Annotated in this window: 52 protein-coding genes, 1 pseudogene and 1 riboswitch (1 of these 54 only partly in view); of the genes and pseudogenes, 14 read left to right on the top strand and 39 right to left on the bottom strand. The window is 41.8% G+C overall.

Features of this window, described 5'->3' with window-relative positions; all coding sequences use genetic code 11:
- The 7 genes in view from A5886_RS04680 to A5886_RS04650 are tightly spaced (at most 28 nt apart) and all read right to left on the bottom strand, a layout consistent with a single transcriptional unit that may run on beyond the window.
- Nucleotides 1–158: the beginning of a sugar transferase gene (locus A5886_RS04680; protein ID WP_086273872.1), read on the bottom strand. The gene continues 457 nt to the left of window position 1, outside the view; only the first 158 of its 615 coding nucleotides appear in the window; the start codon lies at nt 156–158; the stop codon falls past the left edge of the window.
- A gap of 12 nt (nt 159–170) precedes the next feature.
- Nucleotides 171–1988, bottom strand: a complete 1818-nt coding sequence (locus A5886_RS04675) for a polysaccharide biosynthesis protein (RefSeq protein ID WP_086273871.1) — start codon at nt 1986–1988, stop codon at nt 171–173.
- Nucleotides 1989–2000: 12 nt separating this feature from the next.
- Nucleotides 2001–2765, bottom strand: a complete 765-nt coding sequence (locus tag A5886_RS04670; RefSeq protein WP_086273870.1) for a tyrosine-protein phosphatase — start codon at nt 2763–2765, stop codon at nt 2001–2003.
- 19 nt (nt 2766–2784) lie between these two features.
- Nucleotides 2785–3489 carry a CpsD/CapB family tyrosine-protein kinase gene (locus A5886_RS04665; protein WP_086273869.1) on the bottom strand — a complete coding sequence of 235 codons (705 nt, stop codon included), beginning with the start codon at nt 3487–3489 and terminating at the stop codon, nt 2785–2787.
- A gap of 13 nt (nt 3490–3502) precedes the next feature.
- Entirely contained in the window at nt 3503–4282 is a 780-nt protein-coding gene (locus A5886_RS04660; RefSeq protein ID WP_086273868.1) for a YveK family protein, read from the bottom strand.
- A gap of 15 nt (nt 4283–4297) precedes the next feature.
- Complete coding sequence (locus A5886_RS04655; protein WP_086273867.1) at nt 4298–5230, bottom strand: LCP family glycopolymer transferase; 933 nt, start codon at nt 5228–5230, stop codon at nt 4298–4300.
- Nucleotides 5231–5258: 28 nt separating this feature from the next.
- A complete protein-coding gene (locus tag A5886_RS04650; protein ID WP_086273866.1) occupies nt 5259–6140 on the bottom strand; it encodes a hypothetical protein in 882 nt (293 codons plus the stop codon).
- 964 nt (nt 6141–7104) lie between these two features.
- Between A5886_RS04650 and A5886_RS04645 the strand changes: the two genes are divergently transcribed.
- On the top strand, nt 7105–8577 hold the full coding sequence (locus tag A5886_RS04645) for an AcpB/EbpR/MafR family transcriptional regulator (protein ID WP_086273865.1): 1473 nt from the start codon (nt 7105–7107) through the stop codon (nt 8575–8577).
- Between the two features lie 51 nt (nt 8578–8628).
- Here A5886_RS04645 and A5886_RS04640 read toward each other — a convergent pair whose 3' ends face one another.
- From A5886_RS04640 to A5886_RS04620, 5 genes are all read right to left on the bottom strand, one after another.
- Nucleotides 8629–9828: a 3D domain-containing protein gene (locus tag A5886_RS04640; protein ID WP_086273864.1), complete on the bottom strand. Its 1200-nt coding sequence runs from the start codon at nt 9826–9828 to the stop codon at nt 8629–8631.
- A gap of 206 nt (nt 9829–10034) precedes the next feature.
- On the bottom strand, nt 10035–10808 hold the full coding sequence (locus tag A5886_RS04635) for a putative ABC transporter permease (protein WP_086273863.1): 774 nt from the start codon (nt 10806–10808) through the stop codon (nt 10035–10037).
- A 187-nt stretch (nt 10809–10995) separates the two neighbouring features.
- The gene (locus tag A5886_RS04630) at nt 10996–12555 is read right to left on the bottom strand and encodes a glucosaminidase domain-containing protein (protein WP_086273862.1); all 1560 of its coding nucleotides are present in this window, start codon (nt 12553–12555) and stop codon (nt 10996–10998) included.
- Nucleotides 12556–12631: 76 nt separating this feature from the next.
- Nucleotides 12632–14005, bottom strand: coding sequence for a C40 family peptidase (locus A5886_RS04625; protein WP_086273861.1), 1374 nt, complete (start codon nt 14003–14005; stop codon nt 12632–12634).
- 332 nt (nt 14006–14337) lie between these two features.
- Nucleotides 14338–14946 (bottom strand): TetR/AcrR family transcriptional regulator, encoded by a 609-nt coding sequence (locus tag A5886_RS04620; protein WP_086273860.1) that lies wholly within the window; start codon nt 14944–14946, stop codon nt 14338–14340.
- A gap of 110 nt (nt 14947–15056) precedes the next feature.
- Here A5886_RS04620 and A5886_RS04615 point away from each other — a divergent pair, with 110 nt between their 5' ends.
- The 4 genes from A5886_RS04615 to A5886_RS15750 all read left to right on the top strand — a co-directional run bounded on the left by A5886_RS04615 (nt 15057) and on the right by A5886_RS15750 (nt 16651).
- Nucleotides 15057–15659, top strand: a complete 603-nt coding sequence (locus A5886_RS04615; protein WP_086273859.1) for an ECF transporter S component — start codon at nt 15057–15059, stop codon at nt 15657–15659.
- Between the two features lie 219 nt (nt 15660–15878).
- Entirely contained in the window at nt 15879–16169 is a 291-nt protein-coding gene (locus A5886_RS04610) for a hypothetical protein (RefSeq protein WP_086273858.1), read from the top strand.
- Nucleotides 16170–16228: 59 nt separating this feature from the next.
- Nucleotides 16229–16438: a hypothetical protein gene (locus A5886_RS04605; RefSeq protein WP_086273857.1), complete on the top strand. Its 210-nt coding sequence runs from the start codon at nt 16229–16231 to the stop codon at nt 16436–16438.
- Nucleotides 16439–16474: 36 nt separating this feature from the next.
- On the top strand, nt 16475–16651 hold the full coding sequence (locus A5886_RS15750; RefSeq protein ID WP_179189966.1) for a hypothetical protein: 177 nt from the start codon (nt 16475–16477) through the stop codon (nt 16649–16651).
- Between the two features lie 22 nt (nt 16652–16673).
- On the opposite strand, the gene A5886_RS04600 is transcribed toward A5886_RS15750, so the two are convergent.
- The 10 genes from A5886_RS04600 to A5886_RS04555 form a co-directional block, all read right to left on the bottom strand.
- On the bottom strand, nt 16674–17207 hold the full coding sequence (locus A5886_RS04600; RefSeq protein ID WP_086273856.1) for a GNAT family N-acetyltransferase: 534 nt from the start codon (nt 17205–17207) through the stop codon (nt 16674–16676).
- 78 nt (nt 17208–17285) lie between these two features.
- The gene (locus A5886_RS04595) at nt 17286–17600 is read right to left on the bottom strand and encodes a nucleoside triphosphate pyrophosphohydrolase family protein (RefSeq protein WP_086273855.1); all 315 of its coding nucleotides are present in this window, start codon (nt 17598–17600) and stop codon (nt 17286–17288) included.
- Between the two features lie 40 nt (nt 17601–17640).
- Nucleotides 17641–18000, bottom strand: coding sequence for a DUF1304 domain-containing protein (locus tag A5886_RS04590; protein WP_086273854.1), 360 nt, complete (start codon nt 17998–18000; stop codon nt 17641–17643).
- Between the two features lie 2 nt (nt 18001–18002).
- Nucleotides 18003–18290: a putative quinol monooxygenase gene (locus tag A5886_RS04585; RefSeq protein WP_086273853.1), complete on the bottom strand. Its 288-nt coding sequence runs from the start codon at nt 18288–18290 to the stop codon at nt 18003–18005.
- A gap of 25 nt (nt 18291–18315) precedes the next feature.
- The gene (locus tag A5886_RS04580; RefSeq protein WP_086273852.1) at nt 18316–18951 is read right to left on the bottom strand and encodes a nitroreductase family protein; all 636 of its coding nucleotides are present in this window, start codon (nt 18949–18951) and stop codon (nt 18316–18318) included.
- A 16-nt stretch (nt 18952–18967) separates the two neighbouring features.
- Nucleotides 18968–19375 (bottom strand): MarR family winged helix-turn-helix transcriptional regulator, encoded by a 408-nt coding sequence (locus A5886_RS04575; protein WP_086273851.1) that lies wholly within the window; start codon nt 19373–19375, stop codon nt 18968–18970.
- Between the two features lie 172 nt (nt 19376–19547).
- Nucleotides 19548–22205, bottom strand: coding sequence for a cation-translocating P-type ATPase (locus A5886_RS04570; RefSeq protein WP_086273850.1), 2658 nt, complete (start codon nt 22203–22205; stop codon nt 19548–19550).
- 597 nt (nt 22206–22802) lie between these two features.
- A complete protein-coding gene (locus A5886_RS04565; RefSeq protein WP_086275990.1) occupies nt 22803–23381 on the bottom strand; it encodes an ECF transporter S component in 579 nt (192 codons plus the stop codon).
- A gap of 6 nt (nt 23382–23387) precedes the next feature.
- Nucleotides 23388–24362 carry a nucleoside hydrolase gene (locus A5886_RS04560; protein ID WP_086273849.1) on the bottom strand — a complete coding sequence of 325 codons (975 nt, stop codon included), beginning with the start codon at nt 24360–24362 and terminating at the stop codon, nt 23388–23390.
- A gap of 24 nt (nt 24363–24386) precedes the next feature.
- Nucleotides 24387–24431: riboswitch (PreQ1 riboswitch) on the bottom strand.
- A gap of 153 nt (nt 24432–24584) precedes the next feature.
- Nucleotides 24585–25493, bottom strand: coding sequence for a cation diffusion facilitator family transporter (locus A5886_RS04555; RefSeq protein WP_086273848.1), 909 nt, complete (start codon nt 25491–25493; stop codon nt 24585–24587).
- 353 nt (nt 25494–25846) lie between these two features.
- On the opposite strand from A5886_RS04555, the gene A5886_RS04550 reads away from it, so the two are divergent.
- The gene (locus tag A5886_RS04550; protein WP_218776627.1) at nt 25847–27262 is read left to right on the top strand and encodes a helix-turn-helix domain-containing protein; all 1416 of its coding nucleotides are present in this window, start codon (nt 25847–25849) and stop codon (nt 27260–27262) included.
- Between the two features lie 93 nt (nt 27263–27355).
- Here the strand turns inward: A5886_RS04550 and A5886_RS04545 are convergent, their stop codons facing one another.
- Nucleotides 27356–27586 carry an antitoxin gene (locus tag A5886_RS04545; protein WP_086273846.1) on the bottom strand — a complete coding sequence of 77 codons (231 nt, stop codon included), beginning with the start codon at nt 27584–27586 and terminating at the stop codon, nt 27356–27358.
- A 234-nt stretch (nt 27587–27820) separates the two neighbouring features.
- The gene (locus A5886_RS04540) at nt 27821–28912 is read right to left on the bottom strand and encodes an LCP family protein (protein ID WP_086273845.1); all 1092 of its coding nucleotides are present in this window, start codon (nt 28910–28912) and stop codon (nt 27821–27823) included.
- 315 nt (nt 28913–29227) lie between these two features.
- Between A5886_RS04540 and A5886_RS04535 the strand changes: the two genes are divergently transcribed.
- The 3 genes from A5886_RS04535 to A5886_RS04525 all read left to right on the top strand — a co-directional run bounded on the left by A5886_RS04535 (nt 29228) and on the right by A5886_RS04525 (nt 33223).
- Nucleotides 29228–29590, top strand: a complete 363-nt coding sequence (locus A5886_RS04535; protein ID WP_086273844.1) for a hypothetical protein — start codon at nt 29228–29230, stop codon at nt 29588–29590.
- A gap of 151 nt (nt 29591–29741) precedes the next feature.
- Nucleotides 29742–31472, top strand: a complete 1731-nt coding sequence (locus A5886_RS04530; RefSeq protein WP_086273843.1) for an ABC transporter ATP-binding protein — start codon at nt 29742–29744, stop codon at nt 31470–31472.
- On the top strand, nt 31469–33223 hold the full coding sequence (locus A5886_RS04525; protein ID WP_086273842.1) for an ABC transporter ATP-binding protein: 1755 nt from the start codon (nt 31469–31471) through the stop codon (nt 33221–33223). The genes A5886_RS04530 and A5886_RS04525 overlap by 4 nt, the downstream gene beginning before the upstream one ends.
- A gap of 60 nt (nt 33224–33283) precedes the next feature.
- Here the strand turns inward: A5886_RS04525 and A5886_RS04520 are convergent, their stop codons facing one another.
- Nucleotides 33284–33658: a winged helix-turn-helix transcriptional regulator gene (locus tag A5886_RS04520; protein ID WP_086273841.1), complete on the bottom strand. Its 375-nt coding sequence runs from the start codon at nt 33656–33658 to the stop codon at nt 33284–33286.
- Nucleotides 33659–33817: 159 nt separating this feature from the next.
- On the opposite strand from A5886_RS04520, the gene A5886_RS04515 reads away from it, so the two are divergent.
- Both A5886_RS04515 and fghA read left to right on the top strand, forming a co-directional pair.
- Nucleotides 33818–34942: an S-(hydroxymethyl)glutathione dehydrogenase/class III alcohol dehydrogenase gene (locus A5886_RS04515; RefSeq protein ID WP_086275989.1), complete on the top strand. Its 1125-nt coding sequence runs from the start codon at nt 33818–33820 to the stop codon at nt 34940–34942.
- Complete coding sequence (fghA, locus tag A5886_RS04510) at nt 34939–35778, top strand: S-formylglutathione hydrolase (RefSeq protein WP_086273840.1); 840 nt, start codon at nt 34939–34941, stop codon at nt 35776–35778. Before A5886_RS04515 ends, fghA begins: the two co-directional genes overlap by 4 nt.
- Nucleotides 35779–35833: 55 nt before the next feature.
- Here fghA and A5886_RS04505 read toward each other — a convergent pair whose 3' ends face one another.
- The 6 genes from A5886_RS04505 to A5886_RS04480 all read right to left on the bottom strand — a co-directional run bounded on the left by A5886_RS04505 (nt 35834) and on the right by A5886_RS04480 (nt 42099).
- On the bottom strand, nt 35834–36106 hold the full coding sequence (locus tag A5886_RS04505) for a GNAT family N-acetyltransferase (RefSeq protein ID WP_086273839.1): 273 nt from the start codon (nt 36104–36106) through the stop codon (nt 35834–35836).
- Nucleotides 36103–36378: a (4Fe-4S)-binding protein gene (locus A5886_RS04500; RefSeq protein ID WP_086273838.1), complete on the bottom strand. Its 276-nt coding sequence runs from the start codon at nt 36376–36378 to the stop codon at nt 36103–36105. Before A5886_RS04500 ends, A5886_RS04505 begins: the two co-directional genes overlap by 4 nt.
- A 335-nt stretch (nt 36379–36713) precedes the next feature.
- Complete coding sequence (yicI, locus tag A5886_RS04495; RefSeq protein WP_086273837.1) at nt 36714–38984, bottom strand: alpha-xylosidase; 2271 nt, start codon at nt 38982–38984, stop codon at nt 36714–36716.
- Between the two features lie 10 nt (nt 38985–38994).
- Nucleotides 38995–39876: a carbohydrate ABC transporter permease gene (locus tag A5886_RS04490; RefSeq protein WP_086273836.1), complete on the bottom strand. Its 882-nt coding sequence runs from the start codon at nt 39874–39876 to the stop codon at nt 38995–38997.
- On the bottom strand, nt 39873–40739 hold the full coding sequence (locus A5886_RS04485; protein WP_086273835.1) for a carbohydrate ABC transporter permease: 867 nt from the start codon (nt 40737–40739) through the stop codon (nt 39873–39875). Before A5886_RS04485 ends, A5886_RS04490 begins: the two co-directional genes overlap by 4 nt.
- Before the next feature lie 76 nt (nt 40740–40815).
- Nucleotides 40816–42099, bottom strand: coding sequence for an ABC transporter substrate-binding protein (locus A5886_RS04480; RefSeq protein ID WP_256926142.1), 1284 nt, complete (start codon nt 42097–42099; stop codon nt 40816–40818).
- A gap of 115 nt (nt 42100–42214) precedes the next feature.
- Between A5886_RS04480 and A5886_RS04475 the strand changes: the two genes are divergently transcribed.
- Nucleotides 42215–43159 (top strand): AraC family transcriptional regulator, encoded by a 945-nt coding sequence (locus A5886_RS04475; RefSeq protein WP_086273833.1) that lies wholly within the window; start codon nt 42215–42217, stop codon nt 43157–43159.
- A gap of 89 nt (nt 43160–43248) precedes the next feature.
- Here the strand turns inward: A5886_RS04475 and A5886_RS04470 are convergent, their stop codons facing one another.
- The 4 genes and pseudogenes from A5886_RS04470 to A5886_RS04455 form a co-directional block, all read right to left on the bottom strand.
- Nucleotides 43249–45432: an alpha-galactosidase gene (locus A5886_RS04470; protein WP_086273832.1), complete on the bottom strand. Its 2184-nt coding sequence runs from the start codon at nt 45430–45432 to the stop codon at nt 43249–43251.
- Between the two features lie 27 nt (nt 45433–45459).
- Nucleotides 45460–46275 (bottom strand): annotated as a pseudogene (locus A5886_RS04465) (carbohydrate ABC transporter permease); the annotation flags it as partial.
- Between the two features lie 2 nt (nt 46276–46277).
- A complete protein-coding gene (locus tag A5886_RS04460; RefSeq protein WP_086273830.1) occupies nt 46278–47153 on the bottom strand; it encodes a carbohydrate ABC transporter permease in 876 nt (291 codons plus the stop codon).
- 61 nt (nt 47154–47214) lie between these two features.
- On the bottom strand, nt 47215–48504 hold the full coding sequence (locus A5886_RS04455) for an ABC transporter substrate-binding protein (protein WP_086273829.1): 1290 nt from the start codon (nt 48502–48504) through the stop codon (nt 47215–47217).
- Between the two features lie 170 nt (nt 48505–48674).
- Between A5886_RS04455 and A5886_RS04450 the strand changes: the two genes are divergently transcribed.
- Together A5886_RS04450 and A5886_RS04445 are read left to right on the top strand one after the other, a co-directional pair.
- On the top strand, nt 48675–50198 hold the full coding sequence (locus A5886_RS04450; RefSeq protein WP_086273828.1) for a response regulator: 1524 nt from the start codon (nt 48675–48677) through the stop codon (nt 50196–50198).
- Nucleotides 50195–51925, top strand: a complete 1731-nt coding sequence (locus A5886_RS04445; RefSeq protein WP_086273827.1) for a sensor histidine kinase — start codon at nt 50195–50197, stop codon at nt 51923–51925. Before A5886_RS04450 ends, A5886_RS04445 begins: the two co-directional genes overlap by 4 nt.
- 55 nt (nt 51926–51980) lie before the next feature.
- Here A5886_RS04445 and A5886_RS04440 read toward each other — a convergent pair whose 3' ends face one another.
- The 4 genes from A5886_RS04440 to A5886_RS04425 all read right to left on the bottom strand — a co-directional run bounded on the left by A5886_RS04440 (nt 51981) and on the right by A5886_RS04425 (nt 57519).
- Entirely contained in the window at nt 51981–53420 is a 1440-nt protein-coding gene (locus A5886_RS04440; protein ID WP_086273826.1) for a 6-phospho-beta-glucosidase, read from the bottom strand.
- Nucleotides 53421–53439: 19 nt separating this feature from the next.
- Nucleotides 53440–55305, bottom strand: coding sequence for a beta-glucoside-specific PTS transporter subunit IIABC (locus tag A5886_RS04435; protein ID WP_086273825.1), 1866 nt, complete (start codon nt 55303–55305; stop codon nt 53440–53442).
- A 107-nt stretch (nt 55306–55412) separates the two neighbouring features.
- Nucleotides 55413–56249, bottom strand: a complete 837-nt coding sequence (gene licT, locus A5886_RS04430) for a BglG family transcription antiterminator LicT (RefSeq protein WP_086273824.1) — start codon at nt 56247–56249, stop codon at nt 55413–55415.
- 223 nt (nt 56250–56472) lie between these two features.
- On the bottom strand, nt 56473–57519 hold the full coding sequence (locus A5886_RS04425; protein ID WP_086273823.1) for a hypothetical protein: 1047 nt from the start codon (nt 57517–57519) through the stop codon (nt 56473–56475).
- Nucleotides 57520–57671: the final 152 nt, after the last annotated feature.

The following is a 57671-nucleotide window of genomic DNA, read 5'->3' as shown; positions in this document are numbered from 1 at the left end:
GATTTATATTTACCTACTCGCTTTTGCTTAAAGATAATTGGTCCTCTTGAATCAAGTTTAATAGCCAAGCAAATTATCAAAAATACAGGTGAAAGTATGATTACCCCTGCTAAGGCCATAAAAAAATCGATTACCCGTTTCAAACCTTCTTTATACATCCATATACACTCCTATTTATTTGAAGCATTAGCAAATGAAACAACTGCTTTTGCTAATTGTTTTTCATCTCTAGGTAAATTTTCAACAACTTCCATTACTTCATTGATGGCATAACCTTTGATATTTCCAACAAAAATTTTCTCAAATACTGCCTCATCATTGCGCTCTTTGTCCAGAAGTAACTCTTCATATAACTTTTCGCCTGGGCGTATGCCCGTTTCAACGATTTCAATTTCATCTTCACTATAGCCGCTTAAACGAATCATATTTTTGGCTAGATCGACAATCTTGACAGGTTCGCTCATATCTAAAATAAAGATTTCGCCCCCTTTTGCCAATGCGCCTGATTGAATAACCAATCGACTAGCTTCTGGTATCGTCATAAAGTATCTGGTCATGCGGAAATCCGTCACCGTGATTGGCCCGCCTTTGGCAATTTGTTCTCTAAAGACCGGAATGACACTACCACGAGATCCCAACACATTACCGAATCGCACAGCAGAGAATTTTGTACAGCCATCTTCATTTAATCCTGTAACAATCATCTCAGCAATTCGTTTAGTGGCACCCATGACATTAGGAGGATTATTCGCTTTGTCAGTAGATACCATTACAAAATTTTTCACTTGTGCTGATTTAGCTGCTTCTGCAACATTTTTTGATCCGAAAATATTATTTTTTACAGCTTCTCTTGGATTATATTCCATCAACGGTACATGTTTATGGGCCGCAGCATGATAGACGATATCAGGACGATAAGTAGTCATAATTTCAAAAATTTTGTCACGATCTTGAACATCCGCAATAACAGGAACAATTTCCGTTGTACTTAACTTAAATTTATTTCTTAGTTCCCGGTCAATAAGATAAATGGAATTTTCTCCATGCCCTACTAAAATTAATCTGCGCGGATTAAATTCAATCACTTGTCGACATATTTCAGAACCAATCGATCCACCTGCTCCTGTAACAAGAATAGTTTTATCAGTGATTTGATCTTTAATCGAATCAATATCCAATTGAACTTCATCTCTACCTAGCAAATCAACGACATCTATCTTTTTTAACCGAGACATACTTATCTTGCCAGAAGCCATCTCTTCCATCGATGGCATCGTATTGACTTTAACATGCAAAGGTTCAATTGCTTCGAAGATTTCTCTTAGTTTTTTTCTAGAAAGAGAAGGAATGGCAATCGTAATCATTTTTATATCATATTTTTCAATCAGTTCTGGTAGTTGACTGATATTACCAAATACTTTCTTACCCGATAGATATGTATTCTTTTTGTTGGGATCATCATCCACGAAGCCTATCACATTTATTTCACTAGCCGTTTTTGATCCTAAAAAGCTATTATAAAGGATTCTGCCCCCTTCACCAGCGCCAACAATCAAAGTATTTTTGATATGCTCGCTAGTTACATAGCGACTGTTCTTTTTTTCGACATAAAGGCGCCAGATTAAACGGCTAGAAATAATGAAGAATATGGATAAGAAATAGGTGAAAATCGTCATGCGCAAACTATAATTTTCTCTACTAAAAAAGAATGCTACGATACTCAAAATTGAACTGAGCGTTAATGCCATAAAGATGGCAATCATCTCACTCAAATTCGTATAGCGGTTGATTCTGGAAAATACACGGAAAATAAAGCCGAAAAACAAATAAAAAATGATAGATAAGATAATGGATAGTCGCATAAAGTTCAATGGTATAGCTACAAATGGTTTCATAAAATAAAATGAAGCCATATTGGCTATTACGATCAGCAAACTATCAATCAAAATCAGTGTAGCTACTTTTTTTCGTCTTGTTAAATCAAACAACCCAAAAGCCCCCTAAAATATACCAAACTTTTTCTTTTTTACTTCTGTGTACTCTGGATACGAAATTTGATCTCCATTCAACAAATCCTTCGCAACTTGTTGCATGTTTGTCACTTTATCTTCACCAAAGTCTTTTTGAATCTGTTCGTACGCTTCTTTCATATAAAAAGTACGTTTTTTTACTCCATGTGCATCGGAAGCCATCAATTGAACCAAATTGTGTTCAACCATGACCTTTGCCGTTTTTTGAATATCTTTGCCAAACGTCCCCACGTAACTTGGCGCTGTCAATTGGGCCAAACACCCCATTTCTAAAAATGGAATCAAATGATTGGGATCCTTTCTGAAATGGGCATTCCTTTCAGGATGCACAATAACTGGTGTAATTCCTAAACTTTTCAACTCAAAGAATGTGCGTTCTGCATAGGTAGGCACTTCCATGGTAGGAAATTCTATCAAAATATACGTATCATCCAAATCTGTAAAGAGAATGTCATCGCTACGTATATCCTCAATCAAACCTCCTGTAATTCGAACTTCTTGACCTTCCAAGACAGTCAGTGGTAAATTGCGCTGATCTAACTCTGATTGTAAAGAAGAAACAAGAGAAATGACGGACGATTTTGGATTGCTATACTTCCCGTTATTGTGATGAGGCGTACATAAAATATGGGTAATTCCTTGACTGATGGCTTTCTCAGCCATTGCGATACTTGCAGCTAAATCTTCTGCCCCGTCATCGATACCAGGAAGTATATGACAATGTAAATCAATCATTTCTCTCGTCTCCAATCAGTTAATTTCCGTAATAATAATAATAACCAGAATCTTTGCTGTGCTCTGCCCCATTATATACAACACCTAAGACGCGTGCTTGCACCATATTGAGAAGATCTTTGGCTTTGCTTAAAGACTCTTTTCTCGATACATTTTCTCTTACCACAACAATCGTACCGTCGGCTTTTGATGCCATAATCTGTGCATCCGTTACAGCCACAACTGGTGGCATGTCGAAGATGACAACATCATATAAATTCTTCGCTTCTTCAATTACTTGATTCATTCTGGTTGATCCTAGTAATTCAGAAGGATTTGGTGGTTTTGGACCGCTTGTCAATACAGATAAGTTATCAACAACTGTTTTTTGTGCTGCTTCTAATACGCTAGTTGAGGTACTTAGTACGGTGCTTAATCCGGCCGTATTATTCAAATTGAACGTTTTGTAAACAGTAGGTTTCCGCATATCCGCATCCACCAGCAATACCCGTTGACCAGATGTTGCAAAAACAACTGCGAGATTGGCTGAGGTCGTTGACTTGCCTTCTCCCGGACCTGATGAAGTGATAACAATTGTCTGGATGCGACGATCAGCGGAAGAAGCAAATTGAATATTGGTTCGGATGGTACGATATTGTTCTGAGATTGGTGAAGAAGGATCGATTAATGTAATTAAACTAACCGCATGGGTTTGTGTTCCTTTTCTTTCCTGTTGTTTTGCCATTTGTTCTTTCCTCCTAAACCCTAGAACGACTTCGTCTAGATTCAGCTGACTTGTCATTTGTTGGCTTTTTGATTAGTGGTGTTGCTGGTTTTTTCTGGATGGTGGCATTTAGTTCTTTCTGTGTCATTTGAGGAACAGTTCCAAGAACAGTGAAGCCTAAATTATCTGTAACGAACTTATCATCTTTGACTGTTCGATCTAATAATTCTAATAAGAATGCCAATCCAATACCAACCATCACACCCAATACCAAGCCGATAGCCAAGTTTAATTGATTATTTGGGGATACAGGTGATGAACTTGCGACTGCACTGGACACAATCGAGATTTTATCCACACTCATAACATCTTTGGCATTTTCTTGAAAAACCAACGCGGTTGTGTTGGCAATTTGCTGTGCTCTAACTGCATTGTCACTTGTTGCTTGGATTGAGAACATTTGTGAGTTTTGTGATTGATTAACTGTAATTGCGTCACTGATTTGGCCAGCAGTCATTTTGACATCATTTTCGTTCTCTAAGCGATCTTTGACTTCGTTGATCACTAAGTCACTGACAATCATATCTTTATACGTATTGATCATTTGCAAATTTGTATTGACATCATTGGCATTCGTCGTTTCTGATTGGGGTAAAGTCACAATCAACTGCGCTTGCGATCGATACGTAGGGGTGATCACAAAGAATGTAAAGATCCCTGCAAGCGCCAAACCGGCAAATAGTGAAATAAAGATTGTTGCTAAGTGTTTCCGTAGTATTTCAAATATTTCTTTTAAGCTAATCGTCTCTTCCATTTTTTCTCCACTTTCTTACTCGTTGTCGATGTTCAGTTGCGCTTTTAATTCTGTTTGAACACGCGTTAATTCATCCTCACTGACTCGTTGGTATGAGATTCCGTCTTGCATGAATCCTTCACCTTTTAATTGATCTTGTTCAACTGTGTTGAAAGCATCGCGATAGTTTAATGCGATTGTACGCATGTCATCAAAGCTCATATCTGTTTTCATATTGCTCTCAACTGCTGTTAAGATACCTTGGTATTTGCTCACACCATCAAAGCTTAGCACTTTGCGGGCAACGCCTTCCACAATTTTTCGTTGTCTTTCCTGACGACCATAATCGCCATTTGGATCCTCATGACGCATTCTAGAATAAGCTAAGGCCTGGTCACCATCAAGGGTGATTTTGCCGATCGTAAAATCATAGCCATTCTGCGTGAAAGTTAAATCATTATTTACTTCAATGCCGCCAACAGCATCGACTAATTCTTTCAATCCTGCCATATTGATGGAAATATAATGATCGATTGGAATATCCAAGTAATTTTCAACGGTATTCATTGACATCGCAGGTCCACCGAATGCATAGGCATGATTGATTTTGTCTTTGGTTCCATAGCCTACAATATCCACGTATGTGTCGCGGGCAATACTAACGATAGTCGTTTGTTTGTCTTCTGGGCTCACCGTTGCCACCATCATAGTATCTGAGCGACCTTGATCTACACGGCCTAAGTCTCCTGTATCGATCCCCATCAACAACACTGAAAATGATTCATCTTTCGACAAATCTACTTTTGTTTCTCGTTTGGTTTCATCTTGATCCCGTTCCACCGATTCATACGTCTTTTGTATCGAGCCTGAAAGATCCATATACAATTTCGCTCCTACACCGACGATACCGATCACCACGACTGCCACGATTCCAAAAATAATCAAAAAAATCTTTTTTCCTTTAGACATGTTTTTTCCTCCAGTAAATACGTATCATCTAATAGCCTGAATCAGTATCTGTTTCTGTATCTGTCCAGCTGCTTTCATCTTGAGCAGTCGTATCGATGACATTATCTGAATATGTTTCTGTCGTAGTAGTGGTCGTGCCATAGTACCCGTATCCCATTTGGGTTGAAATCGAGTCAGCAAGTTTTGCATACTTCTCTTTCAACTCTTCATTACGGACTTGGCTGATACTGTCAACCACTGAAAGGTATTTGTCTAGCGTAACTTCACTGGTGACCACGTCATCTTTCAGCATGCTTTTGAAGCTTTCGTCTAGTTTGGCAATACGGTCCAATTGCGCATCTGCATAACCAAGGTATTCTTTGACTAAGTCTTTCCAGGCACTGTCATCGAAGAAATTCAAGTTCTCTCTGACGTTGCCGACATCGGTATCTTTCAAGTCTGCTATGATGATGACATCATTCTCGGCTTTCTGCCAATTGGAGACACCTTTTGTGAACAATGCGTCGGTGCCAGTCTGGATCTTGATTTTGGCTTCTGCGTCTTTTAGTTCATCATCCAACGCTGCTTTTTGCGCTTGGATCTCTTTGGAATCACTTGGCAACGCATCTTCCTCGATACCATAGTCATCTGCGGAAACTTTGACTGAAGCCAATTTTGCAACTAGCTTCGTTACATCCTCTTGGCTCACGTCTTTCTGCAAGATTGTTCGGTCATCACTATTGTAGAGTTTGCCAATCTCTTCTTCTATCGATGCCAAACTGTCTTTCTCAGCTGAAATGGCTGTCTTTGCGTAGGCCACTCGCTGTTCATATTGCTTTTGATTGTTCTGTCTGTACCCTAATAAACAGATAGCTATCGCGCCAATAGCAACGAACAGAACGGCCAAAGTCTTAATTAAAGGCTTTCCCATGAACACACTCCCTAATTCAATTGTGCTGAAACAAAAAATTTGCCTGTATTCTCTTAGAAATAAATAAGGCAATTCTAACTAATTATAAAAGAAAAGTGCCTCTAAGAAAAGGTAATTTGTGATATTTCTATTAAAATCGCATGTTAAATGAATAAACGGCAGCTGTAGGATTCAGACACTGTTATTATTTAAGCGTAGGAACTGGATGGATAATGATCTTAAGCGCAAATAGTTGTTTCAAAATATTTTTTTATCCATTCAAATCAAATAAATTCTTTGTATTATTTTTTTACAGCAAGTAAAGTGTATGGTTTTCACGCCTAAAAGTCAATTACATTTGTTATTTGAAATCAATAAAATAATCCCGCGCTATTTTTTTATCCTTCGAAGAATTCAAGCGCAAGAACATCTTAACGCCATTCCTTCCCCTTTTGCATAACTTTTATTTCTGTGATGATAAAATAAAAAATATATGCGCAATAAAATATTTCGAGAGTATAATTTTAGTTATTGAAATTATTTTCCAACTATAACATAGTGAATATTAAAATGTTCTGCGCTATAAGTCAATTGTTTTTTGGTTGACATCGTACAGAAATAAATGTCAATTCCCACCTTTGTACATTCTTTTCCTCATTTTTGTATCCGCTCTCACGGCTGCTATGCTTATACATTTAACCATCAATATGTTTTTCCACATATTTGCAGATGACTATGAAATTGTTCCGACATGGCTTATATCCCCTTCTTGCTTGTTGATCCCTCTTGCCTCACAGGACCATTGGAACAGTGGAGAGTTGGTCTTTGATGTTGGCTTTCTCGGCTCTTTTTTCACAAAACTTCATTTTTTTCCTCATCCGAGGAAATTGGTGATTTGTTTTTACATGATTATTTTCATTAATATAGGTATATAGATGAATAGTTAGTAGAAACCACTTGTGTCGATCGAGAAAGGAGCAGCATCTTGAAAACCATTCAGACCCACTTTGTCACCAATGCCGCTACCTTGCGCTGGTTGCGTATCTTAGCCGCTTTCGAAGAAAATCCTGTCTGCTCCACGAAATCTCTGGCGCACGTCTCTAACAGTACGTCACGTACGATCGTGACAGATATCAATGATCTGAAGGCACACTTTGATGATGCTGTTTCGATTGAATCGTCTCATCGCGGCTACGTCTTTGACATTCTCCATCCGCAACAATATTTAACAGCCAAACGCGCACTGATCGCCGACGAATTGCTCTTCCATATAATAGAAAGTATTTTTCAAAATGATTTGCGCAGTTCGTTGGAGTGGGCGGAAGCCTATCATATTTCAGAAAGTACTGTCTTGCGCTATTTGAAGAAAATCCATCCTGTCTTGCGGATGTATCAATTGAAGATGCAGTATTCTCCTGTGAGCTTGGTGGGCAAAGAAAGTCATATTCGCAAGTTTTTTCATGATTTTTATTATGAATCGGAGATTACTGCCCACACGATTTTTCCGCCGATCGCTGTTCACGACGTGACACTGACCCTTTTTGCTGATTGCCAACAGTATTTGAATCAATCCTGTTCATTTGGTGAATTTAACTACTACCTGTACATCACGTTGGAGCGCTTCTGTAGTGGTCATCAGGTTGAACAAGCACCGAAGTTGGCTGCATTAGTCACGAAGCAATCTGATTTCATTGCCTTTGCCCAAATCAACCAGATTATTGACCAACATTATCAAGAAGTGTTGCCTGAGGATGAATTGGTTCATCTGTTTGTTTTGGTCTTTGGCCGACGGTCGATCAATGATCTGAGGGGTGAGAAGAATTTTTGCCGCAAATACAACCAATATCCGAAAATCAAGCCGTTGGTCCATGACTTGGTGGAGACGTTTCTTACTGACACGAGAAATGCCGGTCGCGAGCGGATCTTGCTTGAGTCTTTCTTTACGGTTGTTTATATGAAGCAATTGATGACGCCTTTGCTCAATCACAACACGCCCGAAGTCAATACATTCGTGAAAGAATCCTTCCCCGATGAGTGGCGTCGTGTGCAAGCATTCTTTCGCGCAAAGAGTGAATATGCGTATATGTGGGATGCCAAAAGCTTGACCCATATCATGTCCAGCTTGACCTTGTATGCTTGTTCGATCCAATCTCTGTATTGGCAAAGTCACAAGAATGTCGTCTTTCTCTTTGAGGGCTCTCACTTTGTCTGTCAATTTCTGAAGAGTTCTGCTACCCGCTATATTCGCAGATCCCGTCAATTTTTCTTTCCTGATTCAAATGAATTGTCTCCTGAGTATTTCCAACGCAATCAAATTGACTTGATCGTGACCAACTACGCTGAATATGCAGCAGAGTATGGGTCGATCGAATGTCTGCTATTTCGCCCGTATCCTGACAAACAGGACTGGGAGTCTTTAGAACAAAAACTAGATCCGCTATTGGCTGAACCGAGTTGATGCGGATTTTTTTCGTAAAAAAAAGACCTTTGCGAAAAGGTCTTCTACTCTTTACTCTAATATTGTCACTTTGACTTGACGACGGCCCCATCTAAGACATTCTGGTTCATTATCAAAATGGACATCAATGATGTTTCCTTTGATTGCTCCGCCTGTATCAAGTGCCAATGCAACACCGTAGCCTTCAACATTGACGAGTGTGCCTAACGGGATCACGCTTGGATCAACGGCGACGGCCATTGGGTTATTCCGCAAGTCTGTGCCGCTGGCTGTGAAATAGCTGGCACCGGCTTCGGCATAAGAATAAGCCGTTGATTCCATCATCATGGTCTTGCCGCTGGTTGACCCTGAGTTGCTGGTATCATTGCTGCTACTGCTGGATGAATCGTTGGTACTCGTTGATGTGTTGCTGCTTGAATTGCTTGATGATGAACTGCTGCTTGATGACGATGCGCTGTCAGAAGCTGAACTGCTGGCACCTGTTTCTTTGGCTGCGGCTTGGCTTTGGGCCTCTGCTTCTGCTTTGGCTGCGGCGGCAGCTTCATCTTTGGCTCGTTGTTCTGCTTCTTTGGCCGCTTTTTCTTCTGCGGCTTTTTCAGCAGCTAAACGAGATTCTTCGGCTTCTTTGCTGGATGCGATTTTGGCCAAGGTTGATTCGTTGTCTTTCAATTGTGTTTGCAAATTGCTGATCTTGCTGTCTAATGCTTTGGCTTGTTCTTCCAAAGATTGTTGATCAGCAGTCAAGCTGGTTTGGGTTGCTTCGGCTTTGTCTTGCAATGTTTCAAGTTTTTCCTTCTCGCTAGTCAAAGAATCGATTTTCTCTTTTTCAAGATTTTGAAGCATTGTCATCGCATAGGCTCGATTGATGAAATCTTGGATATTTGCTGATTCGAGTAAGACGGTCCAGTCACGTGTTGCACCCCCGTTGACTTGGATATCTTTCATTCGTTCAGCGACGACTGCTTCACGCTTTTCAATTGTATCTTGCGCGGTGGCGATGTCTGCTTTCGTTTGTTCCAGCGTCTCTTCGTTTTCTGCGATTTGCGCTTTCAGAGATTCTACTTCACTGTAAGTATTATTGACATCAGTTAAAGCGATTTGTACTTCGGCACTGATTGCTTGGCTTTGTTGCAAGACACTACTTTCTTGTTCTTGCAATGATTCAAGCGATTCAGCCTGCGCAAAAATCGGAGCAACGGTTCCAGCTGCCACGATGGCAACGAGCATTGTTCTTATTTTTTTGGCTTTCAAAAAATTCCCTCACTTTTCACTTTGGTTTCCAACGCTTCTATTATACAAATTAAGCAAGGGAGTTTTGTTGCAGAGATTTTACAATTTATTACAAATCATGCGTAGAAAGGGCAAAAATGTAAAATTTTTATAAAAACTGGGGATAAAGCTGAACCTCATCGCTCTCATTTGGACTGCCACATTGTAACATGAATGTAACAATCTGCTTATTTCTTGCGTAATTCCTCTATAAAACTTTTCAATTCTTGTAGGTTTGTAATATTGTCTACTTTGAGTCGTTGGAAGTTTTTTAGGAGTCTTCTTTGTTGGAAATTGAGTTTTGGTAAGGATTCTTTCAGCTCTCGCCATTCAACAGGCACTTTCTGCAGGCGTTCTTGCCAGGTTTGCCGTTTGTCGGCAATGGCTTCGATATAGTGGTCCGCTGAGGCTTTTTGGTGTTCGAGTTCTTGTTCGAGTCGTTTGACCGCCCGTTGGAAGCCGGCCATATTCGCCAGCGTTACCCCCAAATCAAAGGACAGGATCATCAATAGGGCAACTGGCAGCAGAAAGCCGATGGTGGCAGACAGGCAAGTTGCGAACGACAACAGCCACGGATGCACCACTCGCACAATCACCACACAACAAGCGCCCCAAAAGACCGAGATTGGTAGTGCCACGCGCCCATTGATATTGAGCCAAACGTCCTGATAGTCCCACCATGATGCATGGAACCATTTTTCCAATAGAAAACTAGTCACATATTCTAAGAGCGTCACTAATAAAGCGGCTGCGAGGAACAATGTACCTGTTGACCCATGGATTGGCTTGAGCAAATACACGACACCGAGGATCCCGAAGCCATAGATCGGCGTGATAGGACCGATCAAAAACCCACGGTACACAAAATGACCGGCATTGAAGGAGCAGTAAATGGTCTCCCAGAGCCAGCCGATAAAGCTGTACATAAAGAATAGTAAGACGATCACATTGAAGGTTGTCATTGTTTCCTCCTGTATAGATAGTTATCTGTGCTGTCACAGATGGATATAGGATAAGTATACCTCTTCCGCCCACTATTCTATAGTGGAATCTGACAGCCGTTGACGCAAAAAAGGCATGCCCAGATATTCTGGCGCTGCCTTTTTTGTGCGAATCGCTGGTATATTCGTTTCTTCAGATCAAAGACCGTTATCTGGCCACGATCAATCGCTGACCGACCAGGATCATCGAACTGTTCAGATTGTTCCATGACATCAATTGATTGACTGACACACCATTTGTCTGGGCAATCTGCCACAAGGTGTCGCCTGATTTGACGGTATGGGTTTTGCTACTGGTATTGCTAGCTGATACAGACTGCAAGTAAGCCCCGCTGACCCAGCCATTGTTGATGCGGTACCATGTATTATTGCCATTGACACTGGTGCCGGTTTTGCTGGCGGTTGCTTGAATCGTCGCTTGTCGTGCCAAAGATCCTGTGATCCGTGCGGATGTTGAGGCATCTGCCCGAACATTCAATGCCGCTGTCGTACGGAATTGCTGATTGATGGCTGTTTCTTGATTGTTGGTATTATTGTTCACACTCGTTACATAGGCTGCACTGACCCAACCGCGGCCGTTGATACGGTACCACGTCGTGTTGCCATTGACACTGGTGCCGGTTTTGCTGGCCACTGCCTGGAATGTCGCGTTGTTGGCAAGTGTGCCGGTGATGCTGGCACTTGTTGACGCATCGCGGCGGATATTTAAAGCAGCAGTCGTCCGGAATTGTTGATTGATGGCTGTTTCTTGGGTATTGTTGCTGCCAGGATTGCTGCCGCCACTTGTGCCGCTGTCATATTGCGTCAAATTGTAGGTCTCGATCAGATTGATCAACTTGCTCGCATAGGTGGTATCTGTGGCATAGCGCCCTTGCAACCAGTGAGCCGCATCGCGATAGGAGTTGGTATTCGAGCGCCACGCACCTGAGTAGAAGAAAACGCCTGGTGTAAAGGAGGTCGTCCGCAATACATGGGCATTGTCCGCAAAGGATTCCTGCAATGAGGGATATTTGCGGAAACGGGCAACGACTTCGTACAAATTGCCTTTGCCGTCATCTTCTAATGTCTTCATTTCGACAAATTGCCCATTGTAGCTGCCTTTGATTCCGAACATGTTGTTCGCTTGGCGTGTCAAAAGGGATTGACCCCATCCCGACTCAAGAATTGCTTGCGCAATCATGATCGATGCATATAAATCATTGGCACCGGCTACTTGTTGCGCCATTGGTCCCACCTGTTGAATAAAGGCTTGCGGATTGGCGGAACGTGCATTTGTCAAATCTTCATAAGGCAATACCTGTCCTTCGTCAACGATCGCCGGCTGCGCTTCACCCTGGGATGGATCCTCTTCCACTAATTGTGGGAAGTCTTCTGGTGTAATGTCAGATTCTGCCACAGCTGTATCTTCTGTAGACGACTGATCATCCACCACAGTGAGTTCTTCTTGCCCATCTTCCCTCACTGTGTCTGAAGGCATTTCTTCAGGGTGACTTTGCACTGTTTCTTCCGTTTGCAGATCATGCTGGTCTTCAGTGTTATCTACCACATGAACGCGATGTGTCTCTTCCGTGTCATCATTGGCCAAAACCGTCAGTGGCATCATCGGCATGGTGGACGCACAAATCGTCGTCAATGCGATTCCTTTTTTGCATAACGCATTGCTTTGCTGACGCTTGAGTCGTCTTCTAATTGTTTTTCTGCTCTCCATTTTTTGCTCCTTATTTGTATGTTTTGACTTGAAAAAAAACGATAACCTATTTGCCCGTTATCGTTTTTTTATGGTTCTAGTTGACCCGAACTGCAAAACTTGGTGCCCAACTGCTGTTTGAGCCGACTGAGATTGTTTTGCCTGGTCTTGGGGCATGAATGTATTGTCCACCGCCTAGTGCGATTGCTACATGGTGGGTACTCCCGGCACTTCCCCAGAATAAGAGATCGCCTGCTTGGGCTTCACTTACAGCAATCACTGTTCCTGCAGATTCTTGCGGTACTGTCCATCCGCCGATATCACGACCTGTCACTTGCAGGTAGACATAGCGGGTAAATCCAGAACAATCGAAGACATCCGGTCCTTTCCCACCCCATACATAAGGCTTGCCGATATGGTTATAGGCTTCGGCAACGATTGCTGAGCCATTCGATGCCGGTGCAGGTGCCGGCGTAGGTTTTGGCGCTGGCACTGGTGTTTGCTCTACTGGTGCTGGCGTTGGAATAGACGGCGTTGATGGCGTAGACGGCGCTTCTTCGACAGGGACAGTAACAGCCGGTGTGTCGACTGGTGTCAAAGGTTGCTCTGCTTCAGGCGTTGCTGCAGGTACGTCGCTGACTGTTTCAGTTGCATCTTCCGCTGTGTTTGCTTCAGCTTCCGCTTCATTGTCAGGGACAGCCACAACGATCGCTTCTTGGGCTGCGCGTTCTGCTTCGATTTGCGCTTGCATTGCTGCGGCCCGCGCTGCTTCTTCGCGGATGCGTGCTTGTTCCGCTTCGTAAGCATCTTTCTCGGCTTTCAATTGCTGTTTCTCATCTTCTTTTGATGATTCTTGATACGCTAAGGTGCTGACTTCCACATTCAAGTCGGCTTGTTTGCTTTCAAGTTCACCTTTTTGCGCTTCTAAACGGCTTTGTGTGTCATGCAGATCTTGCATTTTCTCTTGTGATTCGACGCGTTTGCTGGCAAGCGCTTCTTGATCGGTCTTTTGCTGTGTGATCATCTGATTGTTCGCCCGTATAATCGTGGTCATGGCATGGAGCCGTCCGACAAAATCACTGATAGAATCTGCTTCTAATACAACATGCATCAGTTGATCGCTTTTGCCATTGACTTGTGTTTCCCTTGCTTGTTCTTCAATATTGGCTGCGCGTTTATCGATCCTGGTCTGCAATTGCTCGATGTCTTCTTCAAGCTGATCGATGACTGCATACAAGTTATCTTGCGCTTGCAATAACGCCTGCGCTTCTTGATTGATCGAGCCGATTTCCTGATTCAAATGGCTGATCCGTTGCTGAACCGCTTGACGCTGCGAGCGCAATTGATTGATCTCGTTATTTTTATGTTGAATCATTTGATCATAATCAGTCGCTGATACCTGTGCAGGCACTGCAAAAAGCGAGATCGTCAAACCACACAAACAGAATGAAGTGATAAGTTTTCTTTTCATTTTTCCTCCTTTAATTCAAATAAAACCTTTTTTTTAAATGAATTTGACATTTATAAGTTTACCATAGATTTTCTCCAAACCCAATCGTCTCTGATTAACAATTTGATTACATCGGCATTTTATCGTTATTTTAAATCGACCATAGGTTTTTCTTAGGGGAACATTCATCTTGGTTCCTTGTTTTATCAACCTTTGATCACTGCCTTGTCTTTTCACCCGGTTGTCTAGCCAATAAATAATTTGCGTTCTAGATTTCATCAAGATGACAAAACCAATCGCAAAAGAAGCCGGCAAGATCTGTCAGAGACAGCGCTTGTCGGCTTTGGGTTCATTTAGCGATACGGCAGCAAGCGCCGCATCATGAGGATTTGGTTATCGATGGTGGTTGGACTGAGATGACCAGTCAGTGCGAGGATGCCGAGTCCTTCAATCACGAACATATAATTTTCGGCAATCACTTCTAAATCTTCATCTCGCAATACACCTTGTGCAACGCCTACTTGGAAAATCTCGTGGATCGTCCGTTTGGTTTCTGTCAGTTGGGCTTCTTGCAACGAACGCGAGGCAGCTGTTTTGTGGGTATAGTAGTATTCATACATCGCCCGCAGCATACTGTCGGCTATACTGTGCAGCAAGCGTCCGCGATGATCCGCGAAATATTTGTCCAAAATCGTGTCGAAAGGCACTTGGTCCGTGATCATTTCACGCACATCATCAAACTTGCGTTGCGACCGCTGCTCTATCACCGCCAAGAAAATTTCATCAACGGATTGAAAATAGAGGTAAATACCACCGCGACTAATGCCGCATTCCTCGATAATGTCTTTCATAGTGGCATCGATCAAGCCTTTCTTACTAAAGACGATCTTGGCACTTTCGATGATAGCCTCGCGCTTTTGTTGTTTCTTATCTTTGGGTTTCGATCGTTCGGCATGTGTCATCCACTGATGTCTCCTTTCGCGACTTTATTAATGACACGTGTGTCATTCTGTTGTATAATCAGTTTACTACTAAATGACACGCATGTCATTTTTATAAAAGGAGTGTTCCTATGAATACAAAAAGCAAAACCTACCGTTTGGTGATTCGTGCCATTCTCACTGCAATTATTATTTTACAAACCATGGTGCCTTTCCTCGGCTATATTCCCATAGGCATTACTAGTTTGACCATTATCCATGTCACGGTCATCGTTGCGGCCATTGTGCTAGGGACAAAAGACGGCATGTTCATCGGCTTGATTTGGGGCTTGTTCACGATTTTTAGAGCCTTTACTTCGCCTACGACGCCTTTGGATATCGCTGTTTTCACCAATCCAATCATTTCTGTCGTGCCTCGTGTCTTAGTGGGATTGGTCGCTGGTCTGCTCTTTACTCTTATCTATAAGAAAACCAAGAAAGTTGTCGCTGCATCTATTGTAGCTGCCATCTTCGGCACGATCACCAATACAGTGCTGGTCTTGTCGCTAATGGGACTTTTGTACACTGGGTTAGTAGCCACTACCTATGGTGTCGATACCTCGGCGCTATTTGTGACATTAGGCGGGATTGCCTTGACAAATGGTGTTTCTGAAGTCATTACTGCAGCCATCTTGACACCTATTTTGGTCAAAGCATTGTTTGCAGCTACGAGCTTGCGACCAGATAATCGCTGATACGTCTATCCTATCATTTTTCTAGGTGAAAAGGTACCTTGACTAGCTTGATTCTTTTTATAGCGACCCGTCTGTGGACTGGGTCGTTTTTTGCATCTATCATTCTTGTCACATGATATAGATATGCATGGTAAATCTGATTGGATGTGGTATCATTATTTTATAATCTTAAGAATATTTTTTTGTGTTTTCAATTTGATGCATATAGGAGGTTGTTTGTTGGCGATCACATTGAAGAATGTACGGTATATGCGGATCACTCACATTCTGGTTTTGTCTTTCGCGGTGTATTTAGCGGTAGACGATCGATTTTATCAAGGTATTGCGTTGGGCATGATTAGCACTTTATTCAATTCAATGTATCCACCTGATTACGGTGGCATCCAATTGCTTAGCGGAAAGACAACCTATACGGTGTTTTTCAACGATGGCAGTCTCTTCATTGAATTTCTGTGTGAACTTGTTGCTATAGCAATCAGCGTTGCCGTTTGGCTGTTTCTATTAGGATAGCAGCAATGGTCAACCTTGTTCATCTCGTTTGTTGAAGCCATACATTTTGGGAGGATTCCATGAAACTACTCTTACGCAACATACTTACTGCCTTGTTCTTTATCACTCTCTATTACGGTGTCGAAGTCCTGATGGGGTCTTATTCAATTGACGCATTACCAATCATCCAGATGGTCAATCAATTTATGATTGTACTGGCTATATTCTTTGCGATTGATTTATTGATCAAGTGTTATCATAATCAGCGTAACAAAAAGACAGATCACTGATTCCGTATATCATGCACGAATAAAGGAGTGTGTTAGATGGCGAAAGACCCTTGGTACAAACAGAAGAAAGTCTATATCCCTATTACAATCGTCCTTGGTGTCCTCGGGATTGCACCGAGTCTTGTTTCTCTATTCGGTGTGTCGATCGATGATGAGTTGAATCCAGACTACTACACGGATCCTGATCAAGAACTATTTCGCAAAAAAAAATAAGCTTTACGCTTATTTTTTTTGCTTATGGTGCGTCAAGATAGAACAGAATATCGTGTTTGCCTTCTTGTTGGGTACCGTTGTACACTTCTGTATCCAGTCCGCCGATGCGAAAGCCTGCCTTTAGATAGAACAAACATGCCGATAGATTGTTGTTTTGACCAATCGTGTAGATTCCTCGATGCCCTTGATTCTGCGCCCATTTGGCTGCTGCTTCGATCAAGCGATGGGCAACCCCTTGTTGCCGATAGGCTTGATTGACTTTCAGATCATACAAATAGTCATAGCGAAAAAAACCTTTTTGGACAACCGCCAATCCGATACACGTGTCCTGATCATAGGCACCGAAGAAGACGGTGTTGTCTTTCATTTGCTGAAAGTCATACTTCTCATCAGGAAAACACATCTGACTGATTGTCTCAGCGGGAAAGGTCTCAATCTGATGGCGCCAAGTTTGATCAGTGTATAATGGGATCATTTTGCCCCACAACTTGAAGGGTTCGTTTTTGATGCGGATGTCTCTTTGATTGGCTTCTGTGATTTGTTTGATTTGGAGCAAGGGTCACCTCTTATTCATCTTCAAAGAAAAGTAGCAGTTACTAAAATTGCTGCATTCGCGTCTATCAGCCCTATTTTCTTACAACCCTAGATGTTCTTCCCGACTGCGCAGGAAGTCCTCCATTGCAGTGGCCAAATCGATGGATTCTGCCTCGGCGATACTGGCTAACCACCAGATGGTTTCGCCCATTTTGTAGGCCAAACTGGTTTCTGTTTGACTGGTAGGCCAACTTTCTTCTTTGTCCATCACAAGTCGACCCACAAGTGCCGCATCCGTCAGAAAAGCCAATGCATCTTGTTCGACTGACCATGGTTGGCCATTTTGTTTTATTTCTAGTGCGTGATAACGCTCGCGGATTGCTTGGGCACGCGCATTGAATGTATTGATGTCCATCATGATTCCTCTTTTCTTAGCTATTGATTTTTCTCGACTATTAGAAAAAGGTTGTGATCAATGCGATGATCGCTAAGCCACCTTGGGTCAGGATGATTTTCTTGTCGCTGGTCCAACTGCCATAGGCTGCCACAAGGATAATGCCTATCAGTAAAAGACGGGCGATCTCTAACGTGGCTTGAGCAAAGGTCACACTGTAAATCAGTCCGATGCCGATCAAGCCGTTATAGACACCTTGGTTTTTGAATAAGGTTTGCACCACGGGCTGTGTCTGATCGCTTTCTTTTAGATGAAACACCCTAGCCGTGCTGTCTGATTTGGTCATAATGGTCTCTAAATACCAAATATAGAAAAACTCGAAGGCGACTAAAATAATCAATACGATACTAAGTAAGCGCATCTTCATTCTCCTTTATGGGTCACTGTGATTTCTGTCGGTTTGGCTGCAAATTCTGGCATGTTCTTGAATAGATGTTGCAATTCCGGTGTTTGATTATGGGCTTCGATTGCTGCTTGGTCCGCCCATTTTTCTACCATGACGAAGCGATTGGCTTCTTCGATGGACTCATAGAGATGGTAGCCATGACAACCAGCTTCGGCTCTGGCAGAGGCCAGTAATGGTTGGACCGCCTCCATAAAGGCTGCCCGTTGGTCCTCTTTGATATAAAAAACGGCATTGATGATTTCCATGATAGTTGCCTCCGATGTGTTTTTTTTATAAAAATGTCGTGATTTGTGCTGCATCTAATCGAACAGATTCATACCCTAGTTCTTTGGCTTTCCCTACAGACAGTATCATTACTGGGACATACCGTTCTTTGTCTAACCCAAATGCTTCAGCCAATTGATCTGCTTCGAAGCCGCCGATCGGATTGGTTTCGTAGCCATGGGCACGCGCCACCAACATGAATTGCATCGCAGCTAAGCTGGCATCGATTTTCACAACATCGTTCATTTGTGCTTTGGTTAGCTGTTGATAATGCGGAATGATTGCTGCTAATTGCTGATCTCTGACTTCGGCGGGCATTTTGCCTGCTGCTACAGCTTTGTCATAGATTTCTTCCCCTAATTCATGGCATTGCAGATCGCCAAAGATCAAGACCATTGCCGATGACGTGTCGTTTTGACGCACGTTGAAGCGGATCAATGGTTTCAATTTGGCTTTTTGTTCATCGCTTTCGACAACGACAAAGCGCCATGGCTGCATGTTGACAGATGAAGGTGCTGTGGTTGATTCTTGGATCATGGTCAACATTTCTTCATGTGGGATTTTGTAGTTTTCGTCGTATACGCGAACGGATTTCCGTCCAAAAATGAGGTCTGCGAAGTTGTTATTGCTATATTCTGTCATAGATAATGTCCTTCTTTCATTGAATGAGTTTGGTTAGTAACGAAACCAATTGCGTTGCTTCTGCTGTGGTCAAATGGATGCCTAAGCTTGCTTGGTCTTGGTCATGTTTGTCGGCACAAGAAGCCAAATCTTGGCGCGCTTTTTCTGTCAATTCGACAAATATTTCGCGGTTATTGTCTTTGTTGCGGGTACGGTTCACAAATCCTTTGTCTTCTAGAATCTTCAAGTGCCGCGTCACCGCTGCGCTATCGATCAGTAGTTCTGTTTGCAGCTGATTCTGGGTGCAGCGTGTCTGGGTTTGCAAAATATGTAAGAGTTGATAGCGGGTCAAACTAAAGCCAGTTTCTCTCTCAAAGGCGGCTGTCAGTTCTTGGTTGGCTATCTTCAATTTATACAAAATATTGCTTAAAGTAGACAACTCCATCTGGGATGCTCCTTCCATTATTGACTCGTCAACAGTTGACTCGTCAATAATAAACCTTTCAGGAACATTTGTAAAGAGGTTGCATTCAATTTTTGGAACAAAACAAAGCTGCCGCAACGATTCACGTTGAGACAGCTTTGTTTTAGCTACTGTTGTTCGATCAGCTTGTAGCTTATTTCAGTTGGAATGCTTTTTTTAGACCCATGACGATAAGTGTGGAAATCGCTGCGGCAACAAAGATGATGCCCCATGTCCCCGATTGGATCGGCATGGTCCCTAAGATGTCATTCATAAATGGCACGTAGACAGCTGACAATTGTAAGCCAACTGACAATAGCATCGCACCGACTAAGACTTTGTTTTTCAAGAATGACTTGTCTAAGCCAAAGCCACTGCTCTTACGGACATTGAAGATATGCATCAATTGGGCCACCGCCATAAAGGTGAATGTCGCTGTTTGCGCATATTGCAATTCATGGTTGGTGTGCATCAAATAACTGAAGAACCCGAAGGCTACCAAACCAATCACGACACCACTAAGGATGATTCGACCTAAGAAACGCTTATTGACCAGACTGTCTTCTTTTGAACGTGGTTGACGTTTCATAATATCATCTTCCGCTGGCTCAAATGCCAATGCCATAGCTGGTGCGATATCGATCACCAAGTTCAAGAACAAGATATGCAAGGGTTGGATCGGGATCGGCATCAAGAAGATGACACTGAGGAATATAGTGACGATCTCTACCATATTACAAGAGAACAAGAAAGAGACATATTTTTTGATATTGTCAAAAATGATCCGGCCTTCTTTGATGGCATCGACGATTGTGCCGAAGCGGTCATCCGTTAGGATCATATCTGAGGATTCTTTGGCAACTTCTGTACCACGGATGCCCATAGCGATCCCAATATCAGCGCCGTTCAATGCCGGCGCATCATTGACACCGTCACCGGTCATGGAGACGATGTCTCCTTCTTCCCTTAATGCTTCCACCAGTTGTAATTTATTTTCAGGGGATACGCGGGCAAAGACTGCCACTTCTTCAATGCGCTCGTTGAAGCCTTCTTGACCGACAGCATCATCGATTTCTTTCCCGGTCATTGTTTTGTCATAGTCTTTCAACCCGATCTCTTTGGCAATCATCGAAGCGGTTTGCGGATGGTCACCGGTGATCATCTTGACCCGAATACCGGCTTCTTGTGCGACTTTGACGGCTTCCTTGACATCCGTTCTTGGCGGATCAACGATACCTGCAAACCCTTGGATCTCGATGTCTTGCAATGCTTCCCGTAAATCGGCTTCTTCCGTACCACCTTGGTAGTCATTGATACGGCCGACGGCAATCACCCGTTGGCCATGGCTGGCTAAAGTACTATTATAAGATGCCAACTGCTCAGCGGTCTGTTCATCTGGACTGGCCAAATCGATCAAGACATCTGGTGCGCCTTTGATGATCAGCGTGCGGCTGTCTCCTTCGTAGACGGTCACCATAAATTTATTATCGGAATCGAAAGGCATTTCGGCAATTTTTTTCAAGCCTTCTGCTTCCGCACTTTGGCGATCAATGCCTTCTTTTTTGCCTAAAACGACAAAGGCACCATCGGTTGGATCGCCTAAGATCTCAAATTGCCCCTCATTTTCTCGAAGAGATGCCGTGGTACACCATGCACCATTGCGGATCATCTCATGGAGGGCTGATTCTTCTTTGACGTTGATTTCATTTTCATCGGTATCGTAAAACTTGCCCGTTGGTTCATAGCCATTTCCTGAAACCTTATAAGTAGCACCATCGGCTAAAATCAGCTCGGCAACTGTCATTTGGTTTTCGGTCAATGTACCTGTTTTGTCACTGGCAATGATACTAGTTGCCCCTAGTGTTTCAACAGCGGATAAAGATTTGACTAACGCTTTGTGTTCCGCCATGATCCGCATACCGCGGGACAATGTGATGGTCGAGACGGCGGGCATCGCTTCAGGAATTGCGGCAACTGCGAGAATGATCGAGATATGGATCATTTCTACAAAGGGCTGATCCGTCAACACACCAGCGATCAAGACAGCTAGTGCCGCAAACAGTGCCGCGATAATAATGGCTTTGCCTAGTTTGTCTAATTCAATATCCAACGGTGTGCGGCGCTTCTTGTCGCCAGTCAGCATATCACTGATTTTGCCGACTTCTGTTTCCATCGCTGTTTCAGTGACGACGGCATAGGCGTTCCCCCGGGTGGCTGCCGTTCCGGCATACACCACATTGCGGCGGTCGCCTAATGGTATATCCTCGTCGTAGGTTTCATTGGCGTCTTTGTCAACTGCTTCTGATTCGCCCGTCAATGCAGATTCAATAGAAGCGAAATTGCTGCTTTCTAATAATCTGGCATCCGCAGCAATCGCATCGCCTTCTTCTAAGACCAAAATATCGCCAGGAACGATTTGGGCCGATTCGATCTCGGTCACTTCTCCATCACGAATCACTTTTGCGGTAGTGTAAATCATGTCTTGCAAGGAGTCGATCGACTTTTGTGCCCGCAATTCTGTGATAAAACCAGTCATCACGGCAATCACGACGGCGATCAGTACGGCAACTCCTTCAATTGTTTCCCCCATCGCAAAAGAGAGTAACGCGGCTGCGATCAACAAGTAAACAATCAAGTTGTTGACATTGTCCCACAGCAATGCCCATACACTATGGGACTCTTGTTGCTGGATCGTGTTTTCTCCATATTTTTCTAATCGTTGGCTGGCTGTTTTGCTGCTTAAGCCTTGTTGACGGTCACTTTCAAAGTGCTGTAACGTGTCTTCGGTCGTTTGCTGGTAAAATTTCTCCATCAAATTCCTCCTTTTATTTTTTGGCATGGTTTATCTGAACCGATCGATCGTTGATTTTAGGCACAACAAATAATGGCTTCAAGTAAAGTGACGGACTTGTGCTTGGAGTCATAACAGTCATACGGGCATCCTCATCTACAACAGGAACAACACATATCTGTTCCACTAAACCAACGAGATCAGCTTGTGAAAAAACCATTTGGCTTATATTTAACCTAACATGGATCAAGGGGACGGGTAAATAATTTTGCTTCACAAATCAAGTTAAAAAACAGGTGTTTGGCTAACGAGCGATACTCTCTTTCTAAAAAGCAAGCGCATTCAATTCAATGCCATCATCTGCCACCTATCCTCTATCGTACCTAAGATTTCTTGTTTTATCAGGCATCTTGTGATTTACAAGATTACATCTGTCAGAATCGTTGACTTCACCGACGAATCAATGAAGTTACCTTTAGTATAGCAGATAAAAAACGTCAAAAATATTTTCTTTCTTTGACTTTTTTGAAGGGTATTTGTGCATTTGGCCGTCAATACTTTGACTATATGCAAAAAAACAACGTATCCATTTAAGAATACGTTGTTTCTACTTTGGTTCTATGTGCGGGTGAAGAACGCACTGCGTTTTGGCAACAACAACACGACAGCAGCAACAACGGCCATCGACAAGAAGCGATCCAGATAATCTGTTCCCACTTGAACCAAAATCACGCTAATAGTTTGGTTCAAACCTAATCCGTGCAGCACTTGTACGATCATACTTGAGCCGGAAGAGGTGATCCCGCCAAATAGCCGAACAGTAATCACCGAAGCCACCAAGGTACCAGGCAGCGAGAGCAGCAATGCCAATCCTGGTAATTTCCACGAGCCTTTTTTGATCAATTTGCCTTTTAATAATAACCCTGCCATCACTCCGGTCACGATTTGGACTGGTGAATAATAGAGAGAAAAAATATCCGTTGTGACACCACTTAGGACCCCACTGCCTAGTCCCGTTAGCAGGCCGATGATTGGTCCACCTAAAGCACCGGCAAAAATCGTGCCGATGCTATCCAGATAGATTGGCAACCTTAGCCAGAGGGCAATAGTTCCCCCTAAGAAATTGATTGCGATCGATAGGGCCATTAAGGTTAGTATCCGTACGTTGAAGGGTGTGTTGCGTTTGTTTTGTTTCATCATTGATCATCCCATCTGAAGTTTTTCTAGATCTGTTTCGATCGTTTCTTTTTGTGCATTTAAGAGAACGGTCAAAAACTTCTTGAAAAACTGACGCGCATCAACGTCAGTCATGATGGTGCTATTGGCAGCATTTTGCCAAAAATCATAGCGATCTACCACTGTTTGCCCACGACTGATTCCTTGGGTTTCAACGGCTGTATAGCTGGTGAACCCTTGACAAAGGTCATCATCGATAAAATAGGCGATGGGCAAAGGATCGTTGATGACACAACCCAAGATTCGTTCCTGTTGCCAATGAAAATCAACATAAAATCGCGTGATGTCCCTTAGAAAGCCGCCTGTATCAGGATCCATTTGACAACAATACTCGATCATCGTAGGGGTTAAGACGATTTCCCTCGTCACGTCCAGTCCTACCATTTCGATCTGCTTGCCTAGTTTGTCAAAAACGAAGGCAGCTGCATCCGGATCACACCAATAATTATATTCAGCAACTGGCGAGCAGTTGCCGTGACTTTTATAGGTGCCGCCCATGCTGACGAAGCGGTCCATGTGTTGTCCCATGTCAGGATTTATTTGCAGCGCTAAGGCAATATTGGTCAACGGTCCCAAGGCAATCACGGATACGTCGTTTTTTTGGGCAAAAGTGTGTGCCAAAAACGTTGCCGCATCTTGGGCTTCACTGGTTTTGTTGCTGGTGATTTGAATGTTCGTTTCGCCTAAGCCATCCATGCCGTGGGTATCTTGGGCACTGATAAATGGTTGCTTCAAGGGTTGTTTCGCCCCTTGATAAATCGGAATATCCAAGCGATCCAAACGTTCCAGACATTTGATAACATTTTGGGTACCGATGTCTACCGGGGCATTGCCGCAGACAGTCGTGATGGCCACGACTTCGATCTCTGGCGCTTTGATCGCCAACAGTAATGCCAGCGTATCATCAATACCAGGATCACAATCGATCATTACTTTCCGCATTATTTCCAACCTCCAATCTTTGAGAGATACTTAGTTTTTTTACCTGGGAAGTTTTCGAACCAGTCCAAGACAATGTCTTGATTTAAATGCACGTTGATAGTATATCATTTTCGGAGGTGAAAAAGTGGCTTGTTTTTATTTTGACTCTTTACATAGAAAAAAACGCCTCATCAATCAAGACGTTTTCATTTGACATCATCTATGAAAATAAATGTACATACCTTACAGCTCTTCCGTTTCAATGTAACAATAAATCTTCAACTGTGGGATCGCTGCCCGTATGGCGGATTCGATGTCATCGATCAACTCATGGGGTTCTGCTGGTGCTTCTAATTGAACAATGACATCGGCGACGATCAGTAATTCATCGGTACTTAAGTGCAACGTCCGCAGGTCATTGACTTTGATGATCTCTGGGCGTGCGAAGCATGTGTTGATTTTGGCTAAATCTTGTTGCGACGCACTTTCCCCCATCAATAAACTATAAAACTCTCTTGCCAAAAAGACGGCAGCCAGCAACAATAGGATCCCGCCCAGAATGCCGCCAATGGAATCAAAGATAGCATTGTCCGTTACTGCCGTTAGCAAGATGCCGGCTAATGCAATGACAACACTGGCTAACGCAAACAGATTTTCAGTGAAGCCCAGCAGTAGATCTGCGTCACGACTATCTGTCAAAAAGCGCAACAATGGCAAACGTTGCGTGTTTTCGCTTTTGATTTCTTGATAGCCGCTTTGCACGGCGGTCACTTCAATGTACAAGCTGATAAATAAGATGGCGACGACAAACTGGATGTGTTCAACTTCATGACTGGGATCCAACAAATCGCGACCTGCTTCGATGACTGCCAGCAAGCCACCGCCAAAGAACGCGGTCATCGCTACCACTGTGCTGAAGAAATAGGTGGCGCGGCCTTCACCGAATTGATGCAATTCACTGCGGCCTTTTTGAGCACGTTTTTCACCGATCACCAACAACCCTTGGTTGAGGCAATCAATCATACTATGGATACTTTCATTCATTAGTACGGCACTACCGCTGAATAGAAAGCCGATCACTTTGATGATACAGCCTAGCAGATGCGTCAGAAAGACGATACTGCGGGCTTGTTGCGTTTGTTGTTCTTCCATTAGGAAACTTCCTCTCGACACTTTTTTGCTTCGATAACTAAAGCATGCCACCGCACATTTGTTTGCGGTACTATGGTGCATGTATTTTGCCCGCTCAACATAACAAAACGGCTGTTTTTCATCGGAAATACCTTTGACCCTCTTATCTTCTGACTGTTTTGTCCGATAATCTATATACCAACTAATCAACGCCGGGGCGTAAAGAGTGTTCAGATAAGTGGTTTCATTTATCCGATTTCTGACCATTGTTCTGGTTTCGTCAAACCATTTTCATTCACTGATTTGGTTTATAATAGGCCTATTATGTCATACTGTATTTTTTTAAGGAGTTGATAACTATACTTGGATTGCACTTGCACACACGCGTAAAAAAAGACCTGCTGTTACTTTTGAATAATCACCACGACTTTGTCCCAACACAACTTTTGGTTGCGCAGATTGGTTATGCAAATCAATATGTTGTCAAGAAAGCACTGAATGAACTTTTTGAAGAGATTCGCGATACCTTTGATCCCAATGAGTTGTCATTAAAGATCAATAAGCATCGCGGGGTTCATTTGTATAGCCGTGACGGTAATCTCTACGATGCACTCAATATGATTATATCAAAAGATATGGGTTATTTGATTCTGATCACCATGTTGCACAAAAGAAACGTCCCGACTAGTGAACTTTGCGACAGCCTATTTATCAGTGAATCCTCATTGCGCAGACGGATCAAAGAAATCAACCAGCAAATGTCATTTTATGATTTGCGGATCACCTTTTCAAAAACGATCCGGTTGCAGGGCCCAGAGCATCAAATCAGAATATTGGCCTTTAGTTTGATTTTTTATATTCATCGATCATTAGCTGGTTTGCCCTTCTCAGTGGAGATGGAGAAGTACCATACTTTGGCACAACAGGTAAGTCAGCAGCTGCATTTACAGACCAACAGCCATCAGCAAACGATTTTGTCCATGCTGCTATTTGTGTCCGATCCTGCGATATGCGCTGGCGTACATGTCGTCTTGCCGGTGCAGCAGCAACTGTATTACCAAGACTTGATGATTCCTGACAAGCCGACCTTTTTAGAGCATTGGCAGCTTGATGATTGGTCCTTTTTATTTGTGGCCGTTCTATCTGCCGATTGGGTTGGCTTCGACCTTGATTTGGACTTGCCAAAGACCATCAACGGGGTGAATACTTCTGCGAGTCAAGACTGGCTCCATTCATTTGAAACGGTTTTTGGGGACATCGAAACGGATAGGAACCGCGGGATTGCTCAAATCAATAGACAATTATTGGCAAATCTTTTTTTTCGTTTAGATGATGCGTTATTTGACTTGTTTCACTTCTATGATTCTCAAAATATCCAACAATTGTATCCCGCATATACCAAAACATTTGACGGTGCTTGGACATCTTTTGTGGCCCAACATCCTGAATTTGATACGCGTTATGCACGACAAACGAATTTGTTCCTTTGTGTCTATCTCTTTCCAATCCAAAAGGTTTTACCGGAAATTCGTGTCTACAATCACTCTCACCTCACTGTTACGACGAATCATTATGTAGAAGAGCGAATCAAAGGTCGTTTCTTTGATCGGTGTAAGATCCGTTTCACCCAACGTATAGAAGAAGCGGATTTGATCATTGGTACCCACAAAATTAACGCAAGCACCAATCACCAGCAGCGAATAGTGATGATTGACACTGCGCTTTCTGCCTGTGATCTTTCTCGAATCGAACAAGCGATTGAGGGATTGATCTACGCAAAAGTGGAATGAAGCAGTCTGCTTTGCAAGTTTGCTGTATAAGTGAGTGAAATAAAAGATCGTCTTGGGTAATCGAAGGCGACCTGTTTTATATGATGAATCCGGTCATTTAGACTGTTTTGTAACTGGTGGTGTCGGGGGGTGCATGTTTTGTAACATCTGAGTGATTGCTTGAAATTCTTGGAGTGATTGTTGAAATAAATCAACTTCTTGGGCCACTTCTAATTGATTTAAAAGATTTACTTCTAATAACCGAGTATTTTTAATATCTAGTTCAAGATTCAAAACATAATTTAACACTCGATTATAAACACTTGCCGATAATTCGTTAATGATTCCCGCATATGATCTTCCGAGGCTTGATCTATGACTTCTTTTACGGTGCCACCATTCTTTACTGACTCACTTCGTTTTGCCTATTGTGCGCCTAAACCTCCTATGATATCAAACTGCGACTATTTCTTGTTGTACCTAATTTATCATCGTGAATCACAAATCCCAAGTAATCTTCCTTATTAAAAAAATTCAAAGCGCCGCAACAGGCTGTTATAGCCTGTCGCGACGCTTTGTTTAATAGTTGTAATCCGTATCTGAATCTGTCGTCTCAGTATCCCAGCCTTGGTCGGTGCCGGTATCTGTTGTCTCTGTTTCTGACAACTGACCCAGTGCTTGCAGCATATCGTTGCGAATGGCCGTGTAGGAATAGTCTTGAATATAAACCACAGATTGGCCGTCATAAGATGTGCCATCGTACCATTCAAAGGTGTGTTTTTCGATATCGAATCCAGACAACATATTGCCAGCCAACGACACCAAATCTTCAAATTTGAAGTTGGTATTGACATCTTCGCTGACTGAATCAAGGATCTGTTGGTATTTGGTAACATTATTGATTTTCAGCGCTTGGCTGATCGCCGCTTCGATCACTTCTTGTTGACGATTGCCCCGATCAACATCGGTATCCATTTTACGGATTCTGGCAAAAATCAAGGCTTGTTCCCCATTTAGCAACTGGCGTCCTTCAGGAATCAACGTTTCTCCTGTATTGTCAGATGTATATTTTTTGTTAATGTCATAAGGCACATCAACGGTTACGCCGCCAATGGCATCAATGATTTTTTCGAAACTGGTGAAGTTGATATTGACGTAATAATTGATCGGTAATTGCAAATAATTTTGGACGGTTTCAATCGTAGCATCTTCTTCACCAATCGCAAATGCGCTGTTGATTTTGGCAGTGCTGACGATTGTACCATTCCCGGTACCGTCATAAATACTGGTCCAGACATCGCGGGGAATACTGACCATATCGATTTTCTTGTTTTCACCATCATAGACCATGTAGATCAAGCTATCCGCGCGCGTGCTGTCTAAATGTTCTGTCTTCTCACGCTCCGCGTCATTGTCGACACCCATCAGCAAAATACCGAACTTGCCATCGACATCGGATGCTTGCAGACTTTTGTCTTCACTTTCCTTATTCGATGTGATCACTGCAGATTCTTTGTACATTTTGTCTACAGAATTTTTGGCTGCATAATAAGTATAGCCTGCAAATAAAAAGACTCCTGCTAACGCAAAAAGTAGGACGCCAATAATAATGCGTCTTTTGTCTCGCTTTTTAGTTGCTCGCTTTCGGCTGTATTTCGTCTTTCTATCCATAGTGCCTCCTTCAAATCTCCTCAATTGCTCTCCACGATTGTACCAGAAAATTTTGCAAACGCCTATTTTTTTAAGAAGTTTTATCATTTTAACGATGTATTTTTGAAATGGGTGTAATAAATAACGAACCTTATCCTTCGCATGCTGGTTTTTCTTTCTCTTATACAAGCAGCATACGTGTATTGTTGATGGAAAGCGAGGTGAAAAATGCTTTCACTACAGTTTTTAGATTTGTTGGTTTTGCTATTTCTTGCTATCATCAAAGTACCTTTGTTTCAACTACAATTGTTTTAGAATGATAAGGAGAGAAATTGCATGTTTGTTTTGACCAAAAGAGGGTTGCAGCATCTTGCGGCCCCTTACATGACTGCAGGTACCGCCATGGCTTATGGTAAGTGGCAGTCCTTCAATGCACCATCAAGCCGTTGTTTGCTTCTATTGGATGATCAGTGCTTGCAGATTTTGTCATTGAATCTTTTTTGTACAAAAGTACTGTATGCGCAATCGATCCAGCTGACAGCATTAGAAGAAGTTCGCTTCAAGCGCCATCTATCGGTGGCTACTTTACATTTTACCCATGGGAATCAAGGCTATCGCTTCCAATTACCTTTGACCATTTTGACGTTAGGCAACTGGCAATCTGTGTTTTTCTCCCGTTGCGACGGATTATTGGGTTGAAATGTACCAATTGGTTCACTGAAGCGCTTGCTTTTGCCAGACTTGTTTTCGCCTTGTTTGGACTATGGTAAGATAGCACTAACGGGATGAAAGATGGTGTGTGATGCACTTGTTTATAGATTTATTATCACAGGTTATATAGGAGGCTTTTATGCTAGGTTTATTACGTTATGCCAAGGATTATCGCAAACAGATCATCCTCGGCCCATTTTTTAAGTTTTTAGAAGCTGTTTTCGAGCTGGTTTTGCCGCTGCAGATGGCAACGCTCGTCGATCAAGGCTTACGGCAGAACAATTGGTCCAAAGTCGTGGAGATGACGCTTTGGATGATCGCGATGTCAGTGATTGGTATGATTTGTGCAGTGATTTGTCAGTATTATGCCTCGGTGGCCTCTCAAGGCTTTGGTACCGAATTGCGGAATCGCCTAATGGCCAAAATCAACAGTTTGTCTCACAATGAATTGAACTTATTTGGTACAGATACACTGATCACGCGAATGACCAATGACATCAATCAAATGCAGATTGCCTTGGCGATGTTGATTCGTTTGGTGGTTCGGGCACCTTTCCTGAGTATCGGTTCTGTGGTGATGGCCTTTGTGATTGACTGGCAAGCGGGCCTGACTTTCTTATTGGTGTTGCCAATATTTTGTATTGTACTGTTTTGGATCATCTCAAAGACAGTCCCTTTGTACCAAAAAGTCCAAGTCCGCTTGGATCAATTGAATGAACTGGTTAGCCAAAACCTCAGCGGGATCCGTGTGATTCGTGCGTTTGCCCGTACAAAAACGGAAACCAAGCGCTTTGATGAAGCGACGGATGATCTGGGGGATATTTATTTACGGGTCACCAATTTGTCCGCCCTTTTGACACCAGCGACGACGTTTATTATGAATATCGCGATTATTGGTTTGTTTTATATCGGTGGCTTTAAAGTCAATGTTGGCCACTTGCAGCAAGGACAGGTGTTGGCCTTAGTCAATTATATGAACCAAATGCTGCTGGCATTGATCGTGGTGTCGAATCTAGTCATCATCTTTACCCGGGCGGCGGCTTCTGCTTCTCGGATCAACGAGGTATTGGCTGCTGAACCATCGATCAATGATCAACTTTCTGAAGTTTTTCTGGATCAACCAAAGAACAATGTTGGCGGGATTCGCTTCGAACATGTTGATTTTCGTTTCTCGGCAGACTATGGATTGGCGCTTCAAAACATTGACTTCCAAGTCGCACCTGGTTCGACATTGGGGATCACAGGCCCGACAGGTAGTGGGAAATCGGCATTGACCCAATTGATTCCCCGCTTTTATGATGTGGCTGCAGGCAAAGTTATCGTCGATGGACAAGATGTTCGGAAATGGCCGTTGCAGCAATTACGCCAAAAAATTGCGATGGTGCCGCAAACTGCTGTCCTCTTTACAGGAACGATTCGTGAGAATTTGCAATGGGGCAAACCTGATGCTACCGATGAAGACTGTTGGCGGGCGTTAACGATCGCTCAAAGTCGTGACTTTGTGGAAGCATTACCGAAGCAATTGGATACGCCGATTTTTGAAGGGGGCAAGAACTTCTCCGGTGGTCAAAAACAACGATTAACGATTGCCAGAGCATTGATCGCCAGACCAGATATCTTGATTCTTGATGATTCTTTGAGTGCATTGGATTATCAAACAGATCTTGATTTGCGGATGGCGTTGAAAGAACACTTGCGGGGCACTGTGATCATTATTTCCCAACGGGTCCGCTCAATCCAAGATGCGCAGCAGATTCTTGTTTTGGACCAAGGCAAACTTGTCGGCAAAGGCACTCATGATGCCTTGTTGGCTGAATCAAAAGCCTACCAAGAAATCGTGGCATCTCAGGCAGAGGAGGAAGACAAATGAAAAAGAAATCTATCGATTGGTCGGCTTTTGGCCGCTACCTTCCTTACTTAGGTGCCTACCACAAAGAAACATGGGCTGCTGTGATCCTCGGCATCGCCGCTGGTGTCTCAAGTGTCTACATGACTTATTTGATCGGTCAGGGGGTGGATCAGCTGCTTGGTGCGGATCAAGTCCAATTTAGCGATCTTTACCGTATTCTGATGCTATTTGGCGGCGTCATGCTGGTGACCGTCGTCAGTCAATGGTTGATTCAGCGCTTGGGCAATCGTGTCGCCTATCTTTCAGTCGCCGATTTGCGCAAACAAGGCTTTGCCCATCTGAACACATTGCCTTTGCGCTATTACGATCAAAATTCTCATGGCAATATCGTCAGTCGTTTTACCAATGATATGGACAACATTTCAATTGCTGTCTCGGCTGTCTTCAACCAACTCTTTTCCGGCATATCGGTAGTCTTGATTGCCTTGATCGTGATGTTCCAGATGAGTGTTCCTTTGACATTGGTGGTCTTGGTCTCGACCCCAATCATTTTCTTGGTCAATTGGGTAGTGACAAAAACGTCGCAATCCCATTTTGCAAGACAACAAGAAATCGTCGGTGAGATTTCGGGCTTTGTAACAGAAATGATTGGCAATCAAAAAATCGTCAAAGCCTTCGACCGAGAAACCATCAACCAAACCCAGTTTGAAACCATCAATCAGGACTTGAATGTGCGGGGGCAAAAAGCCCAGTTTTCTTCCTCATTGACCAATCCCCTTTCACGTTTTGTTGACCATTTGGCTTACTTATCTGTGGGCTTTGTCGGTGGCTGGTTGTTCTTTTCAGGCACAGGTTCTGTCACGATTGGTGTCATCTCAAGCTTTACGATTTATTCGACCCAATTTTCGAAACCATTTATTGAATTGTCTGGTATTACCACCCAAATCCAAACAGCACTGGCTGGGCTGTCTCGGACCTTTGACTTATTGGATCAAGAACCAGAAACCGCAGACGATCAAGCATCTCAAGCCATAGATACAATCAAGGGTCAAATTGATTTTGAAGATGTCGCATTCGCCTATGATCCAGATCAAACATTGATTGAGGGCTTTACTTTCACTGCCCAGCCAGGAGAAACCGTCGCAATCGTCGGGAAAACCGGTGCAGGGAAATCGACGTTGGTCAATTTATTGATGCGATTCTATGATGTTGATGAAGGGTCGATCCGTATTGACGGTGTAGATATTCGTCAGGTAAAACGAGAAGACTTGCGCCAAAGTTTTGGTATGGTGCTGCAAGACACTTGGCTCTTTGATGCCTCATTACGAGAAAACCTGCAATACGGCAATGGCGATGCCACAGATGAGGAAATCTATGATGCGCTGAAAAGTGCCTATATGTATGAATATGTCATGCGTCTGCCTGACAAATTGGATACACCGATCGGTCACCAAGGGATCAAGATATCTGACGGTCAACGGCAATTATTGACGATTGCTCGAACGATGATCTCTAATCCACCGATGCTGATTCTAGATGAAGCCACCAGTTCTGTTGATACATTGACAGAGAAAAAAATCCAAGATGCCTTCTTGCGAATGATGCAAGGCAAAACCAGCTTTGTTATTGCCCATCGCCTATCCACGATTCGGGCAGCTGACAAGATTTTGGTCATGGATGCTGGACAAATCGTCGAACAAGGCACGCATGATGCGTTATTGGCATTAAAGGGTTATTACTATCGCTTGTATCACGCACAATTTCAACACTAAAAAAATCACTTTCCGCAAGCAGCGGAGAGTGATTTTTTTGTCAGCAGGCGCAGGATATTTTTAATCTCTTGCTTCCTCTGGTAAAGTGGAAGCAGAGGGACTTGCTGCTATCGTTTCCCAATACTGATCGCCCCACTGGCAAATCTGCTCGACAATCGGTCGTAAAGATAAACCGATATCAGTCAAACGATAGTCGACTTTTGGCGGAACGACCGGGTAGACGTGTCGGGTGATAATCTGATCTCGTTCAAGTTCTCTTAACTGGCGAATGATCATACGCTGGTTGATCGCCGGCAACAAACGATGGATCTCGCTCAAACGCAAAACAGGTTGCTGCAGCAACGCCCAAATCAAGGCAATCTTATATTTACCGCCAATCACATACATGGCGAGATCTTTGGTATGAACAAATTCTTTCTCGTTATAATGATACAATCCTTCTCACCTCTCCTATCTATATGATTGATGTTTCTTCAATGATAGGTACTATATCATGTTTTGTCGATAGTGACAAAATCGTCAGTATTGAATCACCCGTCACAACCGTTATACTGAATACAAGTAAACTACTATTTGAAAGAAGGGTATTCTATGATGAAAAGCAAAGCAGCCGTAGCTTTTGAAGCGGGCAAACCACTAGAAATCGTTGAAATTGATGTTGAAGATCCAAAAGCCACCGAAGTGATGGTCAAAATTTTGTATACCTCCGTCTGCCACACCGATGCCTTTACTCTTTCTGGGGATGATCCAGAAGGTGTTTTCCCAGCTGTATTGGGCCACGAAGGTGCTGGGGTTGTGGTCAAAGTTGGTTCTGATGTCACATCAGTGGCCGTTGGCGATCACGTGATTCCTTTGTACACGGCAGAATGCGGCAAGTGCAAGTTCTGTTTATCAGGCAAAACCAATCTTTGTTCTGCTGTACGAGAAACACAAGGTAAGGGATTGATGCCCGATGGTACGACGCGGTTTTCTTATCAAGGAAAGCCAATCTATCATTATATGGGGACGAGTACGTTCAGTGAATATACTGTCGTCAATGAAATCAATCTCGTGAAAATCGATGAATCAGCACCGTTAGACAAAGTCGCACTTTTCGGCTGCGGTGTCACGACTGGTTTAGGTGCGGTCAAGAATACAGCCAACGTTGAGGCTGGTTCGACCAATGCAGTCTTTGGTTTAGGTGCCATTGGGTTAGCCGTGATCCAAGGCTTGAAAAAAGCCGGAGCTTCACGAATCATCGCTGTGGATACCAATCCTGATAAATGGCCGTTGGCCCAAAAAATGGGGGCGACTGCATTTGTCAATCCGAAAGACCATGACCAGCCGATCCAAGAAGTGTTGGTTGAGATGACTGATGGTGGTGTGGATTACAGCTTTGAATGTATCGGCAATGTCGATGTGATGCGTGCTGCTTTAGAAGCTTGCCACAAAGGCTGGGGAGAAAGTATTATCATTGGTGTTGCTGGTGCCGGCAAAGAAATTGCGACCCGCCCCTTCCAACTAGTGACAGGTCGTGTCTGGAAAGGCTCTGCCTTTGGCGGGGTCAAAGGTCGTTCACAATTGCCTGGCATGGTACAAGATTATATGGCTGGCGAGATCGATTTAGATTCCTTTATTACCCATCATCTTGATTTTGAGGACATCAACACCTCTTTTGATTTACTGCATGCCGGTGAATCGATTCGGACGATCCTCACTTATGGAGGTGACAATGCATGAACCTGACTGTGCTTGAAGAACATAAAAGTCATGGCGGTAGGCAGATCAAGTATCGCCACTATGCTGAAACCTTGCAGTCTGAGGCAACATTCAGCGTGTTTTTACCCGATACAGCCGCAGCTGACGCCCCAACGCCCTTGGTTTGGTGGTTGGCTGGATTGACATGTACTGATGACAACTTCAGCCAAAAAGGTGCCTTCCAGAAATACGCTGTCGAACAACATATCGCTTTCGTGATGCCGGATACGTCTCCTCGAGGAACAGATGTAGCTGATAGTGAAGATTGGGATTTGGGGCAAGGTGCGGGCTTTTATTTGAATGCCACCCATGCGCCTTGGCAAACACATTACCGTATGTATGACTATTTGACCAATGAACTACCGGCCATTGTCCATCCGTTGATTCCGCATTTTTCTGGTCAAGAAAGTATCATGGGCCACTCGATGGGGGGGCACGGTGCACTGATTCTCGGCTTGAAGAATCCCAAGCGATTCCAAGCCATTTCAGCCTTTGCGCCAATCACTCACCCTTCAGCTGTACCTTGGGGGCAAAAGGCCTTTACTGCTTATCTAGGCGCTAACCAAGAGGACTGGCAGGCATGGGATGCCACTTCATTGATTGCCCATTCAGATGGCCCACCACCGATATTGATCACGCAAGGAACTGCGGATGATTTCTATGAAACACAATTGGTTGAAACAGACTTTTTGGCAGCTGCCAATGAAGCGGGTGCCTCGGTATCGTATGAGACTGCTTCTGGGTATGACCATAGTTATTTCACGATTGCGACGTTTATTGAGAGGCATATTGCATTTCATCAGCAATATTTCGCTTGAAAATCGCAAAACAGCCTTCCTAAGACACTGGAAGGCTGTTTTGTTTATTCATTGATTATTGATTCAATACATCTGCATATGCTGGTTTGCGATCAAACTCTTTCTTTGCGAATGGGCATAAGGGAATGATTTTTTTCCCTTCCGTTCGCGCTTTCTCTACGCCCTTGGCGACAAGTTTTTCGGCCAATCCTTGACCGCGATAGCTTGGATCGACAAAGGTATGGTCTATGATCATCCGCTGTGTTCCTGCATCAGACCAGGTCATTTCACCAATTTCTTTGTCGCCGTCTTTTAACACAAAACGATTTTTTTCTTCGATGATGTTCATTCTGCTTGCTCCTTTTTAATGAATTTTAATGCGCCGCTGGGACAGGTGTTGATGACTTGAGCAACTTGTGGGGCTTCGCCGTTGTCCGGTATGACCCATGGTCTACGACCTACCTCAAATACAGCCGCATTCCCTTTCACACAATTGCCGCTATGGATACAAAGTTCCTTATTGTAATAAACATCGATTGTTTCTCCAATATATTTCCGGTATCCACCTGCCAATAATGTATCTTCTGTGACGGGGGTACCTGCTAATAAATGTCCGTCCATCTTCTCCACTCCTTTATTGTTCAAACCTGAACATACGTTACATCTATCATACCGCTTTATGGACAAAAGAACAAAGAAGACCTAGGATGGATGAACTGGTCTCGATCTAATATCTAGAATAGGCTGACAGAAAGTTAAGACCTATTTCGTCCTGACATGTTCTTTATTTTTGGATGCCTGAACTGTTGTATAGACCAGCATTTACTGTACAAATATGGATTCTTTTCTCATTGTTAAAAACGGCAAACGATCTCTGCAAACAAAACAAAGGTTGGCCCATTCGATTTTGTCGTTGACATCTATCACATGGTATTGGTATTTATCATCATTGGCATCTACTTCTCGGATGATTTTATGGTTACTACGGTACCTAAATCATGTGGCTCACCATCGGGTAATTTTTTGTTTCTAAACAGTACACGCACGTTTTCTAACTGTTCGACAGAAATATCATACCCTTGATCATTCGGAGATATGGTAATGGCCCCAGCATAATGCCCGTGCTTGTCATACACTTCTTCGGTCACTTGTTTCGTAATTTCAAATGCATGAACAAGTAGGTCTTTGGCATAATTATAGGATGCCGTGCTTTGCGTCAATCCTTCGATAATCAGAACATTTTGTTTTGCAAATAAAGGCATATGAAAGTAATCATATTGATTTCGGACCCACTTAGGCCCAGAAATCACCTGATTATCAAGAAAATTGGTCCAGGTTCCTTCTGGCAAATAGAATGGTGTATCTCCTTCTTCATTGAAAATAGGTGCAACTAAGAGGTTCTCACCAAACATATACTGTTTATCGATCATATACGTTGTATAATCTTCGGGATATTCTAACATGATTGGACGCATCAATGGTATACCACTTTTTGACGTTTCTACAGCTTGGCGATAAATATAAGGCATCAAGCCATTTTTTAGTTTGGAAAACGTTTGACTGACTAACGCTGCTTCCTCACCAAATCGCCAAGGAACACGGTATTCAACATTGCCATGGTAACGACTGTGGGTAGACAATAAACCAAATTGGGTCCATCGTTTGTATAAATCCGGAGAAGCGCTCTCTTCAAAACCGCCTATATCATGGCTCCAATAGCCAAAGCCCGATAAAACAAAAGACAATCCGCCCCTTAAAGACTCAGCCATTGAAGGATATTCTGATAAATTATCTCCGCCCCAATGAACAGGGAATTTTTGCGAGCCAACACTAGCTGCCCGTGCAAAGACAACAGCATCATTTGGCCGTAATTCTTGTAACACCTCAAACACCAGCTCATTATATAGATAGGCGTAGTAGTTATGCATCTTCTCTGGATCTGATCCGTCATAATAAACAGCATCGGTAGGTATCCGCTCACCAAAATCTGTTTTGAATGAATCTACACCCAATTCTATCAATTCAACTAGTTTTCCTTTATACCATGCCCTTGCTTCTGGATTTGTAAAGTCTATGATGCCTTGTCCAGCTTGCCAAAGATCCCACTGCCATACTTCTTGGTGTTTGTCTTTGATGAAGTAGCCTTTTTCTTTACATTCTTGAAAAACAGAAGCTTTTTGTCCTATATAAGGGTTTATCCATAGACAAACCTTTTTTCCTTTTTCATGAATTTTGTCGATCAATCTTTTCGGATCTGGAAATAACGCTTTGTTCCACTCAAAACCACACCATTCAAATTCTTTCATCCAAAAACAATCAAAATGAAATACATCAAATGGAATATCTCGCGCTTGCATTTCTTCTATAAAAGATAGCACTGTTTCTTCACTATAGTCCGTGGTAAATGAGGTGGACAACCACAACCCGAAAGACCACGCAGGTGGTAAAGCTGGTTTCCCAGTTAAGTCCGTATATTTGTTTAATATGCTTTTCATATCAGGTCCATAGATAACATAATAATTTAAACGATCTCCCTCAACACTAAATTGTGTACGAGAGACATTTTCAGAGCCTATTTCAAACGAAACTTTTTCGGAATGATCTACAAATACTCCGTACCCATGATTTGTTAAATAAAATGGAATATTTTTATACGCTTGCTCACTCCCAGTTCCTCCGTCTTGATTCCATATATCAACGGACTGGCCATTCTTGATAAAAGGTGTAAATCGTTCTCCTAAACCATAGACAAATTCATACGGATCCAGCGTTAATTGCTCTCTCATATAATGCTTGCCATTTAGATCTGTTATCAGCGCTTGACCTTTTGGCAATGATGACGTTAAAAGATTTCCTTCCCCATAAAAGTCAATCTGAAAAAGATCGTTCATACTCATTCTTGCCTCTAAATCTCCTGCTCTGAAGCAATACGTATCCTCGTCTTTCATATATACTTCCTGGTCTACTTCACTTGATGCAACAAAAAAATGTGGTCCTTTATTTTCTCTGTCGTGATGGACAATCTCAACATGTATCACATCATTTCTTGGTGAATCAAACGTGATTGTTGATAAACCAATATTTAATGTGTCGCCTCTTCTGTGAATGTTCTTGTAAGGTGCATATACTTTCAATTGTTCATCTTTTACAGTCGCGTCATAGATATTTTGTGGATGTTGAATATCATATCCTTCTTTTGCTAGCCAATAGCCATTTGTAAACTTCATTTTTTTCCTCCTACTTCACAGCACCGTCAGAAATGCCTTTTACTACGTATTTTTGTAATATAATAAATAAGATGATAATTGGTAGAACAACGATGACCAAAGCGGCCAAAGCTAAATGCCATTGCTTGTTGAACTCTCCAAAGAAATAAAACATTTTGAGGGGAATGGTATACATGCCTTCTTTGTTTACGCTTAAAGAAGGAAGTAGATAATCATTCCAAAACCAAAGTGCATTCAACACAATGACTGTCACTGTCGTTGGTGAGAGCAAAGGAAAGATGACTTTCCAATAAATCTGAAACGTATTCGCCCCGTCGATTACTGCTGCTTCATCTAATGACTTTGGAATTCCTCTTAATGCACCATAATAAAGAAATGTGGACATACTTGTCGCTAATCCTAAATACATGATCATCAATCCTGGTCTGTTCAGCATACTTACCTTACCAAACAACGATATCAAAGGAATCATTATTCCTTGAAAGGGTATCAAGAGACCGATAGCGATAATGAAATAAATAAAACTACTGATTCGACTAGTATTTCTTGAAAGTGCATAAGCTGCCATTGATGAAACAAATACAATGAGTATCAAGGATCCTATTGTTATGATCAATGAGTTTGCAGCACTTCTTACAAAGTCTAACTTATCTAGCGCTTCACCATAATTCACAAATGAGAGTTGCTTAGGTAAAGTCAATGTATTTTGAAAAATTTCTGCTTTTGACTTAAACGAGTTAATAAATATAAGAAAGAAAGGATAAAACCAGAGAAGTGCAATAAGTATGCCGGACAAAATAATGATACATTTTTTTCTGTTTTTTCTTTTTCTATTCACGCCTGTTCTCTTTTGAACTGCTGCATGTTTGGGTTCAATCGTTTGATTCGTCATGCACTGATCTCCTTTCTCCTGGTCATAGATATCTGAACAATGGAAATAATGACAATAATCACTAAGAAAATAACAGCCTTCGATTGAGCATAGCCCATCTTACGCATAGAAAATGCCTCGTTATATATATTCATCGCAGCCATTTGTGTTGAATTATACGGTCCCCCTTGCGTTAAGGCTAAATTCTGATCATAAATTTTGAAGGCATTTGAGAGCGTTAAAAACAATGTGACTGTGAATGCAGGCATCAACATAGGTAGTTTGATGCGAAAGAAAATTTGAAATGGGTTGGCACCGTCCATATCCGCAGCTTCAAGTATTTCTTCTGGAATATTGTTCAGAAAAGAAATATAAATCAGCATCATATACCCGCTCATTTGCCAAACAAATAATATAACCAATCCCCAGAATCCAGTCTCTGGCGTATTTAACCAGCCTTCGAAAAATGTCAACCCTGTCACTTCCGCAATACTTTCGAATGCTTTATTAAAAATAAATTGCCAGATAAAACCCAAAATGATTCCGCCAATTAAATTGGGCATAAAGAAAATAGTTCGAAACAACGTTGTCCACTTACCTAGTTTTTGTGTCACTAATGTCGCAAGTAACAAGGCAATGATATTGATCAATAAGACACTATAAATTGAAAATTTAGCAGTAAACAGCAAACTGTCTATGAATGCTTTATCTTTAAACGCCCGCAAATAATTTTCTAATCCGATAAAAGAGCCAACCGTATTGCCATTCCAATCAGTTAAAGAATAATAGCCACCTGTAATTAATGGTATAAACAATACAACGATCAAGCCAATCAATGCAGGTGTTAATAATAACCAAAATGATTTTGAACGATTTGTTAACATGTGCATCCCCCTCATGTTTTTTTCTGAAGAATATGGCTAGAGAAGTTGTTCTTTATACTTATCTAGCCACATACCATTATTTTCGTTCTTCTGCCCAGCTCGTCTTTAACACATCTGTAAAGTCAGACCATGAAAGTTGATTTGCTGCATAGGCTTGAAGATTTACGCCGAACACATTTTGACCATATCCATCTGGATAAGAATTGTGTACCCAAGGAACTGTGCGACCATCACTGAGATACGTATAAATTTCTTTTGAAAGTGGATCCGTTATTGCATCACTTGAGAAATTCGTATAGGCCGGTATAAATTCGAAGTCGTTGATGATTGCATCCATCGCCTCTTCATCTGTATACATCCAAGTTAAAAATTCGATCGATGCATCAATAACCTCTTGATCCTTGTCTTTGTTTACACCCCAAAACCAAGCCGGACCAGCAACGATTTTGCTTTCCCCTTCTGACTCAACTGTCATAGGAACAATCGATAGCTTCTCTTTAGAAAAAGATTCATCTAAACTATTCAAAGTCGGTACAATCCAATTTCCCTGATGAATGATTGCCACTTTACCACCTGCAAATAGTTCCTCAACAGATGTACTATAGTCCATTGATTCTAAGGGCTGAGCGTTATATTTGATGGCTAAATCAAGGTAGTTTTTCATCGTTTCTGCATAAGTCAATTTTAATTCTGTTGCTTCATATGTCTCACCTAAACTGTCATTAAATTCAGGTGCAAAAAAATTCGAACTAAATTGACTGTCTACCCATGTTTCACCACCACTAAACCCAAATACACCCGATAATCCTAATTCTTCTTTCTTTTGATCTAGTGCCTCAACGGCAGTCTTTAGACCCTCATAAGTATCCAAAGTAGAACTATCTATATTTGCTTCTTCAAATATGTCTTTATTGATCAACCATCCATAGCCTTCAATATTCATCGGTACCCCATAGTGAATATCATTCAATGTGGCCCCTTCAAGGGTACCTTCTATCGCATTTTTCGCTAGATCCGTATCACTTAGATCATATAATTTATGTTCCCATGTTTGCGTATCCGCTAGTCCGCCGAGCATAAAGATATCTGGCTCATCTCCTGAAGAAAATTTGGATTGCATAGCAGCAGTCGCATCCGTCCCACCACCGACAGTAGTCATGTTAATTTTGATATCAGGATGACTTTCTTCAAAGCTTTTCACAAGATTATCCATTTGCTCTGCAGTTTCGGTTTTTATATTGAATACTTCCAATGTCAAACCTCCATCACCAGATGCATCATTCTCGTTGTTCCCACAACCACTCATTAGTCCCAAAGACATACACAAAACTATTGATCTAAACACCATTTTCGTTTTCATCATTTTCCTCCTTTGGTTTATACTACAAATAGATTATATTGATATTTAATACCAAATGTAATCGCTATTTTAATCATAATACCTTATTATATTGATATGAGAGAGGAAGATTCGTGTGCAAAAAAAATATATTTTCACCCCAAATCCAAATGAAAACGATATTGATACCACTTTGAAAGAGATAACTGAACATGGCGATAGTCTATTTCCCATCGCTGTTCATTTCACCAATCATCAAAGTGGTCAAAAAAATATGATACATAAGCATTGGCATCGAGAACTAGAAATTTTGTACATTTGTCGAGGGCGTATGATTGTCAATATAGAAGAGACATCTTTCAAAGTAAAAGCCGGAGATATCCTATACATTCCATCGAATCTACTTCATGAAGCAATGCATGATCAAGAAAGTCCGTGTGCTTTTTTTGCGATTGTATTTGATAAATCATTTATTGAAAGCCGTGTAACTGATCATATTCAACAATCTTATTTTGACCCGCTCTTTCAAAATATCAATCAACCTGCCATGTATTTTCATGAAAAGAACGCATTTTATCAAGATATTCAAGGAAGCGTGATCAAAATCATTGATTTGTTTGCCCTTAAAGCGCCTTTATACGAGCTTTCCTTAAAATCAAATCTCTATATTTTCTTTCAAGCAGTTTTATCAAATACGTCTCAAATAAGCGGGAATAAAAATATTCAAGATAGCAAAAGCTATCTAAACTCCTATAAATGCAAAAAGACGCTATTGTATATAGAAGAAAACTATAAAAGTCATATTACACTTGAGGAAATAAGTATGCATATAGGTTATAGTAAAGAGCATTTTTGCCGATTCTTTAAAAAGAATTTCCGGGTTTCATTTTTTACATACTTAAATCAGATGCGGATCAAAAAAGCTGAATATCTCTTATTGAATACGCATTTAAAGATTATTGATATCGCTCTTGAAACGGGATTTGACGATGCGAATTATTTCACAATTGTCTTTAAAAAAGAGACCAGTCTGACCCCTTCGGACTATCGAAAGAGACCTAGTAATGTTACTAGTTTGTAAATCAACGCAAGAAATAAAAAAGAAAAACAAGCACCAAAAGCTTTGCCTTTGATCTTGTCTTTCTTTTTTTTACTTCATTCAACCAACTTTTACTCAATCACTTTAAAATGAATCATCTGAGACACATAATCCCCTGCCAAATGCGGATCGATATAGATCCCCATTTGCATCAATTCATCGCCACCAATCACCCCATAGTCAGACTCATATTGCTTTTCAGCAGCCAATCCTTGCAGCTTCAACGTGACAAATGGTGCCGAGGCTTCAGCCAATACACGGAAATAAAACACTAAGGCTTCTGATTGGTCTTTGGAGATGTACATCCACGCCGTATCATTGCCGTCAAAAGGACTGAGCAAACGCACAAATGTACCGAATTGCAGTAATCTGCGGTGTTTTTTGTAGAAACTGATTTGCTCTGTAATCACTGCTTTTTCCTCTGTTGACAATTGTGTCAAGTCTAATTCGTAGCCCAATAATCCAGACATCGCCACATGGCCTCTAATCGAAAGATCGGTATTGCGGTGGGTTTGATGGTTGGGCACTGCCGATACATGAGAACCCATGGTCGATGGTGGATAAACCAAACTAGTACCATACTGGATCTTCAACCGTGCAATCGCATCGGTATTGTCGCTGGTCCAGATTTGCGGCATATAGTATAAGAACCCTGCATCGAAACGTCCTCCCCCGCCAGAGCAGCCTTCAAATAAAATATGTGGGTAAGTAGTGGTCAGTGTTTCCAAAAAGTCGTATAGCCCTAACATATAGCGATGGGCGACTTCTCCCTGCTGTGCTGGCGCCAATAACAGCGAATAGACATCAGACATATTGCGGTTCATATCCCATTTGATGTAATCGATTGGCACACGATCGAATAGGTCCTGTAATTGACGATAGATATGATCGCGGACATCTTGTCGTGAAAAATCTAGCACGTATTGACTGCGGCTCAATGACGGTTGTCGATTTGGTACTTCTAAGCGCCACTCTGGATGGGCACGGTATAAATCACTGTCGCCTGACATCATTTCTGGTTCAAGCCACAAGCCGAATTGCATGCCTTTGTCTTTGACCTTGTTGGCAAATCCGGCAAGACCAGAAGCCAATTTTCCTTCATTTTCCACCCAATCGCCAAGAGAAGTCCGATCGTCTTCTCGCTTGCCAAACCAGCCATCATCAAGGACAAATAATTCGATGCCTAAGTCTTTGGCTTCTGAAACTAGCTGCTCCAATTTGTCTTCATTGAAATCAAAGTAAGTGGCTTCCCAATTGTTGATCAAGATTGGCCGTTCCTGATTTTTGTAAGTACCACGAATCAGATGCTGATCATAAAAATTGTGATAGACATGCGAGAGTTGATTCAATCCTTGGTCACTATAAGCAATCACAACTTCAGGTGCTTGAAAGACTTCCCCATGATTGAGTTGCCAATTGAAATGGTAACTATTGATCCCCATCACGACTCTGGTCTGCTGGTAGGGATCGCGCTGGATGATCGTTTCGTGACTGCCGCTGTACAAGAGGCTGAAGCCAAAGCATTCTCCTTGGTTTTCCGTTGTTTGCGGGTCAGCCACAATACTAAATGGATTTTGCTGATGACTACTAGCGCCTCGCTTGCTGTCTAACCGTTTGGTGCCAATCTGGATAGGTTCACGGGTGATTTGCCGTTCTCTAGCCCATGCACCGTGGAGATGGATCAAGTCTAACGGACGATTGGGAAAATCCAATGACTGGCTGGCAAATTGTTCGATGCTTACTTGCGCTTCATGATGGTTGATCAATTGGCTGGAGCGCACGATGGCCGCAGTATCTGCAAAAATCGAGTAAAACAATTTCAACTCTACTTTAGCCGTTTCATCCACCAATGATAGACACAATGTTTCAATCGCTTCTGCCTCACCATGGGTTTGCGGCAGACCAGCTATGGACGGCTTTCCTTGCATAATTTGATGCTCTTGATATACAAAATGTGTGACATGGCTGCCATCGTTATGTCGAATATCATAAGCTGCTTCACGAAAGTCGCCAAAACCATTGCCCGGAAATTCCATCATCAACGTGTCTAACGAGAATAAGCGATCCGTACTATCAGGCGGATTGGGTGAAAATGATCGGTCTACGCGTGGATAACGATAGCCTCCTGAATAGTCCGCCAATTGTTTGCCATAATAGATATGGGCAAGGTTGCCGCCATCTTCGATCTGCATCACATAGCTGATCTGTCCATTACTTAAATGAAAGGTACCTTTTGTTTGATCAAATGTAATCATCGTTTTCCCTCTTTTATTGATTATTGTTTATTTCACCGAACCCAGCATGCCTTGAACAAATTGTTTTTGCAAGACGAAGAAAATAATGGCTGTCGGCAATGTGGCAATCACGATACCGCACATCATCATGCCATAGTCAGGTGTATAAGAAGCACCCATAGCTGACAACACCAATGGTACCGTCCGCTTATCTGGCGATTGTAATGCCACCAATGGCCATAAATAATTGTTCCAGCTGTTCATAAAGGTGATGATGGCAGCTGCTGCATAGGTGTTTTTGGCTGTTGGCATATAGACTCTCAAGAAAATATTCAGCTCATTCAACCCATCGATTCTCGCTGCTTCCACCAATTCTTTAGGAAATGCTTTGATATTCTGACGGAAGAAGAAAATCAAGAATGCTGTACAAACAGAAGGCAAGATCACGACTGCAAACGTATTGATGCCGATCGGTGTCCCACTTAATTTGCTGAACATGCGATACAAAGGAATCATCAATGCGGCGAATGGCACCATCATAGATAGTAATAAAATATTGAAGATTCGATCTTTGGTCTTGGTGCGATAGATCTCAAACCCATAGCCTGCCATCGAAGAAAACAAGAGCGCAAAGACCGTTGTGATCACCGCAATCACGGCTGAGTTGCCTAAAGCACGAGTAAAGTTCAAATCTGATGCAAAGAGATTTTGGAAGTTGATCACCAATTGGTCACCAATCATTATTTTCCCAGCAACAATATCAAATGTTTGGTTGGTCATCCCTAAGATCATCCAAACAAAAGGAAAAATCGAAATGAAGGCCAAAATAGCCAAAAAGAGATATTTAAGTGTCAGCGATAAAGTTTTCAATTTTCTTTCCCTCCTATTTTGGTTTGAATGATAGACAAGATAACAATCGCAATCACGATCACAAAGGAAACTGCTGCGGCATAACCAAAGTTAGGTGTAAATTTATAGCTCAAGTTATAGATATATTGAGACAATGTCGTTGTCGCATTTGCTGGACCGCCGCCTGTGATGTTTTGGACTTCATCAAATAATTGCAATGTACCAATCGTTGATGTGATCGTTGTGAAAAGAATAATTGGTCGCAAATTGGGAATCGTGATTTTGAAAAACTGATCCCACTTTGTTGCGCCGTCGATTTCTGCTGCTTCATAAATACTAGGTTCAATATTTTGCATGCCGGAAATGAAGAAAATCATATTGTAGCCGGTCCAACGCCATGTGATGGCGAAAATGATCAAGACTTTGGCCCAAAAAGGATCGGTCAACCATTGGATCGGTGCGTCGATGACATTGATCTGGGTCAAGAAATTATTCACCAAACCATTAGCCGAGAACAAACTTTTCATGATCAAAGAATACGAAACCAAAGATGTGATACAAGGCAAGAACAATGCCGTTCTGAACAAGCCTTTGAATTTTAGCTTTTTGTCGTTCAATATGTTCGATACGACCAATGCCAAAAACAGCATGATCGGTACTTGGACCAATAAGTATAGGAAGGTATTGCCAAAGGCCTTTTTGAAGGTTGAGTCGCTCATCATACGTTGATAATTTCCCAAACCATTAAAGGTCATCGCTGTTGGCGTACCTGATTGGAACGATGTAAATAATGCTGAGATCATCGGGATAAAGACCAATGCTGTGATCAAAATCACTGGTAATGTGATAAATGCATTGCCATTGGCAAACCAATTTTTTGATTTATTTTTCATTGTGATTCCTCCTTAACACAGAAACTCGCGATTTCTCACGAGTTTCTGCAAAGTTGTTCGATTAGTTTGCAATCTGTGCTTCGACTTGTGATTGTGCATCTTCTAATACTTTGTCAATATCTTCGCCATTAATGACCCGTTGCAAGCTTTCTGTCAACACAGATTCGATTGCATAGGTATGGTTGCCATAATTTACAGCAGGAATTTCTTGTGACCATTGTGAGAAATCTTGGAAGACTTTTTGACCGCCGTAGAAATCTAATCCTGATGTATATTCTTCTGTTTCTTCTGCTGCATTCATTGTAGAGACTAAGCCGATTTCTGTCGCCAATGTCCCCATCAATTCTTTGTTAGTGGCAAATGTATTCGATAAGAAGTCTTTGGCATTGTCTTCTCCGTCAACACCTTTGATCACATACCAACCAGCACCACCGATACTTGATGCATTGACTGAATTGCTGTCGCCGGCAATTGATGGAATCGGTGCAATCGCCCAGTTGCCACTTTGGTCTTCGGCACCTTGGATCGTGCTTGAATACCATGCGCCAGTTGGTGCGGATGCCGTGTTGCCTGATTGCACTGCATTCACGCCGCCGTCCCAATCAGACACTTGCTCAACCAAACCTTCATTCAACAATGTCGCTAAAACGTTCAGACCAGCTTTGAAGGATTCATTGTCTTTGATGGTCACAGTCGTACCATCTTCACCGGTATACCACTCACCAGCTGATTGCATGATAATGCGGGCCAAACCTAAATCACTTGGGTCTAATGACATCATTGGGTGCCCTGTTTTTTCTTTGACATCTTTGGCGATTTGGATGAAATCATCCCATGTGATGTCTTCAAGATCTGCTGCTTCATAGCCTGCATCTGCTAAGTAATCCGTGCGATAGAATAACCCGGCAACGCCACTGTCAAATGGTACACCATAAATGACATCGTCCACTTTGTTGACTGCAAATTTGTAACTTGAGAAATCATCTTCATTGACGATGTCCGTTAAATCACTGAACGCATCTGGATACGATGACAGATACCCTTGGATCCGATAGTCTTCAATCAAGACGATATTCGGTAAGCCATCGGTATTGCCTGAAGCCAAACTAGTATTTAATTTTTGAACGATATCATCTTGAGACATCGTTACCACTTCCACATCGACATCTTGGTTCTCGTAGACTTTCTTCGCTTCATTGACTGCCTTGATATTAAAGGTTTCGTCCCACGCCCAGACGGTGATTTTATCTGAACCACTATCTGAATCCCCGGAGCTGGATGAACTGCTGCCACAAGCTGCCAATGTCAAAAGCGCTGCCGCCGTTACAATAGAAGTTATCAATTTTTTCATTTCTATCCCTCTTTCCTTATTTATTACATGCTCACTATACATCGAATCTGCAACCGCATTCAATAACCTTGAAAGAGCTTACTAAAATTGTCCAAAAAAAGAAAAAATTTACCAATGGCTATCTTTTTTGAAAGCGTTTATATTAGAATAGAGGAATAGGGGGGAATACAATGGATATTCTACATACTGTCTTATTGGTGGATGATGAGGCAACGATTCGTGATGGCTTAAAACATATGATCCGTTGGGAGCAGGCGGGTTTTCGCTTGTTGGGTGAAGCGTCAAATGGGCAAGAAGCTTTGCACAAAATCAAACAATTACGGCCAAATATCGTCATTACTGATTTGAAAATGCCACAAATGGATGGCATTCAATTAACGAATATTATTCAACAACAATATCCAGACATTCATTTTTTGGTATTGAGCAGCTACGATGACTTTGATTACGTCAGTCAGTCTTTCAAAAATGGGGCACTTGATTATTTATTGAAACCGACGTTAACGCCGACATCCTTGCTGGCAGCTTTACATAAACTATCAAAAAAAATCAGTCATCGGCAAGGAACGATCTCTGAAGAAGCGCATATACAAGAAACGTTAAACCGCTATTTAGCCGGTTACGAAGAACATCTCGCAACGATCGACGCCTATTTTGCACGTAATACACGTACACACCGGTTTTGTCTGTTGTATACAAATTTACGTTACTTTCATACCAATCAACAACTCTTCCAAGCGCTTAAAGAATTTACAGAAGACGATGATGCATTGACAGCCTTGCCTTTTCGAACCAGTAACCATGATGCAGGTCTCTTGATCGCTTTTCCGGTGGACCACCTTTTTTTGCCTCAACTAAGAGCCTGTATCACCACTTTGACCTATACTGAAGCTGAGGCTTTTTTTTCTTTGAGTCGCGCCTTTCAAGACATCGAGCAGTTGCGTGAACGCTTCTTACAGTTGAAAGAAAAAAGCCGCGGCCAACATTTCTTTTATAAGCGGCAACGGTTGGTTTTGGAACCAGAATTGTTCCCTTATATTGCCAGTGAGCGCTTTGACACCAAGAAGTTCTTGCGGGCGTTATTAGATAACAATTTTTTGTTAGGCATCACTCGTATCGAAGACTATTTCAACGAAATGATTTTATCCAATGTCGATCCAGTCTTCTTGAAACAACAAGCCGGTAGTATTTTCTATACCTTATTGTCCCGTCTAGAAGAAGAATTCCCGACTGAGCCTGCCTTCAGTCAGATCAAACATACTTTCTTACGAGACGTTGCTGCTGTGCGTTACTTAGAAGACTTCTCGGATCTGCTCTTAGGGACGATCGAGGCTATTCGGCAACAACTGACACCTTTGGCACCGATGGATGAAGATGATTTGCTCGTCGCGATCCAACGCTTTATCCAAGACAATTATACAAAAAGCTTGTCACTTTCTGAATTGGCAGACACCTTCCATTTCAGCTATACCTATTTGTCAGCCTTTCTTTCAGCCAAATTGAAAATGAGCTTTTCTGACTATTTAAAGAATATTCGCCTAGAGAAAGCCAAGGAACTCTTGGTACAATCTGATTTTAATTTATCTGAGATCAGTGAAGCAGTGGGCTATTCTGATATCAGCTATTTTTCGAGAATCTTTAAGAAAGAATTCCAAGTGACTCCCTCTAAATACCGGCGGATGAATCAATTATGAAATGGACCAATTGGATCAAAAAAAATGAGCTGTTTAGTCGGATTTTTCTTTTTGTTGTGGTGGGCGTCATCAGTGTCTGTTTATTGACGGTGCTGGTGATTTACAGTCGCTCAAAAGATGCCTATGTTGCTTCCTATCAAAGTTCTAATACATTGCTTCTGGAAAAGATCCAAGAAGATTACGAACGCTTGAATGACAATATCAACCGTATCTTTGAGATCGTCGACGAGAGCAAAGCCGTCGAGAATTACCTGAAAGGAGAGCTGAATCAAGGCCGAACGATTTTGGAATTGAATGAGCAACTGCAAGATACCCGTTCACTCTTTCAAGATATTCCCTCAAATTTGGTTTTGATTGGTGTCAACGGCCGGACATTTTTCCAAAATGATGCGGTACGAAATCAATCAGTGGATGCCTTTTTGTCCAGCAGCTTTGCGCAAGAAATCAATGACAATCCAGCCATTAGTCAGTATTATTTTCTCGATCAAGGAATGAGTACATCAACGGCAGAGTATCCCGGCTTGATGTACGTTAGAAAGTTGATCAAGAATGATACGATTTTTGGGTATGCGTTGATTTTCCTTAAGGAAGTTGATTTTGCATCGATTTATCAGCAATTGCTGGATACCAGTCTGCATTCGATCTATATCGTCAATAGTGACAACGAGATCTTGTCCACGTCAAAAAAGAACTATCTTGGCGAAGCGTTCAATCAATCTTTGGTGGCTGAAAAACCTGCCATCAGTGTCAATCAATTGTCCTTATATTCCTATCAATTTACCTTATATGACGTATTGGACGAGAGTCATTTGGTCCGGAATATGCGGTTGATCCAACCGGCTGTTTTGATTTCGTTGTTTAGTATTTTACTCTTCAGTTTATTTGCCTTTTGGTTTATTCGCAAGATCACCCATCCGATTTACCAATTGATCGATAAAATCCCGGCGGTCACGCAAGGTGATTTCAGTGAACAAGTCACCCTTTCTGGAACTTATGAAACCCGTGAATTGGGACGAGCCTATAATTTGATGCTAGAAGACCTTGCGTCTTATGTCGATCATTTAATGGTCACAGAAGCCGAAAAACGCAAATTTGAGATTCGCTCGCTGCAAATGCAGATACAACCCCATTTTGTCTATAACACATTGACCGCCATCAAGTTCTTGATTTGGCAAAACGAACAAGAAAAGGCCACGCAAGCCATCGATAGCTTTGTCCAATTGCTGCGCCATACCTTCAAACGAGAAGAAATCGTGCCTTTCAACGATGAATTGGCGATTGTGGCAGAATACTTTATATTGATGAATGTCCGGTATGGTGAACGGATCCAGTCTTCCATTTTCTCTGATGAAGGCACCGAGGAAATCTTGGTCCCGAAAATGATTTTGCAACCGATTATCGAAAATGCCTATCTCCACGCCTTTCCAGCCGAAGATACGGGATATATCCAGATTTTCTCTCGTATCACCAAAGCCGGATTGGTCATTGAGATCATCGATAACGGTGTGGGCTTTACCGAAGCGGATACACAGCACAAACAGCATCAGTTCGATCATTACTCTGGCATTGGACTGGATAATATTGATCAACGGATCAAATTATTATACGGACCTAGCTTTGGGCTGACCGTTCATTCTTCTTTGAATGAAGGCACGACAGTTGTTCTGCTGCTGCCAATCACACGGATGACGGATTCTGAAAGTTTTGATAAGAAAAAAGCTGAATAACAGATAAAACTCCCTCTACGAATCTTGTAGAGAGAGTTTTTCCACTATTTTATATTCAAAGTTCATTACATGACAGTTTTTCACCATTGCTTGCTATAACTTGCTTATACCAATAGAATGATTTCTTTCTCCCACGTTCCAATGTTCCTCGACCTTCATTATCACGATCAACATAAATGTACCCATAACGTTTCTTCATTTCACCGGTTCCCGCTGAAACTAAATCGATACATCCCCATGAAGTGTAACCAAGCAGCACAACACCATCTTCATCGATAGCGTCTTTCATTGCTTTGATATGGGCTCTTAAATAAGCAATACGATAATCGTCGTTCACGATTCCATTTTCATCTGGTATATCCACAGCACCTAATCCGTTCTCAACGATAAACAGCGGCTTTTGGTACCGATCATACAAATCATTCATCGTGATTCTTAAACCCAATGGATCGATTTGCCATCCCCATTCAGATGATTCTAAATATGGATTTTTGATGGTTGGGAAAAGATTCCCCTCTGTTTTTTGTACATTTGAATCTTCAGAAGCAGCAACACGTGACGCATAGTAAGAAAAGGAAATGAAATCCACAGTGTGGGCCTTTATAATTTCAAGATCTTCTTTTGTTTGTTCAATCTTGATTCCTTTTTTTGCGAGCATCTTCCTTGCATAGGGCGGATACACCCCTCTCGATTGAACATCAATAAAAAAGTAGTTGCCTCGATCGCTTTGCTTGCTTTCCCATACATCTTTAGGGTTACAACTATATGGATAATAACTAGCTGCTGCCAGCATACAGCCTACTTGGTTTTGTGGATCAATCTCATGGGCAATTTTAGTAGCAATAGCGCTAGCGACTAATTCGTGATGCGCAGCTTGATACTTGATTTGTTCTTCATTTTCCCCATGTTCAAACGTTAAACCAGCGCCTAAAAATGGTGCATGTAAAATCATATTGATTTCATTAAAGGTCAACCAATATTTCACTAGCCCCTGGTAACGTGTAAATAAAGTCCGACACAGTTTTTCATAAAACCCAATCATTTTTCGATTGCGCCATCCCCCATACTCTTTGATTAAGTGAATTGGACAGTCAAAGTGTGTAATGGTCACAAGGGGTTCAATATTAAATTTATGACATTCTTGAAAAATATCTTGATAAAATTGTAGGCCTTCTTCATTTGGCACTTCTTCATCGCCGTTTGGGAAAATCCGTGACCAAGCAATTGAGAGCCTATATGTCTTAAATCCCATCTCAGCAAAGAGTGCGATATCTTCTTTGAAATGCGTATACATATCTATTGCATCCTTAGCTGGATAAAAATACTCGTCATCAAAGTTCAGCATTTTTCTTTTGCCCGTAATCACCGCCCTCCGGTCAGGTCCCGTCGGAATGACATCGACGTTAGCAAGTCCTCGGCCCCCTTGATTATATCCACCTTCACATTGATTGGCAGCTGTCGCGCCGCCCCATAAAAAATTATCCGGAAATCCCACTGTCTACACTCCTTTTTTATTAACCAATGATTTTTATGATTTGTTCACCGTTTACGATTGGTCCCTCATTGGCAATTAAAATATCACCAACTTCTGCACTATTCGTAATGACGATTGGTGTGATGACTTGATACCCTTGCTCTTGAATAAATTGCCGATCAAATGTGATCAACCGCTCTCCTGTATGGACTTCTTGTCCTTTTACAACATGATACTGATAACCTTCACCATTTAACTTCACTGTGTCGATGCCAACATGAATCAATAATTCAATACCATCTTTACTGGTCAACCCAATTGCATGTTTTGTATCGAAGATTGCTGTCACGATTCCATCAAATGGCGCAAATACATGCTCTTCTGTTGGCTCAATGGCAATACCGTGACCCAAAATTTCTTCAGAGAACATCCCATCATTTACTTTTTTCAAACTTTTCAACTCTCCTGTTAAAGGTGCTTTGATTTCTGCACTGCTGAAATTATGTGCTAATTTATCTTCAGTTACAGCACTTTCTTCTATGGTTGACGTTGCAGGGTCTTTGTATAAAACAAGCGTCACAACAAACGTGATCACAATACTAATTGCTGCCCCTATACCCGCGTTGATCAAATGAGAAAGTGTGTCATCTCCAATATAACTTGGTAAAGTTAACAAACCAGGCGATCCGCCTGAAAAGTTTTTAACACGCATGATTCCCATAAACAAACCACCGAAACCGCCACCGATCATTGCAGCGTATAGAGGGGTCTTGAATCGCAGGTTAACCCCATATAACGCAGGTTCAGTGATACCAAACAAACCTGTTAATCCAGCTGAAAAAGCCAATTGTTTGATAGTCGAATCCTTGGATTTAATTCCAACACCTATCGCAGCCGCACCTTGACTCACATTAGAAGCAAGCATGCCGGGATAGATCACTGTATCATATCCTGTTGTCATACGATTGTTGATGCCGATTGGTACCAAACCATAATGGGTACCTGTTGCAACAAATAAAGGTGTAAATGCACCTATCAACAATGGAACGATCCATGGGCTGACTGTTTCCAATGCTTTGATCCCAGTAGAGATCGTTTCACTGATGATATAGCCTAGAGGCCCTAAAGCAACAAGCGCTACTGCACCAACTACGAAAATCGTCAGCAACGGTTTGCTAAAGAATTTGATTGCCTTCGGTGAAATACGATCAGCGACTGGTTCCACATATGACATGAACCAAACACTTAAAATGATTGGAATAACTGAAGAAGAATACGTTACTGGTGAAATTGGCAAACCAAATAAAAAGATGCCTTCACCACTCTCTTTTACAGCAGTGACCATTGCAACAAAGTTCGGATGCAGTAAAATTCCTCCCAACATCATTGCTAGGTACATATTTGTTTTGAATTTCTGTGCGGACGAAGCAGCAAGTAAAATGGGTAAGAAATAAAATGCAGCATCTGCCATAAAGTTCAAAATCTGATAACTTTGACTCTCTGCCGTTAATACATTAAATACGACAAGCAAAGATAAGACAGCCTTTAACATTCCTGCTGCCGTTATCGCAGGTAAAATTGGTGTAAAGATACCAGTGATCGTATCTATGATTTTGGCCACTCTACCACGATCATCCTCTTCTGATGGCTGTTCATTTGTTAAATTGGTTTGGTTGGTGATTTCCTTATACACATTTCCAACATCACTGCCGATAATAATTTGATATTGTCCACCTTTGTTAACAACCCCCATAATACCAGGTGTACTTTTCAAGATTTCTTCAGAGGTTTTTTGATCATCCTTCAAATTAAACCGTAATCTCGTTGCGCAATGTGTCAATCCTTGTATATTTTCTTCTCCTCCCACTTGATTGATAATCGTTTGGGCCAAATCTTTGTAATTCATTTCTTCTTCCTCCTATTGTTCAAATTATCTGTATAAACATAAAAAAATACCTAAACAAACCCCTATCGGCATTTGTTTAGGTATAGCCTGGCAAGCCAGTAACAATCCTATTCACTAGTTATTCGTTTGATATGAATCGTTAGATAGATCAATTCATCTTCTTCTAATGGTCGACCAAATTCTTTGTTGATATATGCGCTGATTTTTAAAGCACAAGCATATTCTTTCATATATCTTTCTTTTAACATGAAAATAAAACTGCTTGTTCCCGCATCATCCAGTTTTGTCCCACTGAAAAGCCGTTGAACAAAAAACTTAAGATGTGTCACAAATCGCTCATAATTCAATGAATATTCATCAAGTTCCATTGAGAAATGGTATTTCACAATATTCAATACATGTTGAATAATCTTAGCCATTTCAGAGACTTGACTGACTTGTGCCATATCTAGTTCTGCATTTACGATATGCAATGCAATGAATCCGGCTTCATCTTCCGGTAATTCAATGTGTAAACGATGATTAATGATCGATAACGCTTCTTTTCCGATCAGGAATTCATGATTATAAAATCGTTTGATCTCCCATAAGAGCGCGTTTTTGATTTCCATTCCATTCTGATAGCGCTCGATAGCATAGTTGATATGGTCGGTCAACGTCAGAAATAAGTTTTCACTCAATTTTTTCCCTAAAGAAACTTTGGCGAAACTAATGATTTCATTCGCAACTTGAATGTGTTCGATCGGTATTGACGAAAGTAACTGCGTTAGTTTTGTGACATTCCATTCTTGTGTACTGAGATACACTTTTTCGATTTTGGCCTCATCGATCGTATCCCCAGGTTTTTTCTTAAAACCTAGCCCTTTGCCCATGACAACCAATTCTTGATGGTCATCATTCTCAGAGATCACAATGTTGTTATTGATCACTTTTGTTACATTCATACTTACAATCCTATTCTTTTTTTTAGATTTATACACAAAAAATAGGTATAGCCCACATAAAGCGGTAACAATCCTCAGAGCAAGTGTAGCATGTGTGTTCATACCCGTCAATAAAACATTTCTATTAAAGTAAAAAAACATCATCATGTCTATGACAACAATGTCATCCCATGATGATGTTTCGAATCAACTTTATTCGTACTATAATGTTATTTTCAATGAATTACATACGGTTTTCATGATCTGCTGTTTTCACTAAGTTGGCACCAACCATGCCACCAAGTGAAGTTAAAGCAAGACCTAATACCATAGCTACAAAGCCCCAAATAGATGCTTGTGCTGTTGTGTCGCTGGCTTCATCAGCCGTTTGACGAGCATCTTCGATTGCTTGATCAATTTCTTGTTTTGCATCTTCAAGATTTTGTTGCGCTGTTTCGATTTGTTGTTGTGCTTCATCTGATGCTTTTTGCAAGCCATCTACGATATTTTTTGTCGCTTCATCTGCTTCTTGTTGGCTCAAATCAGTATTTTGGGCCACTGCATTTGAAATGGCTTCTTCATCAACAGAATCACCAATCGTTGTTGCGCGATCTTGTAATTTTGTGCCTAAATCTTCAATAATTTGATCCGCATTTTCTGGATTCGTTGCAATTTCCTTCCCAGCTTCTGTGATCTCATCTGTTGCATCTGACAATTGATTTTGTAAGTAATCTGGTTGCAATTCAGCTACATCCGTATCTTCTAAGACATCATTGACATTGGCTTGCAACTCATCCGTGTTGATATCCCCCATATTGCCAGTGATTTCATCAAACGCTTTTGAAGCGACATCTGCGGTACCGCTGGCCACGTTTTCCACTGTGCTGCCAACTGCTGAACCGATGTTTCCAAGTAATGAACCAACCAATGAGAATGCCCCAACCGCTAAGTAAGACAACATAACTACCATCACGATCATACTGGTTGCCCATGTTAAGAACCCATGCACCAAGCCGATCCGTCTTGCTGAAACACCTGACACAAAGCCGGCACCAAACAATGCCAATACGAAGGTCACAATCGTCCAAATGATCAATCCAGTACCGACGCCATCCAATGGGTCATTTGACGTTGGTTCAACCATCCCAAAGCCAATTGCGGAACCAATCAACGACAATGTCATAAAGAGTGCAATAAATGTAACAACCCCTGCAAAAATTGATCCCCAAGACAAATTATAGCCTGCCTCACGCTCATCTGCGCCTAAATAATTTCTAAATCCTCTTTTCATTTTTCCTTCCTCCTGTTTCTTTATGATACCCACAGTTTAACAACAGGATGTTTTTTTATCAATTAACTTGCTTATAACTATGTTTTTGTAAGTGTTTTTAAATGTAAGCATATTATTATGATTTTTCGGCGATTTATGCTCATATCACTTGA

Origin of the sequence: Candidatus Enterococcus testudinis (genome assembly GCF_002140915.1) — a bacterium.
GTDB lineage: Bacteria > Bacillota > Bacilli > Lactobacillales > Enterococcaceae > Enterococcus_D > Enterococcus_D testudinis.
Note: the sequence above shows the minus strand (reverse complement) of the source record. Positions and strands in the feature narration are given on the sequence as shown.

Excerpts from the sequence above, each read along its gene's own strand:
- A5886_RS04670 (WP_086273870.1), bottom strand. The coding sequence starts at position 2,765 with ATGATTGATTTACATTGTCATATACTTCCTGGTATCGATGACGGGGCA.
- A5886_RS04665 (WP_086273869.1), bottom strand. The coding sequence starts at position 3,489 with ATGGCAAAACAACAGGAAAGAAAAGGAACACAAACCCATGCGGTTAGT.
- A5886_RS04660 (WP_086273868.1), bottom strand. The coding sequence starts at position 4,282 with ATGGAAGAGACGATTAGCTTAAAAGAAATATTTGAAATACTACGGAAA.
- A5886_RS04655 (WP_086273867.1), bottom strand. The coding sequence starts at position 5,230 with ATGTCTAAAGGAAAAAAGATTTTTTTGATTATTTTTGGAATCGTGGCA.
- A5886_RS04650 (WP_086273866.1), bottom strand. The coding sequence starts at position 6,140 with ATGGGAAAGCCTTTAATTAAGACTTTGGCCGTTCTGTTCGTTGCTATT.
- A5886_RS04635 (WP_086273863.1), bottom strand. The coding sequence starts at position 10,808 with ATGACAACCTTCAATGTGATCGTCTTACTATTCTTTATGTACAGCTTT.
- A5886_RS04630 (WP_086273862.1), bottom strand. The coding sequence starts at position 12,555 with ATGGAGAGCAGAAAAACAATTAGAAGACGACTCAAGCGTCAGCAAAGC.
- A5886_RS04625 (WP_086273861.1), bottom strand. The coding sequence starts at position 14,005 with ATGAAAAGAAAACTTATCACTTCATTCTGTTTGTGTGGTTTGACGATC.
- A5886_RS04620 (WP_086273860.1), bottom strand. The coding sequence starts at position 14,946 with ATGACACATGCCGAACGATCGAAACCCAAAGATAAGAAACAACAAAAG.
- A5886_RS04615 (WP_086273859.1), top strand. The coding sequence starts at position 15,057 with ATGAATACAAAAAGCAAAACCTACCGTTTGGTGATTCGTGCCATTCTC.
- A5886_RS04605 (WP_086273857.1), top strand. The coding sequence starts at position 16,229 with ATGAAACTACTCTTACGCAACATACTTACTGCCTTGTTCTTTATCACT.
- A5886_RS15750 (WP_179189966.1), top strand. The coding sequence starts at position 16,475 with ATGGCGAAAGACCCTTGGTACAAACAGAAGAAAGTCTATATCCCTATT.
- A5886_RS04595 (WP_086273855.1), bottom strand. The coding sequence starts at position 17,600 with ATGGACATCAATACATTCAATGCGCGTGCCCAAGCAATCCGCGAGCGT.
- A5886_RS04590 (WP_086273854.1), bottom strand. The coding sequence starts at position 18,000 with ATGCGCTTACTTAGTATCGTATTGATTATTTTAGTCGCCTTCGAGTTT.
- A5886_RS04585 (WP_086273853.1), bottom strand. The coding sequence starts at position 18,290 with ATGGAAATCATCAATGCCGTTTTTTATATCAAAGAGGACCAACGGGCA.
- A5886_RS04580 (WP_086273852.1), bottom strand. The coding sequence starts at position 18,951 with ATGACAGAATATAGCAATAACAACTTCGCAGACCTCATTTTTGGACGG.
- A5886_RS04575 (WP_086273851.1), bottom strand. The coding sequence starts at position 19,375 with ATGGAGTTGTCTACTTTAAGCAATATTTTGTATAAATTGAAGATAGCC.
- A5886_RS04570 (WP_086273850.1), bottom strand. The coding sequence starts at position 22,205 with ATGGAGAAATTTTACCAGCAAACGACCGAAGACACGTTACAGCACTTT.
- A5886_RS04565 (WP_086275990.1), bottom strand. The coding sequence starts at position 23,381 with ATGAAACAAAACAAACGCAACACACCCTTCAACGTACGGATACTAACC.
- A5886_RS04560 (WP_086273849.1), bottom strand. The coding sequence starts at position 24,362 with ATGCGGAAAGTAATGATCGATTGTGATCCTGGTATTGATGATACGCTG.
- A5886_RS04555 (WP_086273848.1), bottom strand. The coding sequence starts at position 25,493 with ATGGAAGAACAACAAACGCAACAAGCCCGCAGTATCGTCTTTCTGACG.
- A5886_RS04540 (WP_086273845.1), bottom strand. The coding sequence starts at position 28,912 with ATGGATAGAAAGACGAAATACAGCCGAAAGCGAGCAACTAAAAAGCGA.
- A5886_RS04535 (WP_086273844.1), top strand. The coding sequence starts at position 29,228 with ATGTTTGTTTTGACCAAAAGAGGGTTGCAGCATCTTGCGGCCCCTTAC.
- A5886_RS04530 (WP_086273843.1), top strand. The coding sequence starts at position 29,742 with ATGCTAGGTTTATTACGTTATGCCAAGGATTATCGCAAACAGATCATC.
- A5886_RS04525 (WP_086273842.1), top strand. The coding sequence starts at position 31,469 with ATGAAAAAGAAATCTATCGATTGGTCGGCTTTTGGCCGCTACCTTCCT.
- A5886_RS04515 (WP_086275989.1), top strand. The coding sequence starts at position 33,818 with ATGAAAAGCAAAGCAGCCGTAGCTTTTGAAGCGGGCAAACCACTAGAA.
- fghA (WP_086273840.1), top strand. The coding sequence starts at position 34,939 with ATGAACCTGACTGTGCTTGAAGAACATAAAAGTCATGGCGGTAGGCAG.
- A5886_RS04505 (WP_086273839.1), bottom strand. The coding sequence starts at position 36,106 with ATGAACATCATCGAAGAAAAAAATCGTTTTGTGTTAAAAGACGGCGAC.
- A5886_RS04500 (WP_086273838.1), bottom strand. The coding sequence starts at position 36,378 with ATGGACGGACATTTATTAGCAGGTACCCCCGTCACAGAAGATACATTA.
- yicI (WP_086273837.1), bottom strand. The coding sequence starts at position 38,984 with ATGAAGTTTACAAATGGCTATTGGCTAGCAAAAGAAGGATATGATATT.
- A5886_RS04490 (WP_086273836.1), bottom strand. The coding sequence starts at position 39,876 with ATGACGAATCAAACGATTGAACCCAAACATGCAGCAGTTCAAAAGAGA.
- A5886_RS04485 (WP_086273835.1), bottom strand. The coding sequence starts at position 40,739 with ATGTTAACAAATCGTTCAAAATCATTTTGGTTATTATTAACACCTGCA.
- A5886_RS04480 (WP_256926142.1), bottom strand. The coding sequence starts at position 42,099 with ATGAAAACGAAAATGGTGTTTAGATCAATAGTTTTGTGTATGTCTTTG.
- A5886_RS04470 (WP_086273832.1), bottom strand. The coding sequence starts at position 45,432 with ATGATTACATTTGATCAAACAAAAGGTACCTTTCATTTAAGTAATGGA.
- A5886_RS04460 (WP_086273830.1), bottom strand. The coding sequence starts at position 47,153 with ATGAAAAATAAATCAAAAAATTGGTTTGCCAATGGCAATGCATTTATC.
- A5886_RS04455 (WP_086273829.1), bottom strand. The coding sequence starts at position 48,504 with ATGAAAAAATTGATAACTTCTATTGTAACGGCGGCAGCGCTTTTGACA.
- A5886_RS04450 (WP_086273828.1), top strand. The coding sequence starts at position 48,675 with ATGGATATTCTACATACTGTCTTATTGGTGGATGATGAGGCAACGATT.
- A5886_RS04445 (WP_086273827.1), top strand. The coding sequence starts at position 50,195 with ATGAAATGGACCAATTGGATCAAAAAAAATGAGCTGTTTAGTCGGATT.
- A5886_RS04435 (WP_086273825.1), bottom strand. The coding sequence starts at position 55,305 with ATGAATTACAAAGATTTGGCCCAAACGATTATCAATCAAGTGGGAGGA.
- licT (WP_086273824.1), bottom strand. The coding sequence starts at position 56,249 with ATGAATGTAACAAAAGTGATCAATAACAACATTGTGATCTCTGAGAAT.
- A5886_RS04425 (WP_086273823.1), bottom strand. The coding sequence starts at position 57,519 with ATGAAAAGAGGATTTAGAAATTATTTAGGCGCAGATGAGCGTGAGGCA.